A 45,105-nucleotide genomic window follows, 5' to 3' on the forward strand; every position below is an offset into this window, starting at 1 on the left:
CCCCGTGTCGGGGGTGGTCGGTCCCCGGTCCCCGGTGGGTTCGGTCCCCGTGTCGGGGGTGGTCGGTCCCCGGTCCCCGGTGGGTTCGGTCCCCGTGTCGGGGGTGGTCGGTCCCCGGTCCCCGGTGGGTTCGGTCCCCGACTCGGCGGCGATCGGTCCCCGGTGCGAATCAGGGCCATGAGCAGGTACTTCGCGCGTGGGAACGTCGGTCCCCGCGCTTCCGGCGTCCCCCGCTGGGGCTTGTGAATCGATGGGACCGGTCCCCGGGACCGCGTCCGTTTCTGGGGCCTCGGTCCCCACGGTGGTCCCCGCGTCGTTGCCTTCGGTCCCCGCGCCTGACGACTCGTTCGGGTCCGCGCTTTCGGGGACCGGCCCCCTCTGGCAGCACGGTCCCCGGTCCCCGCCTGACTCGTTGGGACCGGCTACGGGGACCGGTGCTTTCGAGGGCGGCTGTGTGGGGACCGTGGCTGCTGTTGCGGTGCTGGGTGTCGGGGACCAGGGCGAGGGCAGCGGGACCGTGGCGAGCGCGAGGGCGTGCCGGCGGGCGGCGAGCTGGTCGAGCAGCTGCGTGCGCTGGAGGGGGTCGGTGCCGACCGAGGCCCTGCCGACCGCCTTTGACAGGCGGCGCGTGAGTCGTCGGCCGCGTCGGCTCCGCTGCTGCTCGGGTGTGCGTTCGGCGAGGCGGGCGGCGAGGGCGACTGCGCGGGTGGTGGCCCGGTCCCGGGTGATCTGCGCGGCGTCGCGGTCCCGTGCGGCGATGCCGAGGCGGGACAGGAGCCGCTCGCGTGCCTCACGCCCCAGGATGGCGATCAGTCCGTGGGAGGCGGCCCCCGGGGTGCGCAGGCGCAGCTCGATCCCCATCGCGAGGTGCCAGAGCACCGCGGCCAGGACCGGGCCGGCGAAGGCGCGGACGGTGCCGCCGATGGGGCCGCTCTCGGCGTAGGCGGGGATCACCTGCACACCGGTGATGACCCACACTAGGGTGCCCGGCGCCCCGGGTGCCCCCTGGGTGGCCAGGTTCTGGCGTGCCATCAGCGCGGTCGCGAAGAGCCCCAGTTCCGCAGCGGCGAACATGGAAGCCCGCTCGGCGGTGCCTGCTATGTCGAGGTAGTCGGCGGCGAAGCTCCAGCTGGTTTCCGCGCTGTAGACGGTGCAGCCCAGCGCGGCGAGTGCTGCGACCAGCACCGTCGGATTGCCGAGGCGTTTGTGTGTACGCGTGGCCCGGCGCCGGATCGCCCAGACGGTCAGGGTGGCTAGGGCGAACACGGCGGCAGCGGTGCCGATGCCGACGAGCAGGGACGGATGCGGGTTGGTACCGAAGGACACCGGGATGAGGTGGGTCATGCAGCCTTTCCAACAGGGGCGTGCGCCAGGGGCGCTTCCGGGAAGGAGAGTTGGTCCCAGCTTTGGGGCCGGGCGGCTCCAAGCCCTGCTGCGCGATCTTCGAGGGGCTTGACCGGGGGTGAGGAGCGGCATCGTTTTTGCGGTGGCTGGTCTGGCGGGGCGGTGGGGCCGGAACCCGCGGGGACCGGCCTGTGCACACCCGGGGTGGGGCCGGTGTCTGCCGGCGGGGTAGGACCGCTGGCCGTTTCCGGAGCCGCTGGGGCCGGCGTCGCTGGTCGGGCTGCCGGCTGCTGTGTGCCGCGCGCGGCGGGCGCGGGGCTGCCTGCTGACGGGGTGGTCTTCTTCCGCTTCTTCTTGGGCCGCGGCACGCCGTAGGTGCGGTCGCGGTGGAAGACCTTGTCGGCGGCCTGCCGGAGCAGGTCCCGGGCGTGCTTGCGGCTGATCTGCAGGGCTGTGGCGAGCCGGGCGGGCCGCCAGCCGCGTACGTAGGCGTGGTCGATGACGACCTGCCGCTCGGCCTCGGTCAGATGCACGTCGCGTCCCTGGAAGAAGGCCGTCACGCGCCGGTAGTCGAGGCGCTGGGACAGTCCGTTGTGCAGGGGGCGCCGCTCGGCTTCCGTGAGGCCGCCCCAGACGCCCTCCTTGAGGACGTTCTCCAGGGCGAAGTCGAGGCAGTCACGACGTACCGGGCACCAGCCGCACAGCTCCTTCGCCTCGGCGATGTCTTCGTGGTCCCGGGGGCCGGGGAAGAACACGGCGTCGGCGTCCTCGACGTCCATGCCGTGGCACGCTCCGCGGGTGTGCCAGCTGGTGTCTGCGATGCCGCGCAGGCCGGTGGCCGGCGCGTCGTGGGTGGCGATGTGGCGCAAGGGACTCTCCGATGTGCTGCCGCGTCTGCTGGCTGAGGCGGTGCTGGGCGGGCGCGGCGTCGGGTGCCTGCTGCGGCGCGAGGGCGTGCGCCGCAGCAGGGCGGGACGGTGCACCGGACGGGATGCACGGGCCGGATGCGCCGGTCAGACCGTGGCGCGCTGCTGGACCTGCTCGATCGGCTGGTTCTGCTGGGCGGCGGCGAGGTCGAGGCGGCAGGGATGCGGGGTGGCGCGCGGGGCGGTGGCGCGTACCCCGTCGTCGGGACCGATCCGCCGGCGGCGACACGGCTCGCCGGGCTGGGCCAGGCACCACTCGCACCTAACGCTCAGGGCGTCGGGCCGCCCCTGCGCGACGGCTGCCTCACGTGCTGCTCGGGCGGGCCGGTAGGGCGCGAGGGCGGCTCGGGCGGCGGGCGGTATGCAGGAGCCGATCTGCCGCAGTCTCGCCTCCAGCCTCGGGTCGATCCCGTCGTGACCGCTGGTGATCGCCCGGGCCTGCGCGGGCTGTGCGGTGCCGGCGGCGACGGCGCGGCGGATGCCGGCCAGCTCGGCCGTCCAGGCGGCCTGGTCGTCCGGGTCGGCGGACGGCGTGGGATCGGAGTGCCGCGCCAGGCGGTCGCGCCGGTAGTTCTCCCAGGGGCGGGCCACGTCCGCGGGCAGGATCGGGTATGGCGAGGTGCGGATGTGCTGGCGGGCGGCGACGCGGATGTCCCAGCCGTGCGGGGTGATCAGCGGCACGTCGCCGAGCAGCTCGTGCCACTGGGCGAGCTGGTCGCGGGCCTCGCCCTGGTCGGTGCGGATGGTGCGGGGGTCGAGCCGGCCGATGTAGGCCAGCAGGGCGGCGATTTCGCGGCGGTCCACGCCTCAGCCCTCCGTTCCGGTCGGCTCGTCGACGGCGGCGAGGAGGGCGGCGGTGTGGGCCTCGGCCCGGGTCATGCCGCCCGGTGCAGCCGGGCCCTTGCCGGACACGGCGTAGAGGCTCGGGCGGCTGGGAGCGTGCTCTCGGGCGATCCAGGAGCGCCAGTCGGCAGCCCAGGCATCCGCCGGCCTCGGCTTATAGCCGGCGCGGTGGGCACGCCACTTCGCGTCGGCCGCCTGCAGACCCTGTTCGCCGAGGCGGTCGAGGTGTCCCTGCTGGCGGGCCCAGGCGTGGGTGGCTGGGCCGACCTGCCACTCGGCAGCCGACGTGACGGCCGCACCACCACTGCTGTACCTCCGGTTCAAATCAGGTTCACTACGGTTCTGTATGCCGGTGGCCGGTACATCGCTGTGCCGGTGGCCGGTACGCCGCTGTGCCGGTTTCCGCCTGGACCTGCCGGTTTCCGGTACTGCCGGTTTCCGGACCCTCGCGGGGGATTCCGGCACCTCACGGGGGCGGATTCCGTACCGCCGGAGGGCCGAGAGCCGGAGCTTCGCAGGAGCGGCGGGCTCGTCAGGCACCCCCGCGTCGCCCTCCTCCTCCTGCTGCTCTCGCCGGGCCTGCACGACGGCCTCGGCGGCGAGAGGCAGGCGGTAGACCGTGCTGCGCTGCGGGCCGACGAGGTCGTCGACCTGCTCCAGCTCGCCGGCGAGGACCAGGCGCTCGAGGGATTCACGCACCGTGGAAACCGAGGCGTGCGTGCGCTTGGCCAGGCTGGACAGCGAGGCCCAGGAGATGCACTGATCGTCGGCCACCCGGTCGGCAATCGACAGCAGGACCAAGCGCGCGGCCCCCCGGCTGGAACTGTGCTCCCACACCCACTCGCGGGCATCCCTGCTCATCGGTCGCCCCTGTCTGCCAGACGCAGGGTGCGCGCGGTCGAGCTGACCGGGCAGCGGTAGCACCGGCGGGTCGTGGGTGGAATGGAGGGGGTGGCTGCCGCGCAGGCCAGGAAGTCGGGCCTTTTGCGCAGGGCAGGAGGCATGTAAGAATCCCCTTTGTAGTGCTGCCACGCTGAAGCGCCCCGTGGAAGGGATCAGCGTGGTGATGGTGGGCAATCGCCGCCCTTGCCGGGGCGGGTATGCCGCTTAGCGTTCGGCGTCCGTGAGTTACCGCTCTCGGGCGCCGTCGCTGTTTTACGGGACCTACTCGGTCCGGTCCGTGCTCGCGGGCTCCTCACGTCCGTTGTCGCGGGCGGGTTGCCCGGGGACGACGAACATACGCACGAACCCGTGTCAAGATCCAGAGTTGGTTCTTAAACTCTGTACTGGTTGCAGAGAGTCACTGCGCGAACTGTCGCCGCAGTCGCCTGTGGGACTCCGCGCAGGCCGCCCTCCGGTATCGAGGAGCACCGTTGCCGCGGTTGTCCTGAACGCCGAGAGCGTGCCATTGCGTCCAAACTGGAGCGGATATCGGACAGTTCCCGCAGCGGAAATGCGATGCGGGTGGGGCGTTTCCACTGTCACCTCCGCGCTTTCCATTCGAAGATCGAAACATTGCGTGCCAGACGTGACGTATATCGCAGAGCGAATACGGCTCGCGCCGCACCGCCCGGCGTACCCCTGCCGGCAGGAATGGACAGGACGACCTGAAACAGGGAGTGTGTGCCACACAGGGACGTGCTGGTGGGGAAGAACTTTCCACATGCGGGATCGGCCCGTCAACTGGTGTTTATCGCGGGGTAGGGTGGTTGTAGTGAATGCGAAGCCCGCCCGGGAAAGGACCATGGAAGAGCCGACCGAAGGCCAGGTGAGCCCCAAGGGGCTCATGGACCGCCTGAACCGCCTGTTCGACACGGTGCACCCGCCCGATCGCGGCCCCTTCAGCAACGCTGAAGTGGCCGAACTGATGGAGAAGCGGGGGCTGGGCAAGCTGTCGGCCCAGTACCTGTGGCTCCTGCGGACGGGGCGGCGCGATAACCCGACGAAGCGTCATCTTGAAGCGCTCGCAGGGTTTTTCGGGGTGGATCCTGCTTATTGGTTCGACGATGCCGTCGCTGAAAAGACCGTGCAGGAGCTTGAGTTGCTCGCACTGCTTCGCGACGCGAAGATCAAGAACGTTCTTCTCCGTCTGTCCGACGTCTCTGCGGACGGAAAGGAAGCCGTTCTGGGGATCGTCGAGAGTGTACGAAAATCCGAGGGGTTGCCGCCCTCAACTGGCGTGTAAAACGCCCTCAGTTCAGTAAGCGATCAAGGAAAAGTAATGTGGTCTGCACGTAGGCTGCGCCGGGCTGACCTCCTGGCCGAGCTGAATCTCCCGCACGTCACCAATATCCGCGATCTCGGCGGCGAGGTCTCCCGCCGCACGGGACGGACGGTGGTCCTGGAGCCCCGGGAGCAGGCGCCCTCGGTGTGCGGCGGATGCGCCGTCACGGAGAGTGCCGTCCACGTGTTCTACGACCCGCGGACCAGCTCCCTGCACCAGGACCACATCATCGCCCACGAGTTCAGCCACCTCCTGCTCGGCCACCACGAGAACCGGCCGGTCTCCGCGCTGGCTCCGGCTTTCATCACCAGCGTGGACCCGGCCACTGTGCAGATGATGCTGGGGCGCACCAAGTACGACGAGGACGAGGAGCGGGATACCGAACTCCTCGCTTCGCTGCTCCAGCGCCGGATCATCGACCGGTGGCTGGTCAGCGACGAGTCTTCCGGGGACGAAGTGCAGGACCGGGTCACGCACACGCTTCTGCGCCGGCGGGAGGCCCGGCCGTGAAGGACCTGCTCCATCCGATCAGCCTCGTCGTCGCGACGCTCGGCTTCCTCTGCCTTCTGCGGGACGTGCCGGCCCGCCGCCGGGACTCCGCCTCCGCCGCGCTGGCCGCCGTCTTCCTGCTGTCGGGGCTGTCGTTCCTGTTCTCCATCACGCCGATGTGGAGCTACCTCGACCGCGCGCTCGGCACCGTCAACCTCTCCGTGCCCCTCGCGCAGGGCTGCGTGGTCGCTCTCCTGGCCTGCCAGCAGGTGGTCCTCACCTACTGGGGATCCCCGCCCGGGGTCGCCCGCCGGCGCAGCCGCCGGTGGCTTGGGGCCGGTTTCGCGGTGGTCGCCGGGCTGCTGGTGCTGTTCGCCCTGCTGACGCCCAGCGCGCCCCGTCCGATCGACTTCACGCTGTACTACGCGCACGACGACTGGTACGCCGCGTACCTCACCCTGTACGTCACGGCCTACACCATCGGGGAACTGTTCCTCGCGCGCGCCTGCTGGCGTCTGGCCCGCCGCAGCACCCGCGATTCCGTGCGCTACGGCCTGCGCATCGTCGCCCTCGGGGCCACCGTCACCCTCGGATACAGTGCGGTCCGCATCGCCAACGTGATCGCCGGCGCCTTCGACACCTCCCTCGCCCAATGGGAGAATTTCGCCTGGACCTGCGGTGATGTCGGCGCCATGCTGACGCTCATCGGCTGGCTCGTGCCCACCATCAGCGACCAGGCCCAGAGCACCCAGTACCGGATCAAGCAGTACCGCAGCTACTACAGGTTGCGCCCATTGTGGCTGGCGTTCTACAGCGAAGCGCCCGAGATCGAGCTGCCGATCGACCGAGTCGACCCGGCCCAGAGGCGTCGCTTCCGCCGCATCTCAGTCCGGCTCTACCGCCGGGCAGTCGAGATCCGGGACGGCCGGTTCGTGATCCGCCGATACCTCGATGCCGCGGTCCGTGAATCCAGCGAAGCCCGCCACCGGGCCCGAGGGCTGCACGGCCAGGATCTGTCCGCCGCCGTCACGGCCGACCAGATCCTCGCCGGAATCGCCGCCCGGGCCGAAGACGCCCGCCCGGCGCCCGGCCAGCTCACAGAATTCGCCGACTCCGAACGCCAGACCAGCGGGCCCATGGACGACATCGACGCTCTCCTAGACGTCGCTCGCCACCTGCCCCGCCAGCCCGCACGAGCCCCCGACTTTGAGCGAGTCTCCGCATGACGACCGACCTCACCCACCAGCCCGCCCACGTCCAGCTCCAGGCGCTGGACCGCCGAGAGATCTCCAGCCGGGAGCTGCTCGACCTCCATCTCGCCCGGATCGATGCCAGCCACATCAACGCCGTCGTCACCCGTGACGACGACGCGGCCCGGAGCGCCGCGCGAGCAGCAGACGAGCGCCGCGCCCGCAACAAGAGCAGCGGGATCCTCGACGGCCTTCCCCTCACGATCAAGGACAGTTTCGAGACGGCCGGCCTGCGCACCACCAGTGGCGCCGAGGAACTGGCGGATCACGTCCCCGCGCGTGACGCCGACGCGGTCGCTCGGCTCCGCCATCAAGGCGCTGTGATCATGGGCAAGACGAACACGCCGGCGTACTGCCAGGACCTGCACACCGACAACAACCTGTTCGGCCGCACCCTCAACCCCCGCGCCCTCCAGCGCACTGTCGGCGGCTCATCCGGCGGCCCCGCCGCCGCGGTCGCCGCCCGCCTGACCCCCGTTGACCTTGGCAGCGACCTCGCCGGCTCACTTAGGCTCCCCGCTCACTACTGTGGCGTCTACGGCCTGCGCCCCACACAAGGACTCGTCCCGGCTCGCGGCCACATCCCCCGCCCACCGGGATGGCTCACCAGCAGCGACATGGTCACTCCGGGCCCCCTGGCACGCCACCCCCGCGATCTCGACCTGCTCCTCGACGCGCTGACGACGCCGTCACCCGCCGAGAACAGCCCCTGGCTCGTCACTCTGCCCACGGCGCGCCGCCCAGTCGGGCAGCTCCGCGTGGCGGTGTGGGCCGAGGATGCAAGCTGCCTCGTCGATCGCGACACTGCCGATGCTCTCGCCACCGTCGAGCAGGCACTGGCCTCCGCCGGCACGAACGTCCGCCGTACCACGGGACCGGTCGGCTTCGCCGATTCTCTCCGCCTGTTCGAGCAGCTCCTCCACGCCACCGCGACGGCCGCCACCGACGACGAAGCGGGCGCGGCCGAACTCGCGGCGGCGCGTGACCTGCACGAGGATGACGCGAGCCCACAGGCCGCCTTCCTCCGCCACCGAACCCAGACACACCGAGCCTGGCTCCGCGCCGACGAGGAACGCCTCCAGCTCCGGGAGACATGGCACCGGTTCTTCGCGGACGCCGAGCACGATGTCCTCATCACCCCCGCTGCTCCCACCGCGGCGATCCCGGCCGGCACCCGCACTCTCATGGTCGACGGCGTCGAGCGGAGCTTCTTCGACCAGACCGGCTGGGCCAACCTCACCAGCCACATCGGCCTCCCCAGCCTGGTCGTACCGGTGACCACGACCGCCCAGGGGCTGCCTGTCGGCGTTCAGATCATCGGCCGACCATACGGGGACCGTGTCCTGCTCGCGGTGGCGGAGGAGCTGGAATCCCTGCTTCCGGCCCTCGGCTGAGGACGTTGCCTTCGCTCCATGCCCCGGGGCAGGGTGGTTGATGTGCCCGGCTTTCCGTTGTCCTGGCCAGAAGGGAGAGGGCGCCTGCGGCCCTCAGCCGACGGCATGCGGACGGACTGTGCCGGCCGGGAAGTGGGCATCGACTCTGGGGCCGTAGATACGGTACGAGGCGGGAACGGTGACGCACCGCAGAGCGTTGTCGAGGTCCCACACCACCGCCGCGACGCGTCCTTGAAGCCCATCATCGGGGCCGCCGACCAGCCGGGCTTCGGAAGCGAGCGGGAGCCCACCGACCTGTGCAAGGAGCGCCTTGTCCAGGGCGCCCCGGAGTGAGTCCACCGCCCGGGGGAAGAACGCGTCGCCCCCGAGGGAAAGCGGGTACTCGATCACTTCGGCTTCGTCCGGCCATGCCATAGGGGAGGTGTATGGCCCGCTTGCGTTCGCCAGCAGCCAGGCGCGCCGCATCTGGACCGGATCCGCGGCGGGATGGCGCGGCCAGTTCGGTACGGCAAGCAGAGAGGCGGGGTCCTCGGGCATCGCGATGGGCGGGCAGTGCGTGTTGAGGGACTCATGCAGCGCGGCGGGATCGCCGAGTTCGTAGCGTGCTTTCGCGAGTGGCACGCCGTCGACCGCAGTCTCCTCGCGTGCCGCGATCAGATGGAGCATGAGGGCGAGCAGTCCGCCCGGAGGCGAGTCGAGAACGTAAAACTCGCGCGCGCGGCCTGTCGCGGCCTGCCAGCTAGTGTCCTTGCTCAACTGCACCATGCCGCCACCCTAAGGCGTGCGTCTCGAAGCTGTGCCGGTGTCCAACTACTCGTCCATGGGGGCGAGATCTTCCGCCCGTACGATGACGCGTTCGCCGCGCAGGCCCGGGTCCGTCATCATGTTCCCCCCCCGTCGGAGGTGGGCACCACCAGCGTGCGTGTGCCGGGGCCTGCGAGGTCTACTTCGTAGCCGTGCGGGGGCCCTGGTCGTACGGTGCGGTGCTCGTCATCCAACAGCCAGGCGGGACACACCACTTTGCCTTCGCGACCCTCGTCCTCGCCGCCCATCACCTGTACCCGGGTGCGGGGTGGCAAACCTGCGGGCCGCTCGGCAGCCAGCGCGTCCCGGGCCGCTGCACAGGCCCAGAGCGTGACCACTTCGACGGCGGGCTTCGACGAACCGCGTCCGATGCCGCGTGGCATCCCGTCGCCGTTGGCCCGAGGGGGTTCCTTGGGCCATGGCCGGGTCAGCCAGGTCCATTCGGATACCGCCTTGGCCGACTGCGCGTCCGGGCCCGCCAACCCCAGCTCGGCGGCGAGTTCATACACCGTCGAAGGTCCTCGATCAAGGTGCCACAGCAGACTGCCGGTCTCCGCCTCGGCCACGGAGTGGCCAAGACGCATGGCCAGGCCCGCCAGGGTGACCGCCAGCACGCCACGGACGGCTCGCCCGTCCCACGAATCGGCAGGGTGAAGCCCGAATGAGGCGATCCGCTCCGCCCGCTCCTCCGCCCTGACGGCTGAGCTCGCGCCCTCCTGGAGGCACCCGAACGGCTTGTACAGGTGGGCGGGGTGTGCCGGCGCCGGTACGGGGCCGTTGGACCGGTGTTGGCAGTGTCGCGCAGGCGCTCATACGGTAGCGGCCATGACCGAGACCTCAGACCGGCGCCGCGTGGGTGAGATCGCTCGTTCACTCAACCAGTACGCGTGGCGGCCCACCCGCGACGAAGTCCAGTGCGGGGCCGGGTTCTTCCAGCTGGTTAAGGGTATGGAGGAGGCACAGCGCCCGGAACTCCCCCGGGACGCGACCGCGAAGCCGTGGCCACGGCTCCTGCGCACGGAGAACGTCCTCGTGCTGGGCGAGGAAGTCGCCCTGCTGCAGGAGGAGTTCTTGCCCGAATGGCGCGCCCGGCTGCCCGACGGCTCGCCCATGACCGAGCTGATCGAGCTCTATGTCCAGGGCGCGGAGCCGGTGGTGCGGCACACGGAGGCCGTGTGGGCTGCCTGGGAAAGCGCGGTGCTGCCCGAGCCAGCGGAGAAGGACATTGCTTGGCAGGCGCGGTACTCGGGTACGCCGGCTGCGGAGGTCACGGCCCGGCTGCGGTACGAGATCGCCGCCCGCTGGGAGGAGGAACCGGATCGGCGCTCGCTATGGGGAGCGATGGAACCAGCGTGGAATTACCTCGGAGGCGTGCGGTCGACCATGATGGCCGCGGTGAGCGGGGACGTGGAGTACTGACGGGTCGTTTCGGACGTGGCTGGGCATGTGCGCGAGGGCCGGCTGGGGAACGTGGGCGGTGTGTGCCCACCGGCGTGATGTGGAGCCAGGCAGTCCGCGCTAGCGGAACAAGGGGTCCTCGGGATCGAATGGCTCGGAGTGGCGTTGCGGAACGGTGCGCCTGCGTCCCCAGTCCCCGGAGGTATCGAGGTCTGCGTCGCGGACGGTGAGCTGCCGCTGCGTCCTGTGCAGGAGCGCGGTCAGCTCCGCCGGCGGCCGGGGCACCTGGTGGGGGGTGCGGTCGTCGGGCGGGAGACTGTTCCGGTTCTGCTCGTCCCACCAGCGCAGCCACGTGTAGAGCACGGACGGGTACAGCTCCGCGGGCCCCGGTCGCGGGCTACGGATCTCTACCGCGTATCCCGTTGGCTCTTCCTGCAGCCGCCCGGGGTTGTCGCGGATCCACACGAGCGCGCTGCGAGGGGTCGTGACCGCTCCGATCACCAACGCGCCGTAGCGGAAGTGCGCCACGGCATCGTGGAGCGTGCGATGCGCCTGGAAGGTTTCCTGGTCGCGGGCGTCCGCGACGACAACCGAGGCATTCGCCGCCATGTACTCATCCGATGCCGGAGCCAGCAGATGCACATACCGCTGCTCCTCCGGCTCATGCGACGGCCGCGGTGCGCTCACCCTCATCCGGACCTGGAGAATGGGATGCGCGGAAGTGACATGGCTGTCCACACTGCTCGGCGTCACAATGCTCTCCGTAATATTCACCGCAGTCCCCTCTGTGGTCCGTCCTCCGGCAGGTACCAGAATTTCACGCTGCCCCTGCGCGCCGAAGGGCAACCGCACAAGAGCACGCTGCGGGCGCCGACGGACTCACCGGGCGTGGCTGCCCCCGAGAGCCTCGTGCCCGCAGATGCCCGGACCAGTGTGACTCGGGTTTGGGCTTGAGGCTTACGAGGTGGTGGCCAGTTCGGTCGCCCGTATGTCGTCGCGCAGCTGCCACAGCATCGCCGGCCATCCGATCACCTCGACCGGCCGGCGCTCGCGCAGATGCAGGGCGTAGAGGACCGTGGCGACGATGGAGCGCATCGCCACGTCTTCCGAGCACTGCTCGTCCATCCCTCCGGGCCGGTCAGCCGCGCTCGCGCGCCATATGGCCTCGTCCCACGGTTCGGGGGCAGGAGAGTGACGGGGCATGGGCGGGTTCCTGCTGGTCGGGGTGGTGCGTGGGCCTAGAAGACGAACTTTGCGAACTTATCGGCTCGTTCTGCGAGTTCGAGGCGGGCTGCTGCCGGGTCAGGGATGACGTCCGGGCGCCCGTACAGCCAGGTGACCAGTGCCGCTGCCGCGTGCACGGAGGCCACGGGCTGGCCGGTCAGGTGCTCGGTGATGACGTCGTTGATCTTGAGGCGGCTGGTGGCGAGCGCTTCGAGCTGGTCGAGCGCGGCCTCCCAGTGCTTCGGCGGGCACAGGATCCCGAGGAGGGGCCGGGCGCCGGCTTGCCACTGGTCGGGGTCCGGGGTCGCGGTGTCCAGGTGCCGCAGGCCTTCGGCGGCGAGGTGGTCGACGACGCCGGGAACCAGGGAGCGCGGTACCCAGCTGGAGAGGACTTCGGCCACCTGCTCCGCCGGGCTGCCGGCCATGGCCTGGGCCTTCACCAGAAGGCGATCCGTCTTGATCCGCGCCGCGTAGTCCTCGTCGCTCTCGTCCAGCTCCTGCGGGGCGAACAGGTTCTCGGGCAGGCCGTCCGCGCCGTCCAGCGCGCCCTCCAGATACGACAGGAGGATCATCCACGCGTACACCTGCTTGCCGATCTCCCCGCGGGTGTACGAGGACATCCGTCCGCCGCCCAGGTCGTCCGTCGACACCGGCAGGGACGGCTCCGGTGCCAGCTCCCGTTCCCGCCGTGCGGACCGGTCCTTCGCACGCTGCGCCCGCATCCGCTTGCCCTTGCCCACGTCGTGCTCCCTCTCGCTTACGCAGTTCCGGTGCGATCGGCCGGCCTGGCGGGGCTGCCGCCGGGGCCGGGAAGACGCAGGCGACCGGAGCCGATGAGACAGACTCCGCCGACGTCGATCGACTGGATGTCATTTTGGTCGGCCACTGCCTGCGCGTATAAGGTGGATGGCCGGTTTGCGGCCTTGCCCTGGCTGAGGGTGAGCTGGACGCCGGAGGCCAGGAGCCGGAGGCGTACGGGGTGGGCGGCGAGCGGACCGGCCTGGGCAGAGGCTCTCACCGGCCGCTCTTGCCGCCTAGCGGCACACTGGCCAGGTTCTCCCAGACGATCTGTGATTTACCGTCGTGCCACTGCGAAACCAGCGACAGCGTGTGGGCTTGGATCGTTACCGGGGCGGCCTCCACGTCCGACAACGCCACCTTGAGCGCCGTCCGGTCCGCCAAGTGTCCGGCGGGACCGGCATAGGCCAAACTCGCGTGGGGGTAGTAGGCCGCGGGGATCAACGTGAAGCGCTCCCCCATTACCTTCCTGGTCGCCTCGGCTGTCAGCTCCCACAAGCGCCGTCCGGCAGCACCCGGGCGCCCCGCGCACTCCAGCGCGACCGTGCCCACCGTAGGCGGGTACAGCGTCAACTCGAACGGGGCCACCGTCGTGGCCGCAGCCCGAACCTTGCCCACTATCGCTTCCAGCTCGACGTCGCTGGTTTGCGACTGCGGCCCGGCGTGCAGGACCGTGATGTGCACCCACTGAGCCGGCACCAGATTGAGCCCCGGCATGCTGACCACCTCGCGATACGGCCCCGTCAATGCCGCCGCCTCCTCTTTCGATGGCAGGAGATGCCAGTGCAGGTCACGACGTCCCGCAGGCCACGCGTGCGTGCGACCCATGACACGGGCGAAAAAGTCGTCCATCAAGAACTCCCTGGTGTAATTCGGTGAATTCAGGCAGGCCACCGGGCACGTGAGCCAGTATGGAGACATGACATTGCTGCTGGAGGTGCTTCGCGAACAGCGGGCCCAAGCCGTCGACGGGCCGGCACGATACGAACAGGCGTGGGACCGGATGGTCGAACTGGTCAGCCCGATATGGCACAACGAGCCGATGTGGGGCGGATCCTGTCTGCCCGACGGCGGCGCGGCCCTGGCCGTGGCTCTCTACCTCATCGCCGAGGAACACCAGGTCCACCCCCGCGACGTCCGTCGCGACCAGATCGAGGCCCTCCTAGTGAAGTCCACCGAGACCGGCATGACCCTGCCTGCGACGCTTCCCCTCTGGGAAGGGCGGCTGCGCGCTCTCCGACATGACCTGGATGCCGGCACCGACCCGGTATCCGTTATCTGGCGCAGACTGCGGAGGGACAACAGCCCACCGGAAACCGCCTGCGACGACACTTACTTCGACTCTACGCACCGCTGGGATTACGGATTCGTAGAGGGCCTGGACGTGGTCCTCGCGCCTCGCTACGCCCTTGCGTTCTGAGCCTTCTTCGGAGCTGTAGCAGTTGACTGCGGAGCTGCGGGCCGGGCATCTTGTCCTACACCGTCTCCAGGTAGTCCCGGAAGAAGCCGCTGTTGAAGTCGATCGCGGTCCTGATCCCGTCGGTGACCGCCGGGCCGCTCCGCGGGGCATGCACGGTGTGAGACGGTTCTGTCGCCGGGGTGTGGTCGATCCGCAAGCGCCTCCACAGCCGTGCCACGGGGTCGGCCGTGTCCTCCGGATCGTGCCCCAGGTTCCGCAGGCGTGCCTCCCAGAGCGCCGGGACTTCGCGGGGGTTCAGGTGCTGAGCGGCCAGTTCGATGATTTGCTGCGCCGTGACCTCGGCCGGTGCTGTGCCGTTCGTGGCAGCCGCGAGGTAGAAAGCGGTCGTCAGCGCAGCGGCAGCCTCGGCGTACTTCCCCTCCTGCCCCATGACGTAGCCGCCGAGGCTGACTCCGACCATCTGGAGCGTGTGGTCCCAGGACGCCTGCCATACTCCGGGACCGCCCTCGTCCCGCCACGCGTGCAGTTGTTCGCGCACCAGGACCCGGGCCGGCGCCATGCGCTGCCACTCGGTCAGGGTGTCGTCGAGGAGAGTGCGGACCGCTGCGTCCAGGGCTCGTCCGTCGTTGGTGTCGCGGATCGCCGGACTGGCGAGGGCGAGCGCCGAGTGCACGAGGAGGAGCTCCAACTGGCCGGCCGCATGCCGCGCCGGCAGCCGGATTTTGATGGCGGCGTGCAGGGCCTGGGCGAGGTCGGCAGCGCTGAGGTCGGTGTTCTCGGCGATCCGGGCATTGCGCTTGTCCGGCCCGTTGTACCAGGGGTTACAGCGGCGTTGGTGCTCTGCGTCGCGCCACGCGGCCAGCCTCTGCATCAGCGTGCGGGCCCAGGAGGCCGGGTCGACCGCGATGAGGATCAGCCGCTTCAGCAGGTTGCAACCCCAGTTGAGCTCGGGGTTTTCATACGCTTCGACGTCGGTCGTGTGGCCGCCTTGGCAGGTAACGCTCAGCAGGCCGCCCCAGCGGCCGGAGACCACAAGGCGGCCGGTGGTCCGGCAGACCGGGCAGCGCAGGAGGTCGATGCCGGTCGCCGGCTCGTAGTCGGCCGTGCTGAACTCACTGGATTCGGCCACTCTCGCGTTCCATGAATCAGCCTCGATATCCCGCCGTTCGACCGCGATGCCGTCAAGGACGATGGTCCACACGCGGGTGTCCCCGCCCCGGGGCGGGCCTTCGGCCGGGGGCTTCTCCTGGTATCCATGAGCACGCACGACGGCTGCCTCCTTGGCGTGACGGGCACTCAGCACACAGTACCGGCGGTGTTCAGCGGTGCTTCCACGGGTTGGACGTATCGATGAGATCGGTGTCGATGGTGAACACGAGCCCCTTGTGGTCGGATGCCCTCTGGGGTTGGTCGAGGAGCCGGTAGCCGGAGACCGCCGGAGCGAGGGGAGCGGACACCCAGACCTGGTCGACGCGGTCGTCTGTCCCGGTCGGATCCAGGACGGCCGGGTCCTGCTCCTTCTGGAACAGGTGCCAGGCGGCATCGACGTATCCGTGGCGGGCGAGCCTTTCCGTCACCTGCCGCTCCGGCCTCGGATCCGTACTGCCGGGCACAGGCGGAAGCGTGCGTGCACCGATGTTGTAGGGCCGCATCGTGCTGTAGTCGGGCGGAGGGCTCTGCGGAGAAGCTGGCGGGTAGTTCACGTCCCCGGCCAGGACCACGTAGGGGCCGTACTTGTAGCCGCGGGACGCGGCTGTCCCGGCCTCGATCGCGGCTTTCTCGGCCGCGAACGGAGTGAAGTGCACGGGGACGAACGCCAGCGGGGCGGGCAGGCCGACATCGAAAGTCGTTACCGCGAACCCGTGCAGCGTCTCACCGGAGAAATCCGGGTTGTGGCGCTTCCAGCGGCCCAGAACCTCGCGTCGGTACAGCAGGGCCGTTCCCAGCCCGCTTGATGACGGTGCCAGCGGAGCTGCGTCCAGGTTCAGGTCCTCGCAGGCGCGGGCCAGTTGCTTGTGCCCGTACCGGTGCCAGCCCTTAACTTCGCACAGCATGACGAAGTCGATCCGGCCGCCAGCCGTGTTGATCCGCTGGGCCAGCAGCGGCCACCGGTCGTCGGGTCGCCCGTCCCCGTCCTCGGTCCCGCCCGTGCCAAGGTTTTGCACCACACCCGTCAGGAGCACAACTCCTCCTCTCCGCGCCGACCGCCTCGGTGTGATGATCTCCCGCTTTCGGCGGCAGCCGATCGCAGAATGCCAGAACTTATTATCTCCGTGGCCTGCACCAGCAGTATCCTCGGCGGGCGGAGGAGCAGAGGCGGGGCGACGGTCCGGGCCAGTTGCGGACTGTCAGGTGGCGTAGATGATGGACGGACGGTCGGCGCCGCTCAGCCTCTGGTATCCGCCACGGACAAGCCCACCGAGGGGGACCGCCCGGTGCTGGGCCGGGCCGCAGCCGGCGTCGCATGCCGTCCCCGGCGGACGAATGAGATCAGTGATCGTGCTGCGCGTTGTGGCAGGGCCGGACGGTCCGGTAGACAGGGGATCCGAAGCTCGCAGGTTGACGAGGGGGAGGGCACGCTGATGCTTGGTTGGCCGAAGCCGGGGAGCATCCGGCGGGAACGTGATCTGGCCTGGCGTGCCCAATGTGACATTGCGACTCGCGCGCCGTTCGCCGCCACCGTCCGCAATGTGCCTGGGGAGCAGGACCCGGACTCGCTGGTGGGCGAGGCTCTGTACGACAGCGCGCGCGTTCACGAGACGCTGATGGAGCTGGTGGGTGGCCTCGATCCGCGTCGCCCCCTGAAGACGACGGCAGAGGACGCCCTGGCCGCCATGTCCGCGCTCCTCGTCCTGCGCCTGTCCTGGATCGTGTACTGCGACGAGCGCTTCAGTCTCGACCCCGACGCCACGGACCCACGCAGTGAGATGAGCCGACAGTGGGTCTCGGGTGACATGGTGCGCGCGTGGCGGTACTTCGACCAGGGCAAGCGGGCGCTCGCCGCCGCGACTGAGAGGATCGCGGAACTGCAGCCAGAGCTGGCCGCGTTCTGTGGCCATGACCTCACGGCCCCCCAAGGGGCCGCATGATGCGGTACGTCGAGGCGCCCGACGAGTTCACGGGATCCGGAACGTGCCTCTTCCTTACTGGAGTACCCGGGCACAGCCCGGCAGAAAATCAACCGGAGCGACGGCTCCTTCGCGTTCCTGGAGCAGCGGTACGCCGGCGAGGTCGCCCGCAGCTTCGGCGTGGCCGTGGAATCGCCGGTCGATCCGTTCAACGGTCCCCAGCACCGCGGCGCATGTGACAGCGTCAGCGGTCGGGGTCGTTGTTCCACAGGAAGACGTGGGCGCGGAAGGACAGGCCGTATCCCCGTGCCAGGGCGGCGTCCACCACCTGCTGGGCCGTGGTGATGTTCGTGGGCCCGTCGGAGCCTTCCGGCATCACCATCACGCGCTGCACCCGCAGCGGTACATCCGCGACGATGTGGTCGACCTCAGCGAGATCCCTCGCGTGGTTTTCGGTGACGACGAACTTGAACCACGCCTTGCCCGTGTCGCGCAGCGCCGCGAGGACCGCTGGCTTGTACCGCTTGGACAGCTGGTTCCCGCTGTTCGCCAGCTTCGGCGACACGTTGTACTGCGTGACGACGGAGTCGAACGCGGCGGTCGGCGTGATCGTGCCGGCCGTCTCGATGTGCACCTCGTTGCCCCAGCCGCGCAGCTGCTGCAGCACGGGGAGCAGGGACTGCTGCTGCATCATCGGCTCTCCGCCGGAGACCACGATGATGGTCGGACGCGTCTGGATGTCCCACAGCTTCCGCAGACCGGAGAGGATTTCGTCCGGCTCCATGAATTTCAGGCCGTACGCTGGGTCGTCCCGGTCGTAGCGGCGACCGCTGCGGGTCTTAGCCGCCTTCTCATCGGTGACCGCCCACGTGTACGCGGTGTCGCAGAACGTACATTCCAGGGGGCAGTCGAAGACCCGCACGAACAGGCAGTGCCGGCCCGCGGCACTGCCTTCCCCCTGAACGGTGGGCCCGAACAACTGACTGATCTTAAGACCTGTGCCCCCTCGCACGCCGGACTGTGAATGGGCGGACCCGGCCCCGGAGGCGGCGTCTTACCGTGCCGTGCCGAGATGCACGGCCGGGATCGTCTTAAGGTCGGTGGCCTCGACCTCGACCAGGAGGTGGTCCGCGAGCCCCGGGGGGAGCTGTGCGCCCACCCACCGGTGCACCCACCCGGCCAGCCACCGCTCGTCCGTTGCGGCCTCGACGCCCCCTTCCAGCCGGTCCAGGTCCTTGCCGCGCAACGGTCCTTCCGTGCGCTCCAGGGCAGCGGCCACCGTGCGCAGCCGCATCGCGGCGTCATCGGTGAGAACACCGAGCGGCGCGAGGACCTCGATCCGGATGCGGTAGTCATGCCGGTGCCGGCCCTGCCCGCAGGGGTGATTCCTGAGCTGAGCCGACAGGGTGTGGTGCGCGGAGACCTCCATCAGGTGGACGGACGTCACGTGCCCAAAACGCGCGGGGGCCTGCCGCCCGGCCGTGCCGCGGGACAGGTAGGCGGTGTACTCCTGGCGGACATAGCGCTGCGGGACGTCGTCCCACCGGCTGTCCACGGGCGGAATCTCCCCACGCCACAGGCCGCTTCCCGCATCCTGCTCCCGCAGGGCCTGCGCAGTGGTATGCGCGTTGTCCCGCTGCTCGGGCGAGGCATAGGCGGCGAACGCGAGGACCGTCCGGTCGAGCAACGCGGCGCGCACCAGCAGCAGTTCACGGCTCAGGGCCGGATGCACCTCCCCGATGATCTGCTGGACCCGGTGGTGGGCCCTGAGCGAGTCGGCCGCCCGGCGGTGCGCTTCGAGTGAGAGATGGCCCGCCGGCAGCGCCGCGGGCGATGCGCCGCTCTCGTCCACCGGATACGGAAGGGATGCCAGGCGCCCGACCGCCTGCTGCAGATCGGGGATGGTACGCAGCCGGTCACCGACCGTCTCGCCGTGCTCCGCGTGGGCCCGTATCACGCCGCTCGTCAGAGCCGACACCGCATCCTGTACGGCCAGCCCGTTAGGGTCCTTCGCGGTGAGGAGAAGTTCCAGGAGCTCCCGGGCCTGGGGCCAGACGTCGTTCTCGGGGACAGCCTGTTGCAGGACGTCCCGGTCCGGGACAGCGACAAGCTGGACCACCGGCTGGAGCGGAACCTTCAGCAGCCGGGCACCATCCGGGGCAGCCAGGCCCTGTTCGATCGCCGTCGCGTGCAGCGCAGCCGCCAGCACGGCGGTCACGATCGAGGTCAGCTCGTCCAGGTCGGCGCCGAGGTCTTCCTCCGCCTCGACCCAGGCGTTGGGCGAGAGGATGAAATGCCACTTGATCAGGGCCTGCGCCCAGGCGATGCTGCCGGCCCACGGCGAGGGGAACCGGGCCTTCTCTATCTGCTGCGGGAGGTCGTCGTCCACCGGCTCACGCTATCGGCACCCTGGACTCCAGATCATGAGATCGGCTGGATCAGATGCCGCGCCGGACCGGCCCTGCCGGGACACCGCACGGCCCGGGAGCCGGGCCACGGCCCGGCATGGTGCAATTCGAGCCACTTCGGTTCGCAGCGATGCGCCCGGCCGGACCGGCGGCTGAGGAGGCACACGGAGGAAAGCCGGGGTCGCGCGCTGTGACGCCATGCCCAGCGTCTGCCCCGGAAGTGCTGTTTACGATCGCTTACCCTGCCGGCCTCTTCCGGTGGCTCTCGCGGTTCCACCAGGCCCCAGCTGGAGCGGCCTGAGCCGTCTTCCGCTCACGTAGACGTACGCGGTTACCGTGTTCAACCCGAACGCCCTGGAAGGGCTCCGCCCGCCAGGAGCCGTTGCGAGAACACCAACCACGGCACACCGAGGCGCAGGGGGAGGTGCCTTGCTCTATGCCGACGCGTGTCCGGCCAGCAGGAGCCCAGCCACGCTCCCAGCTTCGGTGATCTTTCCGGAGCGAACTGCCCCGACAGCGTGGTCCAGGTTCCACCAGTGCAGCGTCATGCCGATCTCGGTGTCGTCGCGATGCGTACGGCCCGGCCGAAGGCTCGTGGCCACGTAGAGATGGGTTTGTGCGCCCGTAGTTGCGGCGAGCGGGTCGATGGTGGCGAGCAGGTGTATCTCGCCGGCGACCATGCCGGTCTCCTCTTCGAGTTCCCGGACGGCTGCCACCTGCGGATCCTGCCCCCCGACACCGCCCCCGGGAAGGTGCAGGATGCGCCGCTCCTGGAGATAGAAGTCGTCCTGGACCAGGACAACCCGGCCGTCGTCATCGAGGGCCACGACACGTACGCCGTCCTCAACCACGACGTGCTCATACGTGCCGGCCACGCCGTCCGGCCTGATCACCGAGTCACGGTTCAGCGTGATGAACGGCCCCCTGTGCACCACCTCGGTCGCAGTCCGTGTCCACCCCATCGCGCCCGCCCACCCCCGAGTACCTGCTGCCGATCGCGAAGAACCACCCTAAGCGCCTACGCCCGAACTCCCATGCCTCTACCCTGAATTCATGCCGCACACGTGCGAGTTCCGACGACCACCGGTCCCGGATTCCCGGAACCCACGCGCTTCCGCCGGGGGCATCTCTGAGTGCCCCGACTGGCAGAAGACCACGACAGCCGCGCTCGACGACCTCGGCATCACCGTCCTCAACCCGCGCCGCAGCAACTTCCCGCTACACGACCCGAACGCCGAGGCGGCCCGGGTCGGTTGGGAGTACTGGCATCTGCGCCGCGCCCATCTCGTCGTGTTCTGGTTCCCGCAGTCGCCCACCAGGCACCAGTCGATCGTCCTGTACGAACTGGGGGCGCTGATCGGTGAGGGCGGCGCGCTGGTCGTCGGAACCGATCCCGGCTACGTACGCCGTACGAATGTGGTGACCCAGCCCGCCCTCGCACGGCCGGAGATCGAGGTCCACGCCACGCTGGCGGACACGATCGAAGCGAGCCGCACAGCCATACGGGCTTCGCGGTGATCGTGGGCTGGGCCCTGCTCGGGGCCATCACCGCCATGCTCATCGCCGTGTTCACGGCGGGCGTCTGGCGCGGAGCTGTACGCGCGGTCCGTGTAGCAATCAGGCAAGATCTGGTGTCGCTGGGCGGGTTGCAGCAGCTCGCCGGCGCGTTCGCGAAGATGACCACCACCGCCTACGCCTTCGCGCCCCCTCGCCTCAGTGAGCGGACATCCCGGATCGGCTGGCTGTGGTGGCGCACCCGGCTCGGACCGGACGGGAAGCCCGAGCGGGACATGGGCTGGGCCCTGACGTACCGGCGGGCGCGGAAAGCTGCTGGGGCACCTCTCGACTGGCGACTGTCCAGCGGCAGCGAACTCGTTGTCGTCCCCAGGGACGCGCGACCGCCGGAATCAGCCGCGGGGGAGCCGAACGGCGCCCCCTCACAGGAGCGTTGAAGCAGCGGATGCCCGGCACGCTCAGCCAAGCTCTAGCGTGGCGCCCCGGCCTTCACCGCCCCGGCCGAGTGCCAGGGAAGGCAGCGCCCTCCATCGGCCGTTCCCGGTGGTCCATCGTGTCGCCCGGGTGCGCACCCATCGTGCCGGAGCGCAGGACGGCGTGGCTAGGTGTTCTGTCCACGGAGGTTGGTGACAGCGATCACGGGGAGCCGTCACGGAAGGTGAGGTAACGCGCGGATATCGCGGGAGGGCGTCCTGCCAGACGCCCTCAAGGTCTGCCGTCAGGCCGCAGTCTCTGCCCGCCAAGTCCGGTCGGAGGGCGATCCGTTGGCTCAGGCGATGGAGCGGATCACGCCTATGCGATGGCGGTGAACGAGGAAAACGCGGCGGGCGGCCGTATCGTGATCGCACCGACCAACGGGGCCGCAGGACATCCCCGCCGTGCTCCACTACTACATCAACTTCGTGCCCGGCGCCGACGAGGACGGAGTCGTCCCTCCTGCTCGCCGCCGGAGCGCTTGGCATGCTCTTTAAGGAGAACGCTTCCATCTCCGGCGCCGAGGTCGACAGCCAGGGTCAGGTCGGCTCGGCCTGCGCAATGGCGGCGACCCGCTGGCGGAGTGGTCGGTGGCAGCTCCGAACAGGTCGAGATCGCCGCCGAGATCGGCATGGAACACAACCTCGGCTTCACCTGCGACCTGGTCCAGGTCCCCCATCGAGCGCAACGGCATGGCCGCTGTGAAGGCGGTCACCGCAGGGCGGATGGTGATGCGAGGAAGGCTAGCGGTCGACATCATCGATGTGTTGAGGAACCTGCCCCCGTCGCCCCGCCGCAGCAAGGGGCGCACGCCCACCTTGCGCGGGCCTTCCGGGAACCTCCCAGCGCCCGTACGCTGACCCTTCTCGATGGACTTGGGGGGATGAGTAGTTGAGCTATCGCGATACCGGCAGAGCAGAGGCGGGCTGGTTCGTCACGTTCGCCACCAACACCGGCGAGATGGTTCGGGCCGAGATCGAGCCCACGGACGACGACTTCATGCCTGTCAGCGCGGTGCGCCCCGTCGCTAAACTGGAACACCTTTTCGGCCCCGTGATCCGGGCCGCCGGAGCGGCCGTCTCGGAGGCCAGGGCGGTCCAGCCCGACGAAGTCACCGTGAGCTTCGGGATCAAACTGACCGGCAGCGGCGAGGCGGTACTCTCCAAGAACAGCACTGAGCGCCACTTCGAGATCACTCTGAACTGGACCCGGTCGCAGGATGACGACATCCGAGCGACGGAGTAGGCGACTACGGTGAAGGTGTTCATCAGTTGGTCAGGGCCGCAGTCGCAGCACATGGCAGAGTCGCTGAAGTCTTGGCTCAAATATGTGATCCAGACGGTGGACCCGTTCGTCTCGTCGGTGGACATTGCCAAGGGTGACCGACCACTTCCGGCGATCGCGACCCAGCTGGAGCAAACGTCCTTCGGTATCGTGTGCGTGACGCGCGACAACAGCCAGAAGCCATGGATCAACTTCGAGGCGGGCGCGCTTTCCAAGGCGGTCGGTGACGCCCGCGTCATTCCGTGTCTGCTCGATCTGCCCATCAGCGATCTCACGGGACCGCTGGCCCAGTTCCAGGTCGTTTCCAGCAACAACAAGAACGACGTTTTTGCCATGATCCTCGCGCTGCGCGACCAGTTGGGCCTTTCGGATCTGGAGGACAACCGGCTGCGCGTCACCTTCGACCTCTTCTGGCCCGCGCTGGAGAGCGAGTTGGAGGCGGCCAGGGCCATGCAGGTCAGCACGACCGCTGTGACGCCCATTCGGGAGACCGGCGACATCCTCGAAGAGGTGCTGATTCTGGCACGGCGCCAGGACAGCGTGCTGCGTACCATCGTGGAGCGAGTGGACTCCTCGGTACCCATGTTGGAACTGCGCGGCAGACCCGACACCCGGCGCGACATCGTCGACGACCTGATCACTGCCCTCGCCCTGCCCAGCGACAGCGCACTGACCTACCGAGTGATCAGCGACAGGGTCCCCGAAGAGATCCAGGTCGTATACGACGCCCAAGTCATCGGCCCCGAGAATGCCGAACAAGTCAGCAACCAGGCGGGCGAGTTCGCCCACGGCAGGTATGTCCATGTGGCGATCAAGTCGATGGACGGCTACCAGATCATCGCTGGACCGGGTAAGGAGCCGGTCCTGCTGCCGCCTCCGGAAAAGCCACCCGCATCCCCCGGCGCCGGCTCCTCGCCATTCTCAGCCTCCTCCCCGACTCCGTCGGCCCTCTCGACGGCAGCCCCAGCGGTGCCCAACACAGCAGAGACCGGATGAGCGGCTCGTCAGGCCGAGTGCTCCGCGCCAACCTCCTGCGGGCCTCCACCCTTTCGCTGTGCGCCAGGTCATTTCTGACCGCGCTCGGGCTCGTCGCGGGCGTGGTCGGACTGGCCACCGGGCTCTTCCCCGACCTGGCGAAGGAGTTCGGCCCACCCATCTTCGCCGCGGCCCTGGCCCTGGCAACCGGTTACGGCATGTGGGCTGCTTGGCCGAGGCTCGCCTTCAGCCGCGACTTCACTCTCCCCAACACGCGAGTCTCCATCGTCGTCGGCGATCTCTTTGACCAGGAGGGTCACTTGATCGTGGGAATGACCGACACCTTTGACACCGAGCCACCCGTGCTGATCTCGCCGAGCAGCGTGCAAGGCCAGCTCCTCGTCCGCGAGTACGACGGGGACACCGCCCGGCTGGACGCCGACCTCGACCGCGCTCTGGCAGGCCATCCGATCGAGGCCACGGAGACCCGCGCGGCCAAAGCCCTGGGAAGACTGAACCGCTACCCACTCGGCACGGTCGCCATCCTGGGTATGAGCCGACGCAGGTACTACGGGTTGGCGTACGGCAGGATGCGCAACGACTACACCGTGGACTCCAGCGTCTCGCACATCTGGAACGCGCTGATGAACCTCTGGCCCGTTGTGCGCAGCACCTCCCATCTGGAGACAGTATCCATCGCCGTGCCCGGTCTGGGACTCGCTCGCCTGTCGGGCAGGATCTCACAAGCCGACATGGTACGACTCATCATCATCTCCTTCCTCACCTCCTCGCGTGAGAGAGTGGTCGCAGGCCATCTGCGGATCATCCTCACTCCAGCCAGCGCGGAGAAAACGGATCTACGCAGGCTGAACAACTACCTGGCCGCGCAGTGAGAGACCACCACTGTCCGGTGGAGACCGACACCGACCACGTAGAAGGGTTGTACAGCCGCAAATCGTTACGGTCGCTGCTGGCTAGGTTGGTGTTCAGCGGATCTGGCAGCGTTCACTGCGAGTCACTGAAGCAGGATCAGTTTCCGCAGTAGTTCGAATTCGGCCCGTCCGTATAGCTGCCTTTTGATTTTTTTGATGCGGTTCACGGCGCCCTCGGTGCCGCCTGAGCTCCAGCGGAGTGTGAGGCCGGCGGTGACGGCATCGAGGTCACCGGTGAGGCCGCGGGCGAAGCCGGTCAGGCCGGGCAGGTTCGCCGCGGTGGCGTCCTCGATCCAGGCGGGCAGCAGGACGCCGGTCTGCTGGGTGAGCATGTCGCCGAAGTCGCGTACGAGTTGATGTGCCCTGGCCAGTTCCGGGCAGGCGTTCAGGACCGCTTTGAGCTGCTGGTGTTCGTCCTCGTCGAGACTGGAGGGGCGGCGGGTGAGCCAGCCGGTGACCTTCCGCACGCTGGGCGGCGCCGGAGGCCGGGCCTGGGCGGCAGGCCATTCCAGTCGGCTGCGCGCCCAGTCGCGGAGGCTGGTGTAGGGCACCGGCCTCCCCTGGGCGGTGAGCTCCGCGCACAGCTCCTTGACGGTGATGGCGCCATCGGTCGCGTCGATGCGTCGTTGCAGATCGGCGCGGTGCACATCGAGGCGGCTTGTGCGGGCGTGGCGGCCGGTGACGGCGTCCTGCCAGCGGGCCGCACGGGCGTATCGCCGAACCGTATGGCGCCCCCACCCCAGATGCCGAGTGATCGCGCGCAGGCCCATTCCTTCGCTCAACAGGCCGTGGACCAGGGCGTGATGCGCACGAGCGCGCTCAGCCAGCCGCCCGGCCGGCGCCGTATCCGAGACTGCCGACCTTGGAGCACCGTCAGCCTCCTGCGCGGTAGTCTCGCGCTTTGGCGGCGGAGTGATGGCGCTCAGCTGGTCACGGTGGGCCGTGACGCACTTCTCGACGGCCTGGCCGAGGTTCTGCCACAAATGGAACCGGTCGGCAACCTGTTGGGCATGCGGTGCTCCAGCCCGGGCGGCCTCGGCGTAAGCCCCCGAGCGGTCGCGGCAGATCACTTCAATGCCGGGATGATCGGTCAGCCACCTCGTGAGCGGTCCGGCGTCGCGGCCGGGCAACACGTCAATGACCTGGTGCGTCTCACCATTGGTGATCACCGTGCTGTAGGACTGCCCGCGCTTGGTGGCGAAATCATCGACCCCCAGGACGCGCGGGGTGTCATAGAGCGGATCGGGCATCGCCCGGACCCGGTTCAGCAGCCCCATCCGCCCCGCCGTCAGTCCCAGGGCAGTAGCCATCCGAGCCCCGGCGCGGCCCGCCAGCGCGAGCGCGATCCGGTCCAGCAGCTCGCCGAGCCGATCGGTGCACCGGGCGTATGGGCTGGTCAGCCCCGGTATCTGCTCGGCGAACGTGCGCCGGGAGCAGGACTGCTCGGCGCACACGAAGCGCCGCACGGACAACAGGATCCGCACACCGCGCCCGGTCAGCGGAAGATCCTGCAGTCGGCGCTCGTATCGGTCGTGCACACGCGCCGACGCCTGGCCGCAGGACGGACAGACGCCTGCGCAGCTCCGTCCGGTCAGTCGCACCACCAGACCGCACACGCCGTGCAGTGCCGCGGTGACTAGCACCTCGAAGCCCTCGAACAGCACGTCCTGCCAGGGGATTTCATCATGGCCCATGCCCTGGACGTCGACACCGGCGAGACGATTCAGCCGACACCGGCAGAACGTGACGGAGCGTCAGAAACGCCGATTTCCGTCCAGGCGCACCCCGGCTCACGGATCCGATTCGAACAGCCCCTTCACTGACCGTGACGGCTCCCCGTGATCGCTGCCAGACCCCAAAAGAAGACGCCCTAGCCAGACGGCGCAAGGGCAGCGTCCTGGACTTCGGACTTGCCCACGTCATCGGGCCTTGGGGGAACGCCAGGCCCATGGTGTACCCGCCATGCCGTAGCCGCCACGGGGAGGGGTGATGGCGGCTGTATTGCCGTTCGGGGAAGTTACGGCAGGACGAGGAGTACGAGCGCGGCGACGGCGAAGGCGATGGACATCTGGGCCGAGCGCATCGTGATGAAGTGGCGATCGCGGTACGCGGCATCAGCTTGATCGCGGTGGGCCGCCCCGGATTCGGCGTATGCCCGCATCCGCTCCCGGTGGATACGGGCACGATGCCGGATGGAGACCATGGTGTAGATCATGAGCGCGAAGCTGGTCACGGAGCATGCCAGGGACAGCGCGATCATCGGGCGCCGTCCAGGGGCAGCCGGTGCCCGGTCATCATCTGCACGAACTGCTGGTGCGTCTCGTGGCTATGGATACGCAGTCCCGTCGTCGGCCTGTGCCCCGTCCGCTTCTCGTACAGGGACAACGAGCGCTTCAGCAGCTCTCGCCACTGCTTGGCCTGGATCAGGTCCGCGCAGGCGGGGCACGCGTACCAGGGCGTGTCGTTGAGGCCCCTGGAGGAGATCACTTCTCCAGGCCGGGGGCCCGCCGTCAGGCCGATCCGCGTCTCTACAGGGATGACCTGGTAGGACCAGACGGCGGGGATACCCGGATCGCAGAAGTCGCACTCGCAGACGGCCTCGCCCCAGACCGGCTCGACCTCGTGTCCGGCCGTTGCCTCGCCCTTCATATGCTTGGACACCTGGCCCGCCGCACTGCTGCCGCCCGCCCTGGCGGTGTACGCCTGTTGACCGCATCTGCCGCACGTCAGGCGCTGGTCGTCACGGGGCTGCGCCGTCGTCGTGTCATCCATGGCTGTCGACGATAGCGCCGCCGGAACGGCACGTGACAGGCGGCCTGGCCGGATGGTCAAGGCGGTCACCGGACGCCTTCACCCCGCCGAGCCGGTGGCGAGAGCACCACAGGTGAGGACCGCGGAGCGGCTGGCCGCCGGTAGCCGGGTGAGCTCAGTCTTCCTCGCCGAACACAGCGGCCAGGCGTGGTGCTTGGCGTCGGTGCTGCTCGCCGAGGAGGACGTCGGCCATCATCGCGCCGCGTTCCCCGCTACGCGCCGCCGAGCGGGATGGGTGCGAGCCGCTCCCACGTGATCGTCCTGGCCGTGTTGTCCGCGGTGACATGCAGGGGCGCGTGACTGGGGCGGACCCGGCGCAGGGCGCGCTGGGCATCGTCGGAGGACGCCTCCTCGCGTGACGGTTGCGTCGGATATCGGAAGCCCCGGAATATTAGAATATTTGCCACGGTTTGCCCTTTTAGTTATCCGCGTTTGCCGAGTGTCGGCAGTCCACCCGAGACTGTTCGGACACTGCGTCCGCGACGGGCCGACCGTTTGGCCATCAGCAGTTGCCGGGCCATCGCGCTCCACTGCGCTGCCTCGTCTTGTTTCCCTGCGGCCCTCTGCTCGCGGCCGGCCGCGAGCATGGCCGCGCGGGTCTTCCCGTACAGCGGGTCGGCTATCGAGGATCCGGTTCCGCTGATCCGGACCGCACTTTCCAAACCTCGTCGACAGAGCACCACACGACGGTCCGCTCCCTCCTGCGCCAGGCGAACGGCGTACAGACCGGCTTGGCTGCTGCCGAGCGAGACTTTCCCGAGCTGTATCAGGAGTTCCGGGTCGCACGGCAGCAGGACTTGATCCGCTTGGGCGTCGCGTGCGGGAGCCAGTGACACGAGGTCGAGGCGCCCGCTTTCCCATCGAACCCACATGCCGAGCGTGGGCCAGGCAACGGCAGGGGCGAGAGCGGGGTGGGGTTCCATCGCGTCCATGTGCTGGTCTCCTGAACCGTGGGCTCGGTCTCGTGGCTGATCGGTCATGACGCGTTCGGCGGCCGGCCGAGCCAGAAGGCGGCGACGGAGGGCTGGTCGATTCCGGCAGTTGAGCCATCGTGGGGCAGGAGTTCGGTCGGGACTATGTATCCGTCGCCCGGTTCGAGGCGGATACGCAGGCAGCGCAGCAGCTGTCCTTGGGAGACGTACCGGCGTATGTCGTCGGTGTGGGGGTAGTGCCGATCCAGCTCGGCGCCGGCGTGAACGATGCGGCAGATCTGCTGTACGTCGTGGTCACCGATGAGCAGATAGCGCGGGCCGGGCCCGAGGTTGAGACAGAGTCGCCGACGGCCCTGGTGGCGTCGGCGGTACGGCAGCCGGTCGAAGTTGTCGACGTGCAGGCCGATCCGGCGCCCGGTGGCGGAGTCCTCGGTGGTGGTGGCCCGGTTGCCGGGGCTGGCCGCGCAGCCAAGGAGTTCGGTGGGCCAGCGACCGTTGAGGGGGTCGAGCCGGGTGGCGGTTTCAAGGCGGCCCGCCAGGTCGTCCGGGCCGAGGTCCGGCAGCGGGCGGCGTACGAGCTCTATGCGGACGCTGTCGGGCGTCGAGTCGTCAGCTTGGTGGTGCTCGGCCTCTCCGGTGGTGAGAGGTGTCCAGCCGTTGTGAGGGATGAGGGCACCGTCGTCGTAGCCGGGCTCGCTGTCGGCCCGGCGGATCGGTGCGATGTCGCACCGGCCGCGTATGTCGTCGAACGTGTTAAACACGAGTCGCGGGCCCATGGCCGTACCTCCGGGTGCAGGGCTACTTGTCGCCGAGGTCTTCGCCGAAGGTGACGTTCAGCTCGGCTGCGAGGGCCTCGGCAAGCTGGAGTGTCTGGGCCTGGTCGATGACGATCTGCTTGAGCGAGGCGAGGCCGCGGAGCTGGGAGAGGTCGTTGCCCCGAAGGTCGAGCCCGCGGTACTTCCCGCCGCCGAACTCGGTCAGCCGCAGGTCGCAGTCGTCGATCAGGGCGGCGGCCAGTTCGGCAGCGCTGAAGGTGGTCTCGCGCAGGGAGGACTTGGCGAAGATCACGGGGCCGGCGGCCCGGACGCGGGTGAGGGTGCTGTAGTCGAGCTTGCAGTTCTCGAACAGGACGTTGTCGAGCGTGACGTCTTCGAGCGTGGCGCCCATGAGCTTGCAGTCGCGGAAGACGACGCGGGAGATCTTGCTGTCGGTCCATTGGAGGGAGGACAGGTCGCAGCCGGAGAACTCCACGGAGTCGACGCGGAGCTTGTCGAAGTGGGTGCGCTGGGCCTTGAGGCCGGTGATCTGCCCGTCCATCAGGTGGGTGTCGGCGAGGTCGAGGTCGCGCAGATCGGCGTCGGCGTAGTGGAACTCCGCTACGCGGCCTCGGCCACCCTCCAGCGAGGTGACGTTGGAGAGGTAGAGGCCGGGCTCGTTCAGGGCGGGGAGCGTGACGCTCGTGCGGCGGATCGTGCGGGTGTCCATCAACAGCCTTTCAGCGCGGTGTCTCGGTCGCCGGGCGCTGCTGGCACCCCGGGAGGGATGCCAGCAGCACCGAGCGGCTACTTCTTGTTCCAGTTGTCCCAGGTCGGACGGTTGTCGAAGGGCGCCGGGTTCTTCGCCCAGTTGTCCCACGTGGGCCGGTTGTCCCACGTTGCTTCAACGATCACCGGGGGTGGGGCGTCGTGCGTGGCAATCAACTCCATCACGACGAGGGTGTCGGATGTGGCGAGTCTGTCCAGGACCGTCATGCAGCTGTCTCCTTCGTTGCGAGCGTGGAAAGGGCCGTGACCAGGGCCTGCCGGGAGACCCGGCAGTAGTTGGTCTCGGTGGACTTCAGGCTGCCGTTCTCGAAGTAGCGGTTGGCGGCCTGGGCTCCGCGGCAGAAGTCGAAGAACTCGCATGCGGCCTGGCAGCGGTCCAGGCCGGTGAGGAAGTCGCGTATGTAGCGCAGTCGGTGGGCGTCGCGGAGGATCTCGGCCAGGGGCTGGTCGAGGATGTTGCCGGCCACGAAGTCGCCGTACTCGGGCGCCGTCGTGTCCGCGAGTTCCGGGGAGAGCAGGACCACGTCGCCCTTCCAGGAGACGGTGGGGATCGGGTCCAGGAGGCGCCGGTCCCACTCGGCTCGCCGGCTGGAGCGGATCAGCTGGAGGTACTCGGCGAGGCGATCGACTTCCCGGACTGCGGGGGCGCCAGGGTGCTCGCGGGACCAGGTGAGGATGCGGCTCCAGAACTCCTCGGCCTGGACCGCGGTGGGCGGCTGCCGGTCGGTGTTGATCCCTTCGATCTCCTCGATGTTGAAGCCCACAGAGTGAGCTCCCAAGGTGGTCAGGAACTCCATCAGCTCCTCCGGCATCGCGATGCCCAGGGTGCCGACCACGGAGATGACGGAGAAGGGGGTGCCGTACTCGCGCAGCTGTGTGATGCCACGCCGGATCCGGTCGAAGGCCGGCTTGCCTCGAAGATCGACGCGCTCGGCGTTCAGGGCGGCCGGGCCGTCGATGCTCACGCCGAGGCGGACGTCGTACGCGGCCAGCAGGTGGCACCACGTTTCGGTGATCAGCGTCGCGTTGGTCTGCACGTAGTGGTGGACGCGGCCCGCGCGGCGCAGTTTCTCGAACGGGTCGAGTAGTGCCGCGAACTTCTGCTGGCCGACGGCGAGCGCCTCACCGGCGTGCCAGACGATGCCGATCGGATGGCCGCTGTCCTCAAGCCCGGCCACCTGCTGCGCCAGGGCCTCGGCCACTTCCGGCGACATCTGGTGCTTGAGCTTGCGGAAGGGCAGGTAGCAGTACTGGCAGTCCAGATTGCACCAGGTCGTGGGCTGGACCACCACGGTCTGCGGGGCCGTGAACCGCTGCTGGTACCGGGCATGCCACGGGGTCGGGCGAGTGCGCATCGGGGGCCTCTCCTTGGCGGACAGGGGTATCGCCGACCGTGGGCGGAAGGAGCCGCGGGGCGGGATGCGACCACCATCCGCCCCGCCGTGACGTGTACCCGATGACATCGCGTTGTCATTGCCGATGACATGTCATCGGGCTGGCGATGACATGGCCCGAAGCCGCCGGTCCCGCACGGGAGTTCGGGTCTGGCGCGGTGGGCTATCGTGGCGGATGTGCCTCGCTCGATTCTGATCCAAGACGGCCAGACCACCCGCGACGTCGGGCTGGTGTACTGCTGCTCGGGCTACCTCGTGGAGCGCGGGAAGGTGTTGCTCGTCCACCACAACCGCTTCGACAAGTGGGTTCCCCCGGGTGGCCACATTGAGCCCGGCGAGTCCTTCGCCGGCACCGCGGTGCGCGAGTTCAAGGAGGAGACCGGCCTGCTGGTCGAGGCGATCTCCAGCCAGCCCGCCATCCATCCCGCTGACCGCAACGCCACCCCCGAGCCGGTGCCGTTCTATGTGGACATCGAACGTGAAGGGTTCCCCACCCCCGCTCTGGTCCAGTTCTTCTACGTTCAGCGGCAGCCGGGCACCCGCGAGCAGGCCGTGGTGGCCGACCTCGAAGAGGTGCACGGGGCGGCATGGTTCGGCCTGGAGGATCTCGACGCCCTCAAGACCTTCGACCAGGTCCGCTCCCTGGCGCGTTTCGCCCTGCTGAACTACCCGGTGGTGGCGGAGCGGGCCACGTCGTAGGCGGGCGGTCTACCGTCCCGCGAGGCGATACCCGCTGGCCCCGTCCACCGTGCTGGCCAGCAGTAGCCGAGCCGGGGCGCCGCCGAAGGCCGCGGAGATTGCCTGGTTGAGGCGCTGAACGTACTTGGGCACCGAGGACGGGGCGACGTAGAGCGTTGCCGCGATCCGCTCGGTCGCCAGCCCTGCCTCGGGAGCGTCGTGCACGACCTTCACCACGTCGAACAGGCGCTCCGAGAGCTCACACGTCACGCTTCCTTCGCTGTCGCGCGCGCCGACGAGGACCGTCCGGCCGGGCCCGAGTGCGACATGGGCGATGACCATCTCGGCCGACGCCTCGCTCACCACTTCGAAGGTGCTGTCCGTGAGACTCATCCGGGCCAGGCGGTGCACCGATTCCTCGTAGGCCGACACTGTGTAGTACGCGGCCCTGATGGTGGCGCGCTTGCCCGAGGCTCCCGGCTCGTTCCACAGTCCGGCCTCCGGATCCCACAGGTCGTTCATCAACTTCCACGCCTTGGCGAGGCGGGGATCGCGCGGGCTCGCGCCGGCCCGGATGGCGGCCTGGGTGCACAGCGCGTAGGCCATGTGCTCCCAGGCCGTGCCCTGCACGTCCTTGTCGTCCTCGACGAACTCCTCCCATCGGTGGTGGTTGTGCAGCAGCCACTGGCCTGCCTCGACGACCACGTCGGACAGCCGCTTCCGCTGAACCGGGCCGTGCACCCCGCCCACCTCCCGCGGGGCATCCCGGTACGCAGGCTCGCCGCCGGGCCCAGTTCCGGCACAGACGGCCGACAGCGCGAGCAGGCACAGCGCTGTCTTGCTCGGACTTGGATCCGTGTCGATGTAGGTGCGCCACCCCCATGCCCCGCTGGGTCGGCGGTGGTAGAGCAGGCCGTGCACACCGTGGTTGATCAGCGGCTCGACTCGCTCCAGCAAGCTGTTGGTCTCCACCCCGCCGGGCAGGACGAGCCCCGGGCCGAAGTCGTGGAGGGCATCTCGGAGGTGGGCGAGCCCGTGAACCACCAGGGCCGTCTGATGCAGTGAGGTGTCGTCGAGCCCGAGCACCTCGGGCCATCCGTGGTCGACCTGGTGGTCCTCCAGCCAGCCGACGCACCAGGCCGCGGCCTCCGCGACATCACCGTGGTGGAAGAAGCGCGGGTGGGACAAGAGTCCGGCGAGGCCGAAGGCAATGAACCGGGTGTGCTCGCCGCGACCGCCCTTGTGGCGGGGCTGGCAGTGCTCGGGGATAGCGCCGGTGAGGAAGTCGAGCGCCTGCCGGACCGGCTTTCCGGCGATGCCGGCGGCCCGCAGGATCGGCAGCACCTCACTGGTGTTCACGATCGAGGAAACCGAGGTCAGGGTGAGGCCCCACCCGCCGTCGTATCCCTGGTTGTGCAGCAAGGTCCGAGCCGCCTCGCCCGCTCTGGTCTCGAACGCCGCCAGCCCCGTATGCGCACTCTTCATGATTCGCCTCCGCCGCCGAACACGGACCGCCCGGTCGGACCGTACCCAACTCGCCCACTGTGGACGCGTGTTCAGAGCCGGAACGCTACGGTGCATGGTCATGAAGCCGTTCGTGTTCCAGCATGCCCAGGACGTGTGGCCAGAGGGCGAGACCCTGTTCCACGCGTACATCACCCCACGGGTGGGACTTCAACCTCCACGGCTCACGACCACTCGCTGGCCGATCGGGCACGGATCTGAGACTGATGCCGACGCAGTGACAGAAGCGCTGACCGGCGACCAGGCAGCGGCGGAGTGGGAACCCCGGCGACAGGGCGCTGCGAGGCAGGCCGTTCCGCTGAGCGTGGTCAAGAAGGCTGCCGCCGAGCTGCAGTCTGAAGGCGAGAATGCCAGAGGCTCGGAGAGCGTCTTGGCTGTTCGGTCTGGGTACTGCTACCTCGGCGAAGACCGGCCGGCGGCGTGGGTGGTCCAGAAGGGGAGATTGACGGCAACACTGAGTGTCACCTTCATTGCTTAATCGGGTTTACAACTGCACGTTGAGGCACTGGGCAAGAGGTGCAGTCCACCTCCGCGTGCGCGGGGACCACAAGCTCCGACCTGCCCAAGCCCGAAATAACAGCAAGAAGCGCGGACCACCTTCGCACGTGCGGGGAGCGCGCTACAGTGCTGGGGGCGGCGACACATATAACTTGACGCATGTCCCATCATTGAATGGGCGGTGTCATGTAAATAGTTAGCCGCCAACGAAAGAGCGGGGCCACGCCCTCCAACAGGCGTGACCCCGCAAGGACGGGTTTCTGAGACCCGGCCAACTGGCCGCGTATGCGGTCAGCGAAGGGCAACCAGGGACCGGCTACAGGCCATGCCGCCTCCTCCAGTCGCTGAACCAGTCGGCAACAGCTCGACCGGCCAGCGCTGACAGGAAGGTGATCCAGACCTTTGCCGGTCCCTTCCCTTTGTCGCGAGACTCCCCGCCGTTCATATGTGCCTCCAATGCACCAATGGGAGTGGCATAGCCACGAACTCATGTACTGGTGCCTGGAGATGCATGCGTCGGACGGGCCGACATCGCAGAGGTGACGATATGCCTGCTGTCGTGCCGGAGAACCGCCTTCCCGGGAAGTCCTGAATGCCACCATTTATTCTGAATGCGGCCATAAGGGCCCTCGGAATGCGCGCTCGGTGCGCCACACCGCGCATGTGGCGCGCAATGGAGAGCCGTGGTCATCTCCCATTCCGGGAATCTTCACAAGCGGATGGAGATCATCTGCTCTCGTGTCGAATGTCAGTGCCTCCCCTTACGATCCTCGCGATTGATCAGGAGGGTGGCGCATGGTGGATGCAATCCGTCGCGGACAGCGCAGAAAGCGGAAGACCTGGCAATGGGTCATGGTCCTGACGGCGCAGCGAGGACTGTGTACCTACTGTGGTCGGTCGGCCTCTACGACGATTGACCACGAGGAGCCCATCGCTGACAGAGGGGCGGATATCTGTTGGAATTTCGTTCCGGCGTGCGAGGACTGCAATCGCTGGAAGAGAGGCCGCAGTGCTGGGCGCTGGGTAGTGGACATGGACATGCACCACAGATATCCGAAGGCGGGCTTCGCAACGCGGGCCATGCGGCCCGCCGTCTACGCCGGCATCACGAGACGCGTGGAGGGCGTACAGCGGGAGATAGCGGACATGGACCGCCGCGAGTGGTTCCGCCTGCACTACGAGGATGAGCGGCATCGGAACAAAACCGAGATGTTCGAGATCCTCGCACGCTGCAAGGCCGAGTTGCGGGGGTACCCGCACCATCCCTGGCGCACGCCGAGGCTCGGCACGTCACAGAACGTCTGTACCCGCTTGATGTGCTGCGGCTACCAGCACCCGAAGGCCGAGTACATGGTGGCCTTCCTGGAGCGCCAGGAGCGCGACGCCTTCCGACGGGCGATGTTCAACGAACGCGATCACGAGGGAGAGGTTCTGGGTCGGCTCATCAGGGAGTACCTCCCTGGCAAGAAGCGCCGGGGTGATGATGGCGCGGCGTAATCAGGCCGGGCGGCAGGACTGACCTAACGTGCCCTCAGTGGCTTACGGCAACGAGGCGAGATCGCGGCTGCTGCGGCACCTCATCGGGCCCGAACCGCGACAGAACCCGCCGACGCCGAGGAGATCCGTGCGGTCAAAGTCGCTGGTGGGGTACGCCTCGTCGGCTCAGAGCAACTGGAATCTCCCACATGCTCATGACGCATGGGAGCCCTTCTGCGTGGCGTCGGTTTTCCGCTCTGGGCTGTGCGTGGCCGGGAGCAGGCCGAGTTCGTGTAGGCGGGCGGTGAATTCTTCGGCTCCGGTGAACAGGCGGGCGTGCATTCCGGTGGATCGTGCGGCCTGGACGAAGGTGGGCTCGTCGTCGAAGTAGGCCAGCGCGTGGGTGGGGATGCCCATGTGATCGGCGGCGCTGCGGTAGGCGTGCGGGGAGGGCTTGTCGATGCCGAGTTCCGCGGAGGGGAAGACGTGGTCGAAGGTGATGGCGTGGTGTTGGAGGTCGGTGCGCAGGGCTGTTGTGCAGTTGGACAGGACACCCACGGGCAGGTGCCGGCGTATCTCGGCGAGGAGGCTGATCATCTGGGGCTCGGGTTCACCGCGATCGGCACGCCAGGGACCGAGTGCGTCGCGGACGTGCGGTCCGAAGTCCCGGGTGAGGCGGTCGGTGACGTCGTCGGCCCACTGCCGGTCGGTGAGAACGCCGACGCGGGCGAGGCGGTAGGCGGGGTGGTCGTAGGCGTAGTGGCTGATGGTGCCCTGGGGCAGGCGGGCGAGGCGTTCGCTGGTGCGGGCGCCGGTGTCGTGCCAGCGCCGGAAGAGGCCGTTCATGTCGAGCAGCAGGCCGTCGATGTGCATGGAACTCCTTCGCTCGGAGGCGGCGTGGGCAGTGGTCAGTGCCGCCCGGCCTGGTCGTAGACGGTGAGGTAGCGGTCGGCGGTGCGGGTCCAGCCGTAGATGGCCTCGATGTGGGTGCGGCCGTTGATGCCGCGGCGCCGGCGTTCACTGGTGTTGAGGAGTGCGGCGGTCAGGGTGTCGGCGAGGTGGCCGGCGTCGTCGGGGGCGACGAGGTAGCCGGTGGCGTTTGGGCCGGCCGGGACGATGGTGCGGGCGGGGCCGCCGGTGGCGGTGGCGATGGGCGGGGTGCCGCAGGCCATGGCTTCGAGGTAGACCATGCCGAAGGGCTCGTTGACGGCCGGGGCGGCCATGAGGTCGGCGCAGTTCAGGCCGGCGGGCAGTTCGTCGTGGCCGCGCCAGCCGGTGAAGAACACGTCCTGGGTGATGCCGAGTTCGTGGGCCAGGTCGGCGGGGTGGTCGCCTTCGCACTCGCCGGGGTAGCCGCCCCACATCAGCAGGACGGGTGCTGGGTCGAGGCGGGTGCGGGCGGCGGCGAAGGCCCGCAGCAGTACGGGGACGCGTTTGAAGTGGAGGAAGCGGCCGACCCACAGCAGCAGTGGGCGCAGGTGGCCGTGCTGGTCGTGAAGGCGGTGCAGGTCGGTTTCGGTGTAGCGGATGCTGCCCGGTGCGCCGCCGGGTCCCCAGCCGTGGGGGTCGGTGACGAGCCAGCGGCGCAGGTGCGCCAGCCGCTGGGCCGCATTGAGGTGCTGGGGGCGGAAGGCGCGGGTGTCGACGCCGTTGGGGATGACGGGCGGCGCGTCGTATAGGCGGAGCAGGCGGGTGGCGAGGTGCTGGTCGTACTCGGAGACGACGACCAGGTCTCCGGCGTCGGTGGCGGCTTGGCGCAGGCGTGCGAGCCAGTAGTCGCAGTGGGCCCATTTGTGCCAGGCGGTGCCCGTGAGCAGGTCGGTGTCGTGGTCGTCGAGGGCAGTGGTCCTGGCCAGGCGCAGGGCCTCGGTGGTGCGGCGCGGGTTGTCGTTGTGCAGGAGGCGGGAGAGTTTGCTCAGGGAGGTGTCGGTGCGCTGGGCGAGGTGGAGGCGCTGGTCCATGGCGTCGATGAGTTTGAGTTCGGTGCCGTGGAGGGTGGTGACGCGGGGGGTGTCGGGGTAGGCGGTGCGGGCGCTGGTCTGGAGATGGCTGAGGTGGTGCAGGTGCAGCAGGCTGGCGTCGGGGCTGCGGTGGGCGATCAGGTGTCGGGTCCAGGCGCGGGTGAGGTGGTCGGCTGCCTGGGGCGGTATGGCGCTGAACAGTGGGTCGGGGCAGTTGCCGCGGTCCTCGTAGGAGGGGTGGAAGGGCGGGTCGGCGCGCTGGGGGTCCTTGCCCCGGGTGAAGGCCGCGTAGGCGGTGTTGTGGTCGTAGGGGTGCAGGTCGAGGCCCTGGTAGAAGGTGGGTCCGTGCGAGGGGTCGCCGGGTTGTCCGAGAGATCCGGCGTGCAGGCGGGTGGTGAGGCCCCTGGTGCCCAGTTCGCGCAGGAGGTAGCGGATGACCTGGGCGCTGCCGCCGCGGGGCCAGAACAGGACGGCGGTGTCCATGATGACGGGAGGCATGGCGGTCCCCTGGAGTCGGCGCTGGAGAAACGGGAGTTCTACGGGCGGGTGTCGATGATCAGGGGCTGTCCGCCGGACAGGCGGCCGGGCCAGTAGCGCTCGCCGGGGTCCTGTGGGGAGCGGACGGTGACGGCGAGGACCTGGGCGAGGTTGTGGCGGTCGCGCAGCGGGGCGGGCTCGTTCAGGACCACGGTGCGGGTGGCGGGGTTGAGGGTGTAGCGCAGGTGGGGGTGGCCGATCCTCGCAAGGTGCTGGTCGACGTCCGTCTCGGTCACCGGCTGCTGCCTGGGGACGGTGCGCCGGCAGATCTCGCGCTGGGCGGCGGGGCAGCGGTTGGCGCTCAGGCAGGTGGGGGTGTTGAAGACGCCCGCGCGGTCGGCGCGGCCCAGGACGTGGGCGAGGGCGCAGGAGTTGGTCTGGAAGACGGGGTGGCCGGCGTAGCGGTCGGGCATGTGGTGGAGCCAGTCCCAGGTGGTCCGGGGCCAGACGGAGTCGGCGGCCTGCGGGTCCAGGTGCGGGTCTGCGAGCTGGGGCCACAGGTCGGTGATCTGGTCGAGGGCGGTGGGTTTGACTTTGGTGCCCACCGCGACGGTGCACAGGGCGTACCGGACGGCTAAGTCCATGACGTGGTCGATGACGTCGGGGGTGCTGTTCTGCGGGAGGGCGGGCCGCCAGTAGTGGATGACCGGGACGCCGGCGGCGTGCAGGCGGGGGAAGTTGCTGCGCAGGGCGGCATGGTTGATGCCCTGTTCGATGTCGGGGCCCAGGCCGGAGTAGCTGACGTAGACCAGGACCGGCAGTCCGGCTTTCCGGTTGCGGGTGATGCAGGCCAGGACGTCGTCCGGGATCGCGCACTTGGTGATCAGGCACACGGGGTTGCGGACAGCGGAGGCGCCCAGGACATCGAGGAAGCGCGTGAGGTGGGCGCGGGTGGCGGGCGTGGCCAGGGCGTCGGTGCAGGTGTAGAGGGCCAGCACCAGCGCGGGGTGGTAGTAGCGGTGCCCGAGGAGCTGGCGAAGCGTGTCCTCGGGCGTGGCGAGCTCTTTGGGCTTGGCGCGGGTGAGGCCCAGGTCCTGGAGGTAGCAGTAGGTGCAGCCCTTGGGGCAGCCCTGGACGGGGTTGACGGCCAGCCAGGTGTCGTGCTGGTCGATGACGGGTTCGAAGACGGGTTGCGGTGCCATGGGGGGTGCTCCCTTCGGGCCGGCCGCTCGCCGTGGCCGGGCGGCCCGAAGGGAGCGGCGGATCAGGTCGTGATGTTCTCCGTGCCGGGTAGGGGGCCCTCGCCGAGTTCGCGGGCGAGGCGGTGCAGGATGGGCCCGTATTCGGGGTGCGCGAGGGCGGAAGCGAACTGGGCGACGAGGTAATCGGCCGGGTTGCCGGTGTCGTACCAGCGGCCCTGGATGACCTGCCCGTACACGGCGCGGCCGGCGGCGTAGGCGTTGATCGCGTCGGTCAGGTAGATCTCACCTTCGCGGTGCTCGTGCCAGCGCCTGGTCTGCTCGCGCAGTTCGTCGATGATGGCGGGGGTGATGACGTAGCCGCCGATGGCCGCGTACGCCGAGGGGGCGTCGGCGGGCTTGGGCTTTTCGACCAGGCCGGTGATGCGCATCAGGCCGCCGTCGAGGTCCTCCTTGACCACGGGCACGCCGTAGCGCGGGGAGTCGGCCGGGTCCATGGGCATCAGGGCCAGGACGGGGCTGTTGGTCGCCTCGTAGGCGTGGATCAGCTGCTGGGCCCGGGGTACGTCGGCCACGAACACGTCGTCCGGCCAGAGCACCAGCATGGGCTCGTCGCCGACGTTGCGGGCGGCGTTGAGGACGGGGGTGCCGTTGCCGTACGGGCCATGCTGGTCGAGGTAGGTGATGTGTCCTTGGCGGGCCAGTTCGGCGACCTCCTCCACCGCGTCCGCGTAGGCGGTCTTGCCGTCCGTGCGCAGTTGCTCCACCAGGGCGGGGTTGGGCCGGAAGTGTTCCTGGATCAGGGACTTCCCGCCGGAGACGACGATGGTGATGTCGGTGATACCGGACGCCACCAGTTCGCGCACGGTGTGCTCGATCACCGGTTTGTCGCCGACCGGCAGCATTTCCTTCGGTGTGGCCTTGGTCAGCGGCAGGAGGCGGGAGCCGAGTCCGGCGGCGGGGATGACGGCCCTGCGGATCGTCGGGGGCATCAGGTCTCTCTCGGTCGATCGGCACACCGCACCGGCCGGCACGGCATCCTGCGACGCTACCAACGCTCACGGCCCCACCAGGGCGGCCCCTGCTGATCCGGGCTGCCTTGCCCGTCAGTAGCACAGGAAGGAGCCGGTGTACTTGGTCACCGCGAAGTACCCGCCCGTGTCGATCGCCTCGGTGACCCGGGCGCGGACGCGGTCGCGCAGTTCCCGGAAGAAGGTTTCGGTCAGGCGTTCGTCGGGTTCAGAGGAGGCGCAGCAGTGGTTGTGTCCGATCTCGTAGAACCGCATGAAGGGTTCGGGGTCGGTGAAGCGCAGCTGGTCCTGCCACGTCACGGTGTCCACCCGCGTGAAGTGCTTGCCGAGCAGGCCGGCACCGTTGGACAGGGACAGTCGCCCCTTCGGGCTCGCCTTGAACAGGTCCCGCGGAGCGTCCATCGCTTTCAGGGCGGCGAAGTGGGCGTCGTACATTTCCAGCATGCTGTCGGTGCGGTCGGTGGTGAGCTGGAAGATGCCGCCGGGGCGTAGGATTCGGCGGACCTCGCGGAAGCAGCGGTCCAGGTCCGGCACATAGTGGATCATGTAGTTGGCCATGGCGCGGTCGAAGGTGCCGTCGCCGAGCATGGACAGGTCGTCGGCGCTGCCCTCGATCCACGTGGCGGGGGTGGCGGTCCCGTGCAGGCGCTGGCGGGCGGCGTCCAGGACGGCCGGGGCGATGTCGAGGCCGGTGATAGAGCCGTCGGCAAGGTAGGGGCGCAGGTGCTCCAGGACGAAACCGTTGCCGCAGCCGAGGTCCAGGAGGTCCTCGGTGCCGGTGAGGGCGAGATTGTCGAGCATGTGGCCGACCATCGGCGTCGGATTGGTGCGGAAGGCGTTGTGGACCCACTGTTTGACGTCGAGCATGCGGGTGTCGTGGAAGAAGCGGTCCCGGGCGGTGGTGGTGGAGAACTCGAAGTGCTCCTCGGGGATGATCTCTTTCGCCAGGGCGTCCAGGGCCGGGGTGCGGAAGTCGGTCGTCACGGAAGGCTCCTTGTCGAGGCCGGGATGGTCAGGGCTTGGGGGTGAGGCCGGCGGGCCACTTGGTGCCCACATATTTGTGCGGCAGCAGGCCGGCCAGGGGGGTCAGCACGGCGTGGGTGCCGTTGCGGACGACGGCGTGCAGGTTGGGGGCGTGGTCGAGGAGGAGTTCGCGGCACAGCCCGCACGGTGGGACGACGCGGGCCACGGGCGCTTCGGTAGGTTTGGGGTAGCGGACGGCGGCCACCGAGACCAGCTCGGCGCCCGTGGCGAGCCGCGCCGCGGACAGGGCGCCGGCCTCGGCGCAGACCGCGGCCCGGCCGACCATCGCGTCCAGGTGCAGCCCGAGGTGGATATGGCCGTCACCGTCCAGGACCGCGGCCCCGATCTGGTGGCGGCCCAGTACATAGCGGCTGCTGATGGCGGCGAACGCCGCGGCGACCAGGGCGCGGGCGGCGGGGTCGGGGCAGCCGTCCGCTGGATCGGGCACACGGCGGGCGCTCACCTCGCCACCGCCTCGGCGGTGTCGCGGTGGATCTGCGAGGGCTGCGGCCCGCGCGATCTCTGATACTTGCCGTCATAGAGGGTGATCTCGCCCTGGGGGCGCCAGAACGTCACCTGGGCCAGCCGGTCGCCCGCGTGCACCCGCACCGGCTGCACCGCGTGCAGCTGGAACGTCGACTGCCCGATCGAGCCGATGTCGATCAGATCGGCGGTAACGTGGACGAACAGGCCCAGCCTCGCTGCCCCCGAGCGGGAGCGGATGACCGGCACCAGGTGATCGCTGCCCAGGACCTCGACGCTGGAGCCCAGATAGATGCGGTCCGGCCGCAGCACGAACCCCGCGGAGGGGATCGCCACCGCCGTGGACGGGTTCTCCCGGCGGGTGTCCAGCACCTCGCCGGTGTAGAAGACCAGGGTGGGGCCGAGCGCGAGGTTGTAGGAGTTCGGCTGTACCTGCGCCGGGTCGAACGGGTCCAGGACGAGCCGGCCCCCTTCGCGTTCGCGGGCGATCTCTGGTCCGGTCAGGATCACGGCAACTCCTCATCGATACAGGTCGGGGCAGGTCAGCGGGCGGCGGCCAGCAGGCCGGGCGGGCCGACGGTGGCCTCGTTGAGCCGCCCGAAGCGCCCCGTGTAGGCGAGGGCGGGGCCGACGGTGGACCAGAAGGTCAGCTGGCCCGCGGTCATGCCCGCGTAGACACGGATGGGCTGGACGACCTTGATCTCCAGCGTCCAGCGATGGCACGAGCCGACGTTGCCCAGGTCGGCGCTGTACTGGAGGAAGACCCCGAGCCGCCCCAGGGAGGAACGGCCGATCAGGGACGGCACGAAGACCGGGCTGCCGATCTCCTCCACCGTGGTCCCCAGATACACCCGGCCGGGCTGAAGGACCATGCCGTCGTCCGCGATAGCGCACTCCTGCAGTTCGTGATCGCCATGCGTATCGATCACCGGGGCGCGGTGGGTCCGCAGGACGGGGCCGAGCCGGTAGTTGTAGGAGACCGGGTTGAGCTGCCCGGTGGTGAACGGTTCGATGGTCAGACGCCCGCGGTCGCGCTGCCGGACGATCTCGCTTCCGGTCAGGATCACCACAGCACCTCCCCGGTGACCTCGGCCGCCCGCTTGTGCAGGTCATCGAGGCTGCCGGTGTTGTCCACCCGACGCCACGGCGCCGCCTCAACGAGTGCCTCGGTGGGATGGTGCTCGTCGCCCGCGGACAGGTCGGCCCGCCTCTGTTTGCGTGCGAGCCGGACCGCATCGGGAGCGGTGACCTGCACCAGGAGGAACCCGAGGGCGGTAAGCGCCGTCACGTCCGGGGCCCTCAGGTCGTCGCAGACCAGCACCGCGTCCGGCCTTACCGCCTCGGCCTGACGCACCCGCCGGGTGAATGCCTCCGTCAGCGCGCCGGGGTTGATGCGCCGCAGCTGGCTGCCGAGAACGTTCAGCAACTGGCCGTCCTGCCCGGTGCCGTCCAGCAGCGGGCGCCCGGCCATGGCGTGCACGACGGCCTGCAGTTCGTACAGCGGCGCGCCCACCTTCAGGGTCAGCACCTCCGCACCGGCCAGCGCCAGTTCCTGCACCAGCAGGCCGGCGAACGTGCTCTTGCCGGCCCCCGGCCTGCCATACAGCGCGACCCTCAGCATGACTGAGCTCCTCTCGACGGCTGCGGATGATGACGTCAGGCGGGCCCTGGAATGTCCCACTGTCCGGCGTCTTGGCCGGCCCGCGGCACGTCCCTACGCTCAAGGCCCATGCCCACCAGGGTGGCCACCAGCCCGGCCCGTGGGCAGGGCTCGGCTGTCCGCACTTGTCCGCAACTTGCCCAAGGCCCGAGTCCACACCGGCACGCGGGTGTGGGCTCATCCCAGCAGCGCGTATGCCGCCCGCACCGCGTGCGGAACGCCGGCTCACCATAAGGGCGTGGAGGTAGCGATGCCGGAAACCGGTGAGGAGACCTTCGCCGCAGCACTGCGGCGGCTGCGGGGCGAGACGACGCTGCGGGAACTCGGGCGCCGGGCCTCGTGCAGCAAGAGCATCATCAGCGATCTCGAACACGAGCGCAGATCGCCGACGCCCCCGATCGCGCGCGGTCTGGACAAGGCCGTCGGGGCAGGCGGCAAACTGGTCTCCCTGGCCGAAGCCCAACGGGAATGGGACGACGTGTGGCGCAGAGACTTCCTCAAAGACGCGGGCGGCGCCGCCCTGGCCGCCCGGCTGGGCGCGGGCAGCCCCGCTGCCGCGGGCAGCCGTGACCTGATGGACGCTCATCGCGCCCTGCGCGCCGCCCACGGCCGGCTCGACAACTTACGCGGGGCGTCCGCCGTGTACGCCCATGCCGTCGGCCACCACCAACAGATCCTCGCCTGGCACGCCACCGCAGCCAGCCGTGCCGAACAGCAGCAGATCGCCGCGCTCGCCGCCGACACCGGCGGATTCGTCGGCTTCCTCACCTACGACCTGGGCATGGCCGAAAACGCGGCCACGCACTACCGCGACGCCGCCGCCCACGCCCGGCAGGCGGGCGACCGCTCCTCCTGCGTCTACTTGATCGGCCAGATGAGCCGGATCCTCACCGACCAGGGGCACCACCGCAACGCCCTCGACCTCGCCGACGGAGCCCTTCGTCTGGCAGGGACGACGGCCCATCCCGCCGTACGGTCCTGGCTCCACGCCGTCCGCGCCCACCACCACGCCTGCCTCGGCGACGACCGCACCGCCCAGAGCGATCTCCACGCCGCCTGGACACTGCTGGAGAAAGCCGACGACGGCGAGAAGCCCACGTACATCGGCTACCTGGGCGCCCCCGAGCTGCACAAATGGACCGGCCACGCCATGGTCCGCCTCGGCCAGAAGAGCCCGGCCTTCCTGCGCACCGGCCGGACCGCTCTCGATGATGCCCTGGCTGCCTGGCCTGCCGCCATCGTCCGCGGCTCCGCTGAGGTACTGACCGCGAGCGCCCGCATCCACGCGGCCTGCGGCGACCGGGACACCGCCGCAGACCTCGCCTCCCGCGCCGTCGCCATCGCCACCGAAACCGGATCCGCGAGGAACCTGCGCGCCGCCCTGACCGCCACCACCGGATGACAGGATGCATGCGGTGCAGGAACTGATGGCCAGCCGGTACCCAGGGCGTCCACACCAGCGGCCGGGCGGCGGCTGGTGTGTCAGAGGACGTTCTGTGATGGTTCGTCGGGTTTCAGGTTGAGGTGGTGTCCGGTGCGGGCGGAGCCAGTCGGGGCAGGGTGAACAGGCCGGGCTCGGGTTCGGTGAGGAGGCCGCGGTTGACCAGGCGTTTCAGTTTCGCGCGGGTGCCTTCGGTGTGCCGC

Annotated in this window: 49 protein-coding genes and 4 pseudogenes; 20 read left to right on the top strand and 33 right to left on the bottom strand. The window is 69.2% G+C overall.

Annotated features, from left to right (window positions below):
• From AB0D14_RS36045 to AB0D14_RS36060, 4 genes and pseudogenes are all read right to left on the bottom strand, one after another.
• Positions 1 to 1,344, bottom strand: a 1,344-nt coding sequence (locus AB0D14_RS36045; RefSeq protein WP_362787330.1) for a hypothetical protein, incomplete at its 3' end; no start/stop codon positions are given.
• 254 nt (positions 1,345 to 1,598) lie between these two features.
• Positions 1,599 to 2,213 (bottom strand): annotated as a pseudogene (locus tag AB0D14_RS36050) (WhiB family transcriptional regulator); the annotation flags it as partial.
• A gap of 144 nt (positions 2,214 to 2,357) precedes the next feature.
• The gene (locus AB0D14_RS36055) at positions 2,358 to 3,074 is read right to left on the bottom strand and encodes a hypothetical protein (RefSeq protein WP_362787331.1); all 717 of its coding nucleotides are present in this window, start codon (positions 3,072 to 3,074) and stop codon (positions 2,358 to 2,360) included.
• Between the two features lie 3 nt (positions 3,075 to 3,077).
• Positions 3,078 to 3,974: a helix-turn-helix domain-containing protein gene (locus AB0D14_RS36060; protein ID WP_362787332.1), complete on the bottom strand. Its 897-nt coding sequence runs from the start codon at positions 3,972 to 3,974 to the stop codon at positions 3,078 to 3,080.
• An 883-nt stretch (positions 3,975 to 4,857) separates the two neighbouring features.
• Here AB0D14_RS36060 and AB0D14_RS36065 point away from each other — a divergent pair.
• Genes AB0D14_RS36065 through AB0D14_RS36080 form a run of 4 tightly spaced genes read left to right on the top strand, consistent with a single transcriptional unit; the run spans position 4,858 to position 8,470 of the window.
• Positions 4,858 to 5,298 (top strand): helix-turn-helix domain-containing protein, encoded by a 441-nt coding sequence (locus tag AB0D14_RS36065; RefSeq protein WP_362787333.1) that lies wholly within the window; start codon positions 4,858 to 4,860, stop codon positions 5,296 to 5,298.
• Positions 5,299 to 5,334: 36 nt separating this feature from the next.
• Positions 5,335 to 5,847, top strand: coding sequence for a hypothetical protein (locus tag AB0D14_RS36070; protein ID WP_362787334.1), 513 nt, complete (start codon positions 5,335 to 5,337; stop codon positions 5,845 to 5,847).
• Entirely contained in the window at positions 5,844 to 7,052 is a 1,209-nt protein-coding gene (locus AB0D14_RS36075; protein WP_362787335.1) for an MAB_1171c family putative transporter, read from the top strand. The genes AB0D14_RS36070 and AB0D14_RS36075 overlap by 4 nt, the downstream gene beginning before the upstream one ends.
• Entirely contained in the window at positions 7,049 to 8,470 is a 1,422-nt protein-coding gene (locus AB0D14_RS36080; RefSeq protein WP_362787336.1) for an amidase family protein, read from the top strand. Before AB0D14_RS36075 ends, AB0D14_RS36080 begins: the two co-directional genes overlap by 4 nt.
• 93 nt (positions 8,471 to 8,563) lie before the next feature.
• Here the strand turns inward: AB0D14_RS36080 and AB0D14_RS36085 are convergent, their stop codons facing one another.
• The gene (locus AB0D14_RS36085; protein ID WP_362787337.1) at positions 8,564 to 9,235 is read right to left on the bottom strand and encodes a hypothetical protein; all 672 of its coding nucleotides are present in this window, start codon (positions 9,233 to 9,235) and stop codon (positions 8,564 to 8,566) included.
• A 116-nt stretch (positions 9,236 to 9,351) separates the two neighbouring features.
• A complete protein-coding gene (locus AB0D14_RS36090) occupies positions 9,352 to 9,888 on the bottom strand; it encodes a hypothetical protein (RefSeq protein WP_362787338.1) in 537 nt (178 codons plus the stop codon).
• A 211-nt stretch (positions 9,889 to 10,099) separates the two neighbouring features.
• Here AB0D14_RS36090 and AB0D14_RS36095 point away from each other — a divergent pair, with 211 nt between their 5' ends.
• Positions 10,100 to 10,693, top strand: a complete 594-nt coding sequence (locus tag AB0D14_RS36095; protein WP_362787339.1) for a hypothetical protein — start codon at positions 10,100 to 10,102, stop codon at positions 10,691 to 10,693.
• A gap of 99 nt (positions 10,694 to 10,792) precedes the next feature.
• Here the strand turns inward: AB0D14_RS36095 and AB0D14_RS36100 are convergent, their stop codons facing one another.
• The 4 genes from AB0D14_RS36100 to AB0D14_RS36115 all read right to left on the bottom strand — a co-directional run bounded on the left by AB0D14_RS36100 (position 10,793) and on the right by AB0D14_RS36115 (position 13,546).
• Positions 10,793 to 11,281 carry a hypothetical protein gene (locus AB0D14_RS36100; RefSeq protein ID WP_362787340.1) on the bottom strand — a complete coding sequence of 163 codons (489 nt, stop codon included), beginning with the start codon at positions 11,279 to 11,281 and terminating at the stop codon, positions 10,793 to 10,795.
• Between the two features lie 348 nt (positions 11,282 to 11,629).
• Complete coding sequence (locus AB0D14_RS36105) at positions 11,630 to 11,875, bottom strand: hypothetical protein (protein ID WP_362787341.1); 246 nt, start codon at positions 11,873 to 11,875, stop codon at positions 11,630 to 11,632.
• A gap of 35 nt (positions 11,876 to 11,910) precedes the next feature.
• Positions 11,911 to 12,636 (bottom strand): hypothetical protein, encoded by a 726-nt coding sequence (locus AB0D14_RS36110; protein ID WP_362787342.1) that lies wholly within the window; start codon positions 12,634 to 12,636, stop codon positions 11,911 to 11,913.
• Between the two features lie 274 nt (positions 12,637 to 12,910).
• Positions 12,911 to 13,546: a 2'-5' RNA ligase family protein gene (locus AB0D14_RS36115; RefSeq protein ID WP_362787343.1), complete on the bottom strand. Its 636-nt coding sequence runs from the start codon at positions 13,544 to 13,546 to the stop codon at positions 12,911 to 12,913.
• Positions 13,547 to 13,613: 67 nt separating this feature from the next.
• Between AB0D14_RS36115 and AB0D14_RS36120 the strand changes: the two genes are divergently transcribed.
• Positions 13,614 to 14,114, top strand: coding sequence for a hypothetical protein (locus AB0D14_RS36120; protein WP_362787344.1), 501 nt, complete (start codon positions 13,614 to 13,616; stop codon positions 14,112 to 14,114).
• Between the two features lie 55 nt (positions 14,115 to 14,169).
• Here the strand turns inward: AB0D14_RS36120 and AB0D14_RS36125 are convergent, their stop codons facing one another.
• Positions 14,170 to 15,381, bottom strand: a complete 1,212-nt coding sequence (locus AB0D14_RS36125; protein ID WP_362787345.1) for a hypothetical protein — start codon at positions 15,379 to 15,381, stop codon at positions 14,170 to 14,172.
• A gap of 52 nt (positions 15,382 to 15,433) precedes the next feature.
• Positions 15,434 to 16,282, bottom strand: coding sequence for an endonuclease/exonuclease/phosphatase family protein (locus AB0D14_RS36130; protein ID WP_362787346.1), 849 nt, complete (start codon positions 16,280 to 16,282; stop codon positions 15,434 to 15,436).
• Positions 16,283 to 16,804: 522 nt separating this feature from the next.
• Here AB0D14_RS36130 and AB0D14_RS36135 point away from each other — a divergent pair.
• Both AB0D14_RS36135 and AB0D14_RS36140 read left to right on the top strand, forming a co-directional pair.
• Positions 16,805 to 17,203 carry a hypothetical protein gene (locus AB0D14_RS36135; protein ID WP_362787347.1) on the top strand — a complete coding sequence of 133 codons (399 nt, stop codon included), beginning with the start codon at positions 16,805 to 16,807 and terminating at the stop codon, positions 17,201 to 17,203.
• A 72-nt stretch (positions 17,204 to 17,275) separates the two neighbouring features.
• Positions 17,276 to 17,413, top strand: a pseudogene (locus AB0D14_RS36140) (site-specific integrase); the annotation flags it as partial.
• Between the two features lie 13 nt (positions 17,414 to 17,426).
• Here the strand turns inward: AB0D14_RS36140 and AB0D14_RS36145 are convergent.
• The 3 genes from AB0D14_RS36145 to AB0D14_RS36155 form a co-directional block, all read right to left on the bottom strand.
• Positions 17,427 to 18,161, bottom strand: a complete 735-nt coding sequence (locus tag AB0D14_RS36145) for a 7-carboxy-7-deazaguanine synthase QueE (RefSeq protein ID WP_362787348.1) — start codon at positions 18,159 to 18,161, stop codon at positions 17,427 to 17,429.
• Between the two features lie 75 nt (positions 18,162 to 18,236).
• Positions 18,237 to 19,571 carry a hypothetical protein gene (locus AB0D14_RS36150; protein ID WP_362787349.1) on the bottom strand — a complete coding sequence of 445 codons (1,335 nt, stop codon included), beginning with the start codon at positions 19,569 to 19,571 and terminating at the stop codon, positions 18,237 to 18,239.
• A gap of 453 nt (positions 19,572 to 20,024) precedes the next feature.
• A complete protein-coding gene (locus AB0D14_RS36155) occupies positions 20,025 to 20,483 on the bottom strand; it encodes an NUDIX hydrolase (protein ID WP_362787350.1) in 459 nt (152 codons plus the stop codon).
• Between the two features lie 160 nt (positions 20,484 to 20,643).
• Between AB0D14_RS36155 and AB0D14_RS36160 the strand changes: the two genes are divergently transcribed.
• The 6 genes and pseudogenes from AB0D14_RS36160 to AB0D14_RS36185 all read left to right on the top strand — a co-directional run bounded on the left by AB0D14_RS36160 (position 20,644) and on the right by AB0D14_RS36185 (position 24,731).
• Positions 20,644 to 21,108, top strand: coding sequence for a nucleoside 2-deoxyribosyltransferase domain-containing protein (locus tag AB0D14_RS36160; protein WP_362787351.1), 465 nt, complete (start codon positions 20,644 to 20,646; stop codon positions 21,106 to 21,108).
• Complete coding sequence (locus tag AB0D14_RS36165; protein ID WP_362787352.1) at positions 21,105 to 21,542, top strand: hypothetical protein; 438 nt, start codon at positions 21,105 to 21,107, stop codon at positions 21,540 to 21,542. Before AB0D14_RS36160 ends, AB0D14_RS36165 begins: the two co-directional genes overlap by 4 nt.
• A 237-nt stretch (positions 21,543 to 21,779) precedes the next feature.
• Positions 21,780 to 22,316, top strand: a pseudogene (locus tag AB0D14_RS36170) (L-serine ammonia-lyase, iron-sulfur-dependent, subunit alpha); the annotation flags it as partial.
• A 154-nt stretch (positions 22,317 to 22,470) separates the two neighbouring features.
• Positions 22,471 to 22,824: a CU044_2847 family protein gene (locus tag AB0D14_RS36175; protein ID WP_362787353.1), complete on the top strand. Its 354-nt coding sequence runs from the start codon at positions 22,471 to 22,473 to the stop codon at positions 22,822 to 22,824.
• Between the two features lie 9 nt (positions 22,825 to 22,833).
• Positions 22,834 to 23,859, top strand: coding sequence for a toll/interleukin-1 receptor domain-containing protein (locus AB0D14_RS36180; RefSeq protein ID WP_362787354.1), 1,026 nt, complete (start codon positions 22,834 to 22,836; stop codon positions 23,857 to 23,859).
• Complete coding sequence (locus tag AB0D14_RS36185) at positions 23,856 to 24,731, top strand: macro domain-containing protein (RefSeq protein WP_362787355.1); 876 nt, start codon at positions 23,856 to 23,858, stop codon at positions 24,729 to 24,731. Before AB0D14_RS36180 ends, AB0D14_RS36185 begins: the two co-directional genes overlap by 4 nt.
• 122 nt (positions 24,732 to 24,853) lie before the next feature.
• Here AB0D14_RS36185 and AB0D14_RS36190 read toward each other — a convergent pair whose 3' ends face one another.
• The 3 genes from AB0D14_RS36190 to AB0D14_RS36200 all read right to left on the bottom strand — a co-directional run bounded on the left by AB0D14_RS36190 (position 24,854) and on the right by AB0D14_RS36200 (position 27,542).
• Positions 24,854 to 26,464: an ISL3 family transposase gene (locus AB0D14_RS36190; protein ID WP_362787356.1), complete on the bottom strand. Its 1,611-nt coding sequence runs from the start codon at positions 26,462 to 26,464 to the stop codon at positions 24,854 to 24,856.
• Between the two features lie 323 nt (positions 26,465 to 26,787).
• Positions 26,788 to 27,030 (bottom strand): hypothetical protein, encoded by a 243-nt coding sequence (locus AB0D14_RS36195; protein WP_362787357.1) that lies wholly within the window; start codon positions 27,028 to 27,030, stop codon positions 26,788 to 26,790.
• Positions 27,027 to 27,542, bottom strand: coding sequence for a hypothetical protein (locus tag AB0D14_RS36200; RefSeq protein WP_362787358.1), 516 nt, complete (start codon positions 27,540 to 27,542; stop codon positions 27,027 to 27,029). The genes AB0D14_RS36195 and AB0D14_RS36200 overlap by 4 nt, the downstream gene beginning before the upstream one ends.
• Here AB0D14_RS36200 and AB0D14_RS36205 point away from each other — a divergent pair.
• On the top strand, positions 27,541 to 27,837 hold the full coding sequence (locus tag AB0D14_RS36205; protein WP_362787359.1) for a hypothetical protein: 297 nt from the start codon (positions 27,541 to 27,543) through the stop codon (positions 27,835 to 27,837). The genes AB0D14_RS36200 and AB0D14_RS36205 overlap by 2 nt on opposite strands.
• Positions 27,838 to 28,003: 166 nt before the next feature.
• On the opposite strand, the gene AB0D14_RS36210 is transcribed toward AB0D14_RS36205, so the two are convergent.
• The 5 genes from AB0D14_RS36210 to amcB form a co-directional block, all read right to left on the bottom strand.
• Positions 28,004 to 28,513 (bottom strand): hypothetical protein, encoded by a 510-nt coding sequence (locus AB0D14_RS36210; RefSeq protein ID WP_362787360.1) that lies wholly within the window; start codon positions 28,511 to 28,513, stop codon positions 28,004 to 28,006.
• Between the two features lie 44 nt (positions 28,514 to 28,557).
• Complete coding sequence (locus AB0D14_RS36215) at positions 28,558 to 29,289, bottom strand: hypothetical protein (protein WP_362787361.1); 732 nt, start codon at positions 29,287 to 29,289, stop codon at positions 28,558 to 28,560.
• 22 nt (positions 29,290 to 29,311) lie between these two features.
• Complete coding sequence (locus AB0D14_RS36220; RefSeq protein WP_362787362.1) at positions 29,312 to 29,998, bottom strand: pentapeptide repeat-containing protein; 687 nt, start codon at positions 29,996 to 29,998, stop codon at positions 29,312 to 29,314.
• Between the two features lie 77 nt (positions 29,999 to 30,075).
• On the bottom strand, positions 30,076 to 30,264 hold the full coding sequence (gene amcA, locus AB0D14_RS36225; RefSeq protein WP_362787363.1) for a multiple cyclophane-containing RiPP AmcA: 189 nt from the start codon (positions 30,262 to 30,264) through the stop codon (positions 30,076 to 30,078).
• Positions 30,261 to 31,412 (bottom strand): cyclophane-forming radical SAM peptide maturase AmcB, encoded by a 1,152-nt coding sequence (gene amcB, locus AB0D14_RS36230; RefSeq protein WP_362787364.1) that lies wholly within the window; start codon positions 31,410 to 31,412, stop codon positions 30,261 to 30,263. Before amcB ends, amcA begins: the two co-directional genes overlap by 4 nt.
• Positions 31,413 to 31,628: 216 nt before the next feature.
• Between amcB and AB0D14_RS36235 the strand changes: the two genes are divergently transcribed.
• On the top strand, positions 31,629 to 32,150 hold the full coding sequence (locus AB0D14_RS36235) for an NUDIX domain-containing protein (RefSeq protein WP_362787365.1): 522 nt from the start codon (positions 31,629 to 31,631) through the stop codon (positions 32,148 to 32,150).
• Positions 32,151 to 32,159: 9 nt separating this feature from the next.
• Here AB0D14_RS36235 and AB0D14_RS36240 read toward each other — a convergent pair whose 3' ends face one another.
• Positions 32,160 to 33,614, bottom strand: a complete 1,455-nt coding sequence (locus AB0D14_RS36240) for a hypothetical protein (protein WP_362787366.1) — start codon at positions 33,612 to 33,614, stop codon at positions 32,160 to 32,162.
• A gap of 100 nt (positions 33,615 to 33,714) precedes the next feature.
• Between AB0D14_RS36240 and AB0D14_RS36245 the strand changes: the two genes are divergently transcribed.
• The 3 genes and pseudogenes from AB0D14_RS36245 to AB0D14_RS36255 all read left to right on the top strand — a co-directional run bounded on the left by AB0D14_RS36245 (position 33,715) and on the right by AB0D14_RS36255 (position 35,648).
• Positions 33,715 to 34,131 carry a hypothetical protein gene (locus tag AB0D14_RS36245; protein WP_362787367.1) on the top strand — a complete coding sequence of 139 codons (417 nt, stop codon included), beginning with the start codon at positions 33,715 to 33,717 and terminating at the stop codon, positions 34,129 to 34,131.
• A gap of 872 nt (positions 34,132 to 35,003) precedes the next feature.
• Positions 35,004 to 35,138 (top strand): annotated as a pseudogene (locus tag AB0D14_RS36250) (HNH endonuclease signature motif containing protein); the annotation flags it as partial.
• A gap of 51 nt (positions 35,139 to 35,189) precedes the next feature.
• The gene (locus AB0D14_RS36255) at positions 35,190 to 35,648 is read left to right on the top strand and encodes a hypothetical protein (RefSeq protein WP_362787378.1); all 459 of its coding nucleotides are present in this window, start codon (positions 35,190 to 35,192) and stop codon (positions 35,646 to 35,648) included.
• A 192-nt stretch (positions 35,649 to 35,840) separates the two neighbouring features.
• On the opposite strand, the gene AB0D14_RS36260 is transcribed toward AB0D14_RS36255, so the two are convergent.
• The 9 genes from AB0D14_RS36260 to AB0D14_RS36300 all read right to left on the bottom strand — a co-directional run bounded on the left by AB0D14_RS36260 (position 35,841) and on the right by AB0D14_RS36300 (position 43,422).
• Positions 35,841 to 36,500: an HAD family hydrolase gene (locus tag AB0D14_RS36260; RefSeq protein ID WP_362787368.1), complete on the bottom strand. Its 660-nt coding sequence runs from the start codon at positions 36,498 to 36,500 to the stop codon at positions 35,841 to 35,843.
• Between the two features lie 35 nt (positions 36,501 to 36,535).
• Positions 36,536 to 38,086 carry a glycosyltransferase gene (locus AB0D14_RS36265; protein ID WP_362787369.1) on the bottom strand — a complete coding sequence of 517 codons (1,551 nt, stop codon included), beginning with the start codon at positions 38,084 to 38,086 and terminating at the stop codon, positions 36,536 to 36,538.
• 38 nt (positions 38,087 to 38,124) lie between these two features.
• A complete protein-coding gene (locus AB0D14_RS36270; RefSeq protein ID WP_362787370.1) occupies positions 38,125 to 39,267 on the bottom strand; it encodes a hypothetical protein in 1,143 nt (380 codons plus the stop codon).
• A 62-nt stretch (positions 39,268 to 39,329) separates the two neighbouring features.
• Positions 39,330 to 40,256, bottom strand: coding sequence for a UTP--glucose-1-phosphate uridylyltransferase (locus AB0D14_RS36275; protein ID WP_362787371.1), 927 nt, complete (start codon positions 40,254 to 40,256; stop codon positions 39,330 to 39,332).
• A gap of 114 nt (positions 40,257 to 40,370) precedes the next feature.
• On the bottom strand, positions 40,371 to 41,279 hold the full coding sequence (locus AB0D14_RS36280; protein ID WP_362787372.1) for a methyltransferase domain-containing protein: 909 nt from the start codon (positions 41,277 to 41,279) through the stop codon (positions 40,371 to 40,373).
• A 28-nt stretch (positions 41,280 to 41,307) separates the two neighbouring features.
• A complete protein-coding gene (locus tag AB0D14_RS36285; protein ID WP_362787373.1) occupies positions 41,308 to 41,766 on the bottom strand; it encodes a hypothetical protein in 459 nt (152 codons plus the stop codon).
• Positions 41,767 to 41,777: 11 nt separating this feature from the next.
• Positions 41,778 to 42,311 carry a dCTP deaminase gene (locus AB0D14_RS36290; protein ID WP_362787374.1) on the bottom strand — a complete coding sequence of 178 codons (534 nt, stop codon included), beginning with the start codon at positions 42,309 to 42,311 and terminating at the stop codon, positions 41,778 to 41,780.
• Positions 42,312 to 42,343: 32 nt separating this feature from the next.
• Positions 42,344 to 42,868 (bottom strand): deoxycytidine deaminase, encoded by a 525-nt coding sequence (locus AB0D14_RS36295; RefSeq protein WP_362787375.1) that lies wholly within the window; start codon positions 42,866 to 42,868, stop codon positions 42,344 to 42,346.
• The gene (locus AB0D14_RS36300; protein WP_362787376.1) at positions 42,865 to 43,422 is read right to left on the bottom strand and encodes a hypothetical protein; all 558 of its coding nucleotides are present in this window, start codon (positions 43,420 to 43,422) and stop codon (positions 42,865 to 42,867) included. The genes AB0D14_RS36295 and AB0D14_RS36300 overlap by 4 nt, the downstream gene beginning before the upstream one ends.
• Positions 43,423 to 43,711: 289 nt before the next feature.
• Here AB0D14_RS36300 and AB0D14_RS36305 point away from each other — a divergent pair, with 289 nt between their 5' ends.
• Positions 43,712 to 44,863: a helix-turn-helix transcriptional regulator gene (locus tag AB0D14_RS36305; RefSeq protein ID WP_362787377.1), complete on the top strand. Its 1,152-nt coding sequence runs from the start codon at positions 43,712 to 43,714 to the stop codon at positions 44,861 to 44,863.
• The last annotated feature ends 242 nt before the right edge of the window (positions 44,864 to 45,105 follow it).

This window comes from Streptomyces sp. NPDC048484 (assembly GCF_040651415.1).
Classification (GTDB): Bacteria; Actinomycetota; Actinomycetes; order Streptomycetales; family Streptomycetaceae; genus Streptomyces.

What these genes read in the sequence shown, in the direction of transcription:
- AB0D14_RS36060 (WP_362787332.1), bottom strand. Translation starts at nt 3,974, where the DNA reads ATGAGCAGGGATGCCCGCGAGTGGGTGTGGGAGCACAGTTCCAGCCGG.
- AB0D14_RS36065 (WP_362787333.1), top strand. Translation starts at nt 4,858, where the DNA reads ATGGAAGAGCCGACCGAAGGCCAGGTGAGCCCCAAGGGGCTCATGGAC.
- AB0D14_RS36070 (WP_362787334.1), top strand. Translation starts at nt 5,335, where the DNA reads ATGTGGTCTGCACGTAGGCTGCGCCGGGCTGACCTCCTGGCCGAGCTG.
- AB0D14_RS36080 (WP_362787336.1), top strand. Translation starts at nt 7,049, where the DNA reads ATGACGACCGACCTCACCCACCAGCCCGCCCACGTCCAGCTCCAGGCG.
- AB0D14_RS36085 (WP_362787337.1), bottom strand. Translation starts at nt 9,235, where the DNA reads ATGGTGCAGTTGAGCAAGGACACTAGCTGGCAGGCCGCGACAGGCCGC.
- AB0D14_RS36095 (WP_362787339.1), top strand. Translation starts at nt 10,100, where the DNA reads ATGACCGAGACCTCAGACCGGCGCCGCGTGGGTGAGATCGCTCGTTCA.
- AB0D14_RS36100 (WP_362787340.1), bottom strand. Translation starts at nt 11,281, where the DNA reads ATGGCGGCGAATGCCTCGGTTGTCGTCGCGGACGCCCGCGACCAGGAA.
- AB0D14_RS36105 (WP_362787341.1), bottom strand. Translation starts at nt 11,875, where the DNA reads ATGCCCCGTCACTCTCCTGCCCCCGAACCGTGGGACGAGGCCATATGG.
- AB0D14_RS36115 (WP_362787343.1), bottom strand. Translation starts at nt 13,546, where the DNA reads ATGGACGACTTTTTCGCCCGTGTCATGGGTCGCACGCACGCGTGGCCT.
- AB0D14_RS36120 (WP_362787344.1), top strand. Translation starts at nt 13,614, where the DNA reads ATGACATTGCTGCTGGAGGTGCTTCGCGAACAGCGGGCCCAAGCCGTC.
- AB0D14_RS36160 (WP_362787351.1), top strand. Translation starts at nt 20,644, where the DNA reads ATGCCGCACACGTGCGAGTTCCGACGACCACCGGTCCCGGATTCCCGG.
- AB0D14_RS36185 (WP_362787355.1), top strand. Translation starts at nt 23,856, where the DNA reads ATGAGCGGCTCGTCAGGCCGAGTGCTCCGCGCCAACCTCCTGCGGGCC.
- AB0D14_RS36190 (WP_362787356.1), bottom strand. Translation starts at nt 26,464, where the DNA reads ATGGGCCATGATGAAATCCCCTGGCAGGACGTGCTGTTCGAGGGCTTC.
- AB0D14_RS36195 (WP_362787357.1), bottom strand. Translation starts at nt 27,030, where the DNA reads ATGATCGCGCTGTCCCTGGCATGCTCCGTGACCAGCTTCGCGCTCATG.
- AB0D14_RS36205 (WP_362787359.1), top strand. Translation starts at nt 27,541, where the DNA reads ATGGCTGTCGACGATAGCGCCGCCGGAACGGCACGTGACAGGCGGCCT.
- AB0D14_RS36200 (WP_362787358.1), bottom strand. Translation starts at nt 27,542, where the DNA reads ATGGATGACACGACGACGGCGCAGCCCCGTGACGACCAGCGCCTGACG.
- AB0D14_RS36210 (WP_362787360.1), bottom strand. Translation starts at nt 28,513, where the DNA reads ATGGACGCGATGGAACCCCACCCCGCTCTCGCCCCTGCCGTTGCCTGG.
- AB0D14_RS36215 (WP_362787361.1), bottom strand. Translation starts at nt 29,289, where the DNA reads ATGGGCCCGCGACTCGTGTTTAACACGTTCGACGACATACGCGGCCGG.
- AB0D14_RS36220 (WP_362787362.1), bottom strand. Translation starts at nt 29,998, where the DNA reads ATGGACACCCGCACGATCCGCCGCACGAGCGTCACGCTCCCCGCCCTG.
- amcA (WP_362787363.1), bottom strand. Translation starts at nt 30,264, where the DNA reads ATGACGGTCCTGGACAGACTCGCCACATCCGACACCCTCGTCGTGATG.
- amcB (WP_362787364.1), bottom strand. Translation starts at nt 31,412, where the DNA reads ATGCGCACTCGCCCGACCCCGTGGCATGCCCGGTACCAGCAGCGGTTC.
- AB0D14_RS36240 (WP_362787366.1), bottom strand. Translation starts at nt 33,614, where the DNA reads ATGAAGAGTGCGCATACGGGGCTGGCGGCGTTCGAGACCAGAGCGGGC.
- AB0D14_RS36245 (WP_362787367.1), top strand. Translation starts at nt 33,715, where the DNA reads ATGAAGCCGTTCGTGTTCCAGCATGCCCAGGACGTGTGGCCAGAGGGC.
- AB0D14_RS36255 (WP_362787378.1), top strand. Translation starts at nt 35,190, where the DNA reads ATGCACCACAGATATCCGAAGGCGGGCTTCGCAACGCGGGCCATGCGG.
- AB0D14_RS36260 (WP_362787368.1), bottom strand. Translation starts at nt 36,500, where the DNA reads ATGCACATCGACGGCCTGCTGCTCGACATGAACGGCCTCTTCCGGCGC.
- AB0D14_RS36265 (WP_362787369.1), bottom strand. Translation starts at nt 38,086, where the DNA reads ATGCCTCCCGTCATCATGGACACCGCCGTCCTGTTCTGGCCCCGCGGC.
- AB0D14_RS36270 (WP_362787370.1), bottom strand. Translation starts at nt 39,267, where the DNA reads ATGGCACCGCAACCCGTCTTCGAACCCGTCATCGACCAGCACGACACC.
- AB0D14_RS36275 (WP_362787371.1), bottom strand. Translation starts at nt 40,256, where the DNA reads ATGCCCCCGACGATCCGCAGGGCCGTCATCCCCGCCGCCGGACTCGGC.
- AB0D14_RS36300 (WP_362787376.1), bottom strand. Translation starts at nt 43,422, where the DNA reads ATGCTGAGGGTCGCGCTGTATGGCAGGCCGGGGGCCGGCAAGAGCACG.
- AB0D14_RS36305 (WP_362787377.1), top strand. Translation starts at nt 43,712, where the DNA reads ATGCCGGAAACCGGTGAGGAGACCTTCGCCGCAGCACTGCGGCGGCTG.